Annotated in this window: 57 protein-coding genes and 1 pseudogene (1 of these 58 cut by a window edge); 28 read left to right on the top strand and 30 right to left on the bottom strand. The window is 36.1% G+C overall.

From position 1 onward, the window contains the following. From F960_RS03975 to tviB, 22 genes and pseudogenes are all read right to left on the bottom strand, one after another. Window positions 1–67, bottom strand: the beginning of a protein-coding gene (locus F960_RS03975) for a tetratricopeptide repeat protein (protein WP_004858492.1). The gene continues 692 nt to the left of window position 1, outside the view; the window shows 67 of its 759 coding nt (coding positions 1–67); its start codon is at window positions 65–67; its stop codon lies off the left edge, out of view. Beyond that, window positions 64–2,115, bottom strand: coding sequence for a bifunctional 2',3'-cyclic-nucleotide 2'-phosphodiesterase/3'-nucleotidase (locus F960_RS03980; protein WP_004858495.1), 2,052 nt, complete (start codon window positions 2,113–2,115; stop codon window positions 64–66). The genes F960_RS03975 and F960_RS03980 overlap by 4 nt, the downstream gene beginning before the upstream one ends. 144 nt (window positions 2,116–2,259) lie before the next feature. Then, window positions 2,260–3,276 carry a UDP-glucose 4-epimerase GalE gene (gene galE / locus F960_RS03985; protein ID WP_004858498.1) on the bottom strand — a complete coding sequence of 339 codons (1,017 nt, stop codon included), beginning with the start codon at window positions 3,274–3,276 and terminating at the stop codon, window positions 2,260–2,262. Between the two features lies 1 nt (window position 3,277). Continuing rightward, window positions 3,278–4,933 carry a glucose-6-phosphate isomerase gene (gene pgi, locus F960_RS03990; RefSeq protein WP_004858503.1) on the bottom strand — a complete coding sequence of 552 codons (1,656 nt, stop codon included), beginning with the start codon at window positions 4,931–4,933 and terminating at the stop codon, window positions 3,278–3,280. Further along, window positions 4,930–6,195 carry a UDP binding domain-containing protein gene (locus F960_RS03995; protein ID WP_004858506.1) on the bottom strand — a complete coding sequence of 422 codons (1,266 nt, stop codon included), beginning with the start codon at window positions 6,193–6,195 and terminating at the stop codon, window positions 4,930–4,932. The genes pgi and F960_RS03995 overlap by 4 nt, the downstream gene beginning before the upstream one ends. Before the next feature lie 12 nt (window positions 6,196–6,207). Then, window positions 6,208–7,083 carry a UTP--glucose-1-phosphate uridylyltransferase GalU gene (gene galU / locus F960_RS04000; protein ID WP_004858509.1) on the bottom strand — a complete coding sequence of 292 codons (876 nt, stop codon included), beginning with the start codon at window positions 7,081–7,083 and terminating at the stop codon, window positions 6,208–6,210. Window positions 7,084–7,102: 19 nt separating this feature from the next. Continuing rightward, entirely contained in the window at window positions 7,103–7,729 is a 627-nt protein-coding gene (locus F960_RS04005; protein WP_004858513.1) for a sugar transferase, read from the bottom strand. 29 nt (window positions 7,730–7,758) lie between these two features. Continuing rightward, the gene (locus tag F960_RS04010) at window positions 7,759–8,559 is read right to left on the bottom strand and encodes a glycosyltransferase (RefSeq protein WP_004858516.1); all 801 of its coding nucleotides are present in this window, start codon (window positions 8,557–8,559) and stop codon (window positions 7,759–7,761) included. A gap of 3 nt (window positions 8,560–8,562) precedes the next feature. Continuing rightward, window positions 8,563–9,336, bottom strand: coding sequence for a glycosyltransferase family 2 protein (locus F960_RS04015; RefSeq protein WP_004858518.1), 774 nt, complete (start codon window positions 9,334–9,336; stop codon window positions 8,563–8,565). Window positions 9,337–9,342: 6 nt separating this feature from the next. After that, a complete protein-coding gene (locus F960_RS04020) occupies window positions 9,343–10,404 on the bottom strand; it encodes a glycosyltransferase family 4 protein (RefSeq protein WP_004858520.1) in 1,062 nt (353 codons plus the stop codon). Between the two features lie 12 nt (window positions 10,405–10,416). Next, window positions 10,417–11,532, bottom strand: coding sequence for an EpsG family protein (locus F960_RS04025; protein ID WP_004858523.1), 1,116 nt, complete (start codon window positions 11,530–11,532; stop codon window positions 10,417–10,419). Window positions 11,533–11,541: 9 nt separating this feature from the next. Next, window positions 11,542–12,999, bottom strand: a complete 1,458-nt coding sequence (locus F960_RS04030; protein WP_004858525.1) for a mannose-1-phosphate guanylyltransferase/mannose-6-phosphate isomerase — start codon at window positions 12,997–12,999, stop codon at window positions 11,542–11,544. An 83-nt stretch (window positions 13,000–13,082) separates the two neighbouring features. Further along, window positions 13,083–13,544, bottom strand: a pseudogene (locus tag F960_RS23200) (acyltransferase family protein); the annotation flags it as partial. 44 nt (window positions 13,545–13,588) lie between these two features. Then, window positions 13,589–14,335: an IS5 family transposase gene (locus F960_RS04040; RefSeq protein ID WP_004855273.1), complete on the bottom strand. Its 747-nt coding sequence runs from the start codon at window positions 14,333–14,335 to the stop codon at window positions 13,589–13,591. Window positions 14,336–14,379: 44 nt separating this feature from the next. Further along, window positions 14,380–14,907 carry an acyltransferase family protein gene (locus F960_RS04045; RefSeq protein ID WP_004858529.1) on the bottom strand — a complete coding sequence of 176 codons (528 nt, stop codon included), beginning with the start codon at window positions 14,905–14,907 and terminating at the stop codon, window positions 14,380–14,382. 21 nt (window positions 14,908–14,928) lie between these two features. Then, window positions 14,929–16,035, bottom strand: a complete 1,107-nt coding sequence (locus F960_RS04050; protein ID WP_004858530.1) for a glycosyltransferase — start codon at window positions 16,033–16,035, stop codon at window positions 14,929–14,931. A 9-nt stretch (window positions 16,036–16,044) separates the two neighbouring features. Continuing rightward, entirely contained in the window at window positions 16,045–17,598 is a 1,554-nt protein-coding gene (locus F960_RS04055) for an MATE family efflux transporter (RefSeq protein WP_020846627.1), read from the bottom strand. A 25-nt stretch (window positions 17,599–17,623) separates the two neighbouring features. Then, on the bottom strand, window positions 17,624–18,175 hold the full coding sequence (gene rfbC, locus F960_RS04060; RefSeq protein ID WP_004858535.1) for a dTDP-4-dehydrorhamnose 3,5-epimerase: 552 nt from the start codon (window positions 18,173–18,175) through the stop codon (window positions 17,624–17,626). Window positions 18,176–18,233: 58 nt separating this feature from the next. Next, a complete protein-coding gene (gene rfbA / locus F960_RS04065; protein WP_004858537.1) occupies window positions 18,234–19,136 on the bottom strand; it encodes a glucose-1-phosphate thymidylyltransferase RfbA in 903 nt (300 codons plus the stop codon). After that, window positions 19,133–20,041, bottom strand: coding sequence for a dTDP-4-dehydrorhamnose reductase (gene rfbD / locus F960_RS04070; protein ID WP_004858539.1), 909 nt, complete (start codon window positions 20,039–20,041; stop codon window positions 19,133–19,135). Before rfbD ends, rfbA begins: the two co-directional genes overlap by 4 nt. A gap of 15 nt (window positions 20,042–20,056) precedes the next feature. After that, the gene (rfbB, locus tag F960_RS04075; protein WP_004858540.1) at window positions 20,057–21,133 is read right to left on the bottom strand and encodes a dTDP-glucose 4,6-dehydratase; all 1,077 of its coding nucleotides are present in this window, start codon (window positions 21,131–21,133) and stop codon (window positions 20,057–20,059) included. A 22-nt stretch (window positions 21,134–21,155) separates the two neighbouring features. Further along, window positions 21,156–22,433: a Vi polysaccharide biosynthesis UDP-N-acetylglucosamine C-6 dehydrogenase TviB gene (gene tviB / locus F960_RS04080; RefSeq protein ID WP_004858541.1), complete on the bottom strand. Its 1,278-nt coding sequence runs from the start codon at window positions 22,431–22,433 to the stop codon at window positions 21,156–21,158. 205 nt (window positions 22,434–22,638) lie between these two features. Here tviB and F960_RS04085 point away from each other — a divergent pair, with 205 nt between their 5' ends. From F960_RS04085 to bamJ (F960_RS04110), 6 genes are all read left to right on the top strand, one after another. Beyond that, a complete protein-coding gene (locus F960_RS04085; RefSeq protein WP_004858548.1) occupies window positions 22,639–23,739 on the top strand; it encodes a polysaccharide biosynthesis/export family protein in 1,101 nt (366 codons plus the stop codon). 1 nt (window position 23,740) lies between these two features. Then, entirely contained in the window at window positions 23,741–24,169 is a 429-nt protein-coding gene (locus F960_RS04090; RefSeq protein WP_004858553.1) for a low molecular weight protein-tyrosine-phosphatase, read from the top strand. 21 nt (window positions 24,170–24,190) lie between these two features. Further along, a complete protein-coding gene (locus F960_RS04095) occupies window positions 24,191–26,389 on the top strand; it encodes a polysaccharide biosynthesis tyrosine autokinase (protein ID WP_004858555.1) in 2,199 nt (732 codons plus the stop codon). Window positions 26,390–26,540: 151 nt separating this feature from the next. Then, window positions 26,541–27,248 carry a BamJ family beta-barrel-assembly machinery protein gene (gene bamJ / locus F960_RS04100; RefSeq protein WP_004858558.1) on the top strand — a complete coding sequence of 236 codons (708 nt, stop codon included), beginning with the start codon at window positions 26,541–26,543 and terminating at the stop codon, window positions 27,246–27,248. A 53-nt stretch (window positions 27,249–27,301) separates the two neighbouring features. Then, window positions 27,302–27,991 carry a BamJ family beta-barrel-assembly machinery protein gene (gene bamJ / locus F960_RS04105; protein WP_035372791.1) on the top strand — a complete coding sequence of 230 codons (690 nt, stop codon included), beginning with the start codon at window positions 27,302–27,304 and terminating at the stop codon, window positions 27,989–27,991. A 48-nt stretch (window positions 27,992–28,039) separates the two neighbouring features. Beyond that, window positions 28,040–28,711, top strand: coding sequence for a BamJ family beta-barrel-assembly machinery protein (bamJ, locus tag F960_RS04110; RefSeq protein ID WP_004858577.1), 672 nt, complete (start codon window positions 28,040–28,042; stop codon window positions 28,709–28,711). A 65-nt stretch (window positions 28,712–28,776) separates the two neighbouring features. Here bamJ (F960_RS04110) and murJ read toward each other — a convergent pair whose 3' ends face one another. Beyond that, the gene (gene murJ / locus F960_RS04115) at window positions 28,777–30,327 is read right to left on the bottom strand and encodes a murein biosynthesis integral membrane protein MurJ (RefSeq protein ID WP_171066243.1); all 1,551 of its coding nucleotides are present in this window, start codon (window positions 30,325–30,327) and stop codon (window positions 28,777–28,779) included. Window positions 30,328–30,386: 59 nt separating this feature from the next. Then, entirely contained in the window at window positions 30,387–30,965 is a 579-nt protein-coding gene (gene ampD / locus F960_RS04120) for a 1,6-anhydro-N-acetylmuramyl-L-alanine amidase AmpD (protein ID WP_004858582.1), read from the bottom strand. Between the two features lie 133 nt (window positions 30,966–31,098). Between ampD and nadC the strand changes: the two genes are divergently transcribed. Both nadC and F960_RS04130 read left to right on the top strand, forming a co-directional pair. Beyond that, the gene (nadC, locus tag F960_RS04125) at window positions 31,099–31,944 is read left to right on the top strand and encodes a carboxylating nicotinate-nucleotide diphosphorylase (RefSeq protein WP_004858584.1); all 846 of its coding nucleotides are present in this window, start codon (window positions 31,099–31,101) and stop codon (window positions 31,942–31,944) included. 187 nt (window positions 31,945–32,131) lie between these two features. After that, a complete protein-coding gene (locus tag F960_RS04130) occupies window positions 32,132–33,991 on the top strand; it encodes an LTA synthase family protein (RefSeq protein WP_004858586.1) in 1,860 nt (619 codons plus the stop codon). Between the two features lie 47 nt (window positions 33,992–34,038). On the opposite strand, the gene F960_RS23290 is transcribed toward F960_RS04130, so the two are convergent. From F960_RS23290 to rph, 3 genes are all read right to left on the bottom strand, one after another. Beyond that, window positions 34,039–34,158 (bottom strand): ABZJ_00068 family colistin stress protein, encoded by a 120-nt coding sequence (locus F960_RS23290; RefSeq protein WP_020846629.1) that lies wholly within the window; start codon window positions 34,156–34,158, stop codon window positions 34,039–34,041. Between the two features lie 197 nt (window positions 34,159–34,355). Next, window positions 34,356–36,536: a phosphocholine-specific phospholipase C gene (locus tag F960_RS04135; protein WP_004858588.1), complete on the bottom strand. Its 2,181-nt coding sequence runs from the start codon at window positions 36,534–36,536 to the stop codon at window positions 34,356–34,358. Between the two features lie 320 nt (window positions 36,537–36,856). After that, on the bottom strand, window positions 36,857–37,573 hold the full coding sequence (rph, locus tag F960_RS04140; RefSeq protein WP_004858590.1) for a ribonuclease PH: 717 nt from the start codon (window positions 37,571–37,573) through the stop codon (window positions 36,857–36,859). A 279-nt stretch (window positions 37,574–37,852) separates the two neighbouring features. On the opposite strand from rph, the gene F960_RS04145 reads away from it, so the two are divergent. The 3 genes from F960_RS04145 (at window position 37,853) to F960_RS04155 (ending at window position 40,572) form a co-directional block, all read left to right on the top strand. Further along, on the top strand, window positions 37,853–38,494 hold the full coding sequence (locus F960_RS04145; RefSeq protein WP_004858592.1) for a TetR/AcrR family transcriptional regulator: 642 nt from the start codon (window positions 37,853–37,855) through the stop codon (window positions 38,492–38,494). 84 nt (window positions 38,495–38,578) lie between these two features. Then, entirely contained in the window at window positions 38,579–39,163 is a 585-nt protein-coding gene (locus F960_RS04150; protein ID WP_004858595.1) for a TetR/AcrR family transcriptional regulator, read from the top strand. A gap of 191 nt (window positions 39,164–39,354) precedes the next feature. After that, window positions 39,355–40,572 (top strand): MFS transporter, encoded by a 1,218-nt coding sequence (locus tag F960_RS04155; protein WP_004858598.1) that lies wholly within the window; start codon window positions 39,355–39,357, stop codon window positions 40,570–40,572. Between the two features lie 123 nt (window positions 40,573–40,695). Here the strand turns inward: F960_RS04155 and F960_RS04160 are convergent, their stop codons facing one another. Beyond that, window positions 40,696–41,313 (bottom strand): thiol:disulfide interchange protein DsbA/DsbL, encoded by a 618-nt coding sequence (locus tag F960_RS04160; RefSeq protein ID WP_004858599.1) that lies wholly within the window; start codon window positions 41,311–41,313, stop codon window positions 40,696–40,698. A 176-nt stretch (window positions 41,314–41,489) separates the two neighbouring features. Between F960_RS04160 and ubiG the strand changes: the two genes are divergently transcribed. From ubiG to F960_RS04235, 16 genes are all read left to right on the top strand, one after another. Then, on the top strand, window positions 41,490–42,200 hold the full coding sequence (ubiG, locus tag F960_RS04165; protein WP_004858601.1) for a bifunctional 2-polyprenyl-6-hydroxyphenol methylase/3-demethylubiquinol 3-O-methyltransferase UbiG: 711 nt from the start codon (window positions 41,490–41,492) through the stop codon (window positions 42,198–42,200). Between the two features lie 3 nt (window positions 42,201–42,203). Next, on the top strand, window positions 42,204–42,890 hold the full coding sequence (locus tag F960_RS04170) for an HAD family hydrolase (protein WP_004858603.1): 687 nt from the start codon (window positions 42,204–42,206) through the stop codon (window positions 42,888–42,890). Window positions 42,891–42,922: 32 nt separating this feature from the next. Continuing rightward, window positions 42,923–43,669, top strand: a complete 747-nt coding sequence (locus F960_RS04175; protein ID WP_004858606.1) for a YciK family oxidoreductase — start codon at window positions 42,923–42,925, stop codon at window positions 43,667–43,669. Between the two features lie 159 nt (window positions 43,670–43,828). Next, a complete protein-coding gene (locus F960_RS22585; RefSeq protein WP_004858610.1) occupies window positions 43,829–43,984 on the top strand; it encodes a hypothetical protein in 156 nt (51 codons plus the stop codon). A 284-nt stretch (window positions 43,985–44,268) separates the two neighbouring features. Then, the gene (locus F960_RS04180; RefSeq protein ID WP_004858617.1) at window positions 44,269–44,673 is read left to right on the top strand and encodes an RcnB family protein; all 405 of its coding nucleotides are present in this window, start codon (window positions 44,269–44,271) and stop codon (window positions 44,671–44,673) included. 195 nt (window positions 44,674–44,868) lie between these two features. Continuing rightward, window positions 44,869–45,180 (top strand): RcnB family protein, encoded by a 312-nt coding sequence (locus F960_RS04185; protein WP_004858620.1) that lies wholly within the window; start codon window positions 44,869–44,871, stop codon window positions 45,178–45,180. Window positions 45,181–45,453: 273 nt separating this feature from the next. Continuing rightward, window positions 45,454–45,822: an RcnB family protein gene (locus F960_RS04190; RefSeq protein ID WP_004858623.1), complete on the top strand. Its 369-nt coding sequence runs from the start codon at window positions 45,454–45,456 to the stop codon at window positions 45,820–45,822. A gap of 201 nt (window positions 45,823–46,023) precedes the next feature. Beyond that, window positions 46,024–46,353 (top strand): RcnB family protein, encoded by a 330-nt coding sequence (locus F960_RS04195; RefSeq protein WP_004858624.1) that lies wholly within the window; start codon window positions 46,024–46,026, stop codon window positions 46,351–46,353. Between the two features lie 186 nt (window positions 46,354–46,539). Continuing rightward, window positions 46,540–46,791: a hypothetical protein gene (locus F960_RS04200; protein ID WP_004858627.1), complete on the top strand. Its 252-nt coding sequence runs from the start codon at window positions 46,540–46,542 to the stop codon at window positions 46,789–46,791. Between the two features lie 138 nt (window positions 46,792–46,929). Continuing rightward, window positions 46,930–48,282 carry an amino-acid N-acetyltransferase gene (gene argA, locus F960_RS04205; RefSeq protein WP_004858629.1) on the top strand — a complete coding sequence of 451 codons (1,353 nt, stop codon included), beginning with the start codon at window positions 46,930–46,932 and terminating at the stop codon, window positions 48,280–48,282. Window positions 48,283–48,620: 338 nt separating this feature from the next. After that, complete coding sequence (locus F960_RS04210; protein WP_004858632.1) at window positions 48,621–49,598, top strand: sulfonate ABC transporter substrate-binding protein; 978 nt, start codon at window positions 48,621–48,623, stop codon at window positions 49,596–49,598. Window positions 49,599–49,694: 96 nt separating this feature from the next. Further along, window positions 49,695–50,615: a sulfonate ABC transporter substrate-binding protein gene (locus tag F960_RS04215; protein ID WP_373854965.1), complete on the top strand. Its 921-nt coding sequence runs from the start codon at window positions 49,695–49,697 to the stop codon at window positions 50,613–50,615. Window positions 50,616–50,635: 20 nt separating this feature from the next. Then, entirely contained in the window at window positions 50,636–51,811 is a 1,176-nt protein-coding gene (gene ssuD, locus F960_RS04220; protein WP_004858638.1) for an FMNH2-dependent alkanesulfonate monooxygenase, read from the top strand. Further along, window positions 51,808–52,617 carry an aliphatic sulfonate ABC transporter permease SsuC gene (gene ssuC / locus F960_RS04225; protein WP_004858641.1) on the top strand — a complete coding sequence of 270 codons (810 nt, stop codon included), beginning with the start codon at window positions 51,808–51,810 and terminating at the stop codon, window positions 52,615–52,617. Before ssuD ends, ssuC begins: the two co-directional genes overlap by 4 nt. 12 nt (window positions 52,618–52,629) lie before the next feature. Beyond that, the gene (locus tag F960_RS04230; protein ID WP_004858643.1) at window positions 52,630–53,427 is read left to right on the top strand and encodes an ABC transporter ATP-binding protein; all 798 of its coding nucleotides are present in this window, start codon (window positions 52,630–52,632) and stop codon (window positions 53,425–53,427) included. 349 nt (window positions 53,428–53,776) lie between these two features. Further along, window positions 53,777–54,397, top strand: coding sequence for a TetR/AcrR family transcriptional regulator (locus F960_RS04235; protein ID WP_171066245.1), 621 nt, complete (start codon window positions 53,777–53,779; stop codon window positions 54,395–54,397). A gap of 97 nt (window positions 54,398–54,494) precedes the next feature. On the opposite strand, the gene F960_RS04240 is transcribed toward F960_RS04235, so the two are convergent. Together F960_RS04240 and F960_RS04245 are read right to left on the bottom strand one after the other, a co-directional pair. Next, window positions 54,495–55,061: a 5'-methylthioadenosine/S-adenosylhomocysteine nucleosidase family protein gene (locus F960_RS04240; RefSeq protein ID WP_004858657.1), complete on the bottom strand. Its 567-nt coding sequence runs from the start codon at window positions 55,059–55,061 to the stop codon at window positions 54,495–54,497. 206 nt (window positions 55,062–55,267) lie between these two features. Then, window positions 55,268–56,404 (bottom strand): TDT family transporter, encoded by a 1,137-nt coding sequence (locus F960_RS04245; RefSeq protein WP_004858659.1) that lies wholly within the window; start codon window positions 56,402–56,404, stop codon window positions 55,268–55,270. Between the two features lie 205 nt (window positions 56,405–56,609). Between F960_RS04245 and ribF the strand changes: the two genes are divergently transcribed. After that, on the top strand, window positions 56,610–57,611 hold the full coding sequence (ribF, locus tag F960_RS04250; protein ID WP_004858661.1) for a riboflavin biosynthesis protein RibF: 1,002 nt from the start codon (window positions 56,610–56,612) through the stop codon (window positions 57,609–57,611). Window positions 57,612–57,671: the final 60 nt, after the last annotated feature.

Genomic DNA, 57,671 nt, shown 5'->3' on the forward strand with positions numbered 1-57,671 from the left:
CAATCACCATTCCTATGCTCAAGAGGATATAGCGAGCATAGGAGAATTGAAAAAATGCTTTCATCATTGAGCTTTCGACAAATCAACTTTGTAGATCGACATCCCTTTACCTAAGCCATCATCCGCTTGATAGAGTGATACAAAATTCAGTCCTGCCGCTTGAGCCAGAGGCAATTTGTTTTGTGCTGAAGTAAAAGTCACAGTGCCTGCTGTGGTTACAGGCACAAATGACCAACTACGATGCTGACCATTGGCTACACGACTAATATTTTTGATCTTTTTAATATAACTAATCAATGCATCACGGTTAGCATCTGGTGCTGCATAAATGGTTTTGGTCCCATCAATCCCGGGGAAATTACCCCCACCACTTGCACGATAGTTATTGGTTGCGACGATAAATTCTTGGCTTAGATTGATTGCCTGCCCTTTATATTTTAAATTTTTAATGCGATTGCCAATACTTTGCGTCACATCAATTTGATAACTTAAATCTGCGCTGGTAAACATATCGAAATTATAACCAGGGAACTTACTAATCAAATCTTGAGCAGTGGTTTTACTCGGATCAATTTGATTGAAGCGTTTAGCCGATGTTTCAAGCCAATTTTTTATATCAGTGCCTGACACTTTGACGGCATAAACATTGTTTGGATAAAGGTATAAATCTGCTGCATTATTAATCGCAAGATTACCTGAAGACACATCTGTATAATCCGTTCCCCCCGCAAAACCACTCTTAAACGGCGCACTCACTGAAAGCACAGGTAAATTGGCATATTGAGGTAAATTATTTTTCACATAATTTGCCACATAATCCGCTTGGGCTTGGTTCACGATTTCAATAGCAGCTGGATCACCCACATCAGCAAAATAACTGGTCATATTAAAATCTGTCGTGCCAATCGGTGTCTTCACATACTGGATCGTTGCTTGATGCTCAGCACTAATCGCTTTGGCAATGCTTGGGTCTACATCAATATACGATTTATCAGCATTTTGAATACTACGTGCTTCGACTTGGGTTTTAGATTTATCTACCACCCATTTTTTACCATCAAAGACTAAGTTGAGTTGGATGACCCCGAGGACTTTACCCCAAAAGCTACTCATGACCGTTGGCACACCATTGACCAATCCTTTGCTTTTATCTACCCCAGCAAGGTTGAACTGTGGCGTCGTGCTGTCTTTATTTGGGAAAGTATCATGTGAATGTCCGATTAACATCGCATCCACATCTTTGACTTTCGATAAATAGAAACTGCCATTTTCCATGGTCGGTGAATACGGACTACTATCCAAACCGCCATGTGAAATCACGACAATTAAGTCTGCGCCTTCTGCTTTCATTTTTGGAATAAATTCTTCTGCAGCTTCTTTCACACCAACGGTATAAACCTTACCTTCTAACCAACGTTTATCCCAATTTAAAATTTGTGGTGGTGCGAAACCAATAATGCCCACTTTTACTGTAGATGTAATTTTTTTGCCATCTGGAGTAATAGCACTGATCTGTTTTTCGATAATTTTATAAGGCTTAAATAGTGGCTGTTTGCTTTTTGCACTGTATACATTGGCCAAGACTTGTGGGAATGTCGGCCCTGAACAATTCGGCTGAGCACTTGGGCTGGCGATGCCCTCTACATCAAATTTACTATTGGTCACTTGATTTAAAAAAGGTAATCCATAGTTAAACTCATGATTGCCAATCCCACCCCCATCAAATTTAAGCTGATTCATCACTTTATAAATCGCTAAAGTTTGATCACATTTGATCGGATTTACCGTCGCTTGATAGTCAGCCAAAGCTGTACCTTGAATAGTATCGCCATTATCCAAAAGTAAATTATTTGGAAATTGCTGACGTGCCTGATTGATCAGTGTGGCTGTACGCTCCAAACCAACGGATTTGTCTTCGGCAAGTTTAAAATAATCATAACTTAAAACATTGCTATGCAAATCAGTTGTTTCCAATAAGGCTACTTGAGCAGTTGTGCCTTGAACTGTCGGATTGATCGGTGTTGGTATGACTGTTTCTTTATCATCATTACAACCTTGTAAAATGAATGCACAAAATATAAGTGTTGATGGAAACACGATTTTTGTTTTTGGCATGTTATTCCTCAGTATTATTTTCAATTTGGGGAATAGTGTGCGGACTCGCAATGAAGAATTTGTGACGATTGAATGAACAAATCATGAAAATAAAAAAGGCTAAATATGGTGATATTTAGCCTTTTAAAATGTGGTTAATCTAACTCAATGATAACCTTTAGGGTTTTGTTTTTGCCAATTCCAACTATCAATCAACATGTCCTCAAGATCGTATTGAGCAGACCAGCCTAGTTCTTGTTGAGCTCTTGTACTGTCTGCATAAAAACTAGGTAAATCACCCGTACGTCTCTCAGCAAACTCAAATGGAATCGCTATTTGATTAACTTTCTCAAATGTATTTTTTATTTCTAAAACTGAAATAGGTTTGCCTGTTCCGATATTCCACGCACGGCAGCCTTTACTCTCTAAACGATTTGTTAATGCACACAAATGGGCTTGAGCCAGATCTACAACATGAATAAAGTCACGCTCACAAGTACCATCTTGTGTCTCATAATCACAACCAAATATCGAAAGTTTATCTCTACGTCCAACTGCAACTTGGGTTACAAAAGGCATCAAATTATTGGGTATACCTTGTGGATCTTCACCAATACGACCACTCTGATGAGCACCTACAGGATTGAAATAACGCAGTAAAGCAATTGACCATTGAGGATCAGCAATTGCTATCTTTTCTAACATCTGCTCAATTACAAGTTTGGTATAGCCATAATTATTATTAGGCATCCCTAACGGCATCTTTTCTTGATATGGTGACGGATTACTTTCACCATAAACTGTTGCAGAGGAACTAAAAATAAAATTAAATACCTTAGCACGTTGCATTGCCTGAATAAGCGCAATGCTGCCATTGATATTATTATCAAAATAAGCCAACGGAATTTTCTGACTTTCTCCAACCGCTTTTAAACCTGCAAAATGAATCACAGCATCAATCTGATGTGTATTGAAAACTTGATCCAAATCTTCAGTACGACGGATATCCCCTTGAATAAAATCAAGTGTTTTACCAGTCAATGCTTGCACACGATTCAGTGATTCTTCTGAACTATTGGATAGATTATCAAGCACAACCACTTGATGCCCTGCATTTAAAAGCTCAACACAAGTATGAGAGCCAATATAGCCTGCACCACCTGTAACCAATATCTTAGCCATATTATTTCCCGAGTAAAATCTTAATCAAAGCTTTCGTTGAGGCATCAAGCTTCGATACATCAGACTGTGATCCATTTAAAATAGGTAACAATTGATTGGCAATTTCTTTGCCTTTTTCAACGCCCCACTGATCAAATGGATTGATATTCCAAATCACCGATTGTACAAAAACTTTATGCTCATAAAGTGCAATCAACATTCCCAAACTTAAAGGATTAAGTTCTTGGATCAACATTGTTGTACTTGGCTGATTTCCTTCATATTGTTTATATAAAGGTAAATCCTGAACTTCATCCACATTTAAAGCTTGATTGCCAAAGGCCAATAAACGCGATTGTGCCAAACAGTTTGAAAGTGCCAAATGATGTTGAGCAACTAATTCATCAGCATTTTCAGCATAGGTAAATTGATTGGCATTATAACGATTTACCGCTGCGATAAAGTCACAGCTTACTGAATGTGTACCTTGATGTAACAGTTGATAAAAAGCATGTTGTGCATTTGGACCCACTTCACCCCAAACAATAGGACAAGTGCTTTGGCTAATTTTTTGATCTTGGCGACTAATCGACTTGCCATTAGACTCCATTTCAAGCTGTTGCAAATAAGATGCAAAATACTTTAAACGACCATCATAAGGAAGTACGGCATGGGTTTGCATTTTTAAAAAATTACTATTCCAAACACCTAACATTCCCATCAGAACAGGTATATTAGATTTAAAATCAGTATCTTGAAAATGCTGATCAACCAAATATGCACCATGTAATAATTGTTTGAATCCTTCAACCCCAATACTCAGAGCAATCGGCAATCCAATACAAGACCATAGTGAATATCGCCCACCGACCCAATCCCAGAGTAACAATTGATTTTCTGGGCAGATTCCCCACTCTGACATTTTCTCAGGCTTGGTCGAAACACCGATAAAATGACATTTTAAAATCGAAGAACTTTGTCCCAAGGCTTTTTCAAGCCAACAGCGAGCAGTTTGCGCATTTGATAAAGTATCAATTGTTCCAAAAGACTTGGAAGAGATAATAAATAGCGTCGTTTCTGGTCTAAATTTATGTAATAAATCAGATAATTGACTACCATCCATTGTCGAAACAAAATGAACGTTTAAAGCCTGTTCTGTTTGTACTTTAAAATCGCTGAGCGCGTGAGTCACCATCAATGGCCCCAAATCAGAGCCACCAACGCCAATATTCACCACATCACGAATCACTTCACCCGTAGAACCACGGTACTGACCTGCATGGATTTTCTCAACCAAACTATACATACGCTCTAGTTGCGCATGTATTTGTTCAGCCAGCTCAGGATGAACGGTATCATTTTTAGGCAAGCGCAGTGCCCAATGCATAACGGCACGATTTTCAGTATAGTTAATTTTTTCAGTAGAAAATAAACGTCCTATCCATTCAGGCAAATTCTGCTCATGAGCGAAATCAATCAGTTGTTGCAATACATTTTGATCAATTCGATGTTTACTAAAATCGAAACACAGTTGCTCTAAATGTGCAGAAAGATGCTCAAATCGCTGACTATCTTCAGCAAATAAAGAATTTAAATGAATATTTTGAAAATCATTGGACAGCGTTTCAAGCGTTTCGTGTGCTGAAGATTTTTGGGGAAATTGTTCTATATTTTTCATAAACGCCCCACTCCTTCATAAGCAAATCCTTGAGCTTTTACATAGTCTGGCTCATAAATATTTCGACCATCCAAAATAAATGGATGCTTCATCAATTGTTTTAATTTCTGATAATCTGGACTTTGATATTGTTTCCAAGCAGTCAATAAACATAAAGCATCGGCATCTTGAGCCGTATCATATTGATCATCACAATAAATCAAATCGGTACGTTGTCCATAAATCGCTTCAATTTCTTTTAAAGCTTTAGGATCATGCAATTTCACAGTCACACCTTGCGCCCAAAAAGCTTTCAATAAATGGTGTATCGGAGAATTGACCACACTTGAAGATTTTTCTTTAAATGCAGCACCCCAAATCGCAACGGTTTTTCCTTGAATATCAGAATGATAATAATTCCAAAATTTACGGAATAAAATTTCTTTTTGTTGTTCGTTAATATCCCAAACTTGCTGCAAAAGACGACTGCCATTACCTGAATCAGAAATGGTTTGTGATAATGTCAAAATATCACGTGAAAAGTGTTCCCCACCAAATCCTGCGCCAGGATAAAGATAACTAGAACCAATCCGATTATCAGCCCCTAAGCCTAGTCGCACATTTTCAATATCAATATTTAACTTTTCCGCGACCAGCGCCAGATCATTCATATAACTGATCCGAGTAGCCAACATGCCTGAGATACTCAACTTGGTAAATTCTGCATCGAGGATCGGCATAAATAGAATTTGTTCTTGACGATTAAAAATCGGGCGTAGCAATTCCTGCATCTGCGTTTTGGCAAACCCCTGATCATCAATACCGATGACGATTGATTTAGCTTGCATGATACTTTCTATCGAACGACCATCTTGCGTCATATCTGGCCAGTATACCCATGCATCTTTTGACAAGATCTTTTGAAGTTGTTCAGTTCCGCGTAAGCCAAACGTTGAACCATTGATCATCAATTTAGGATGAATAATCGGCTTTTCACTGAGCTTTTGCACCAATTCCAGAGCAATATCTTGATTGAGTGGATTAAATGCGAAAAAGTACACATCAAATTCTTGATCAATGATCTGCTGATCTAAGATATTGAGAAATTTAGAATTAATTTGTTTTTCAATTAAATGATTGAGTTGACTATCAAAATTTAAACTACTCAATTGAAAATGAGACAAATCCGTTGTTGGGCACCAACTCACAAAATGTCCCATTTCCGCAGATAAGGCACTCATTACCGCTGCTTGTAAAGTCGCACCAAATACTGCAATTTTCATACTGACCTCGTTTTAAAGATCTAATTCTTTAATCATTTTTTTAAATTCTCCACCCAATTTTGGATGTGCTACGCCATAATGCAATACTGCTTTTAAGTAACCAATTTTACTTCCACAATCAAAGGTTTGACCTGCCATGCGATAAGCTTCGACATTTTCAGTTTGTTGTAATGCTGCGATTGCGTCTGTTAGCTGGATTTCATTGCCTGCACCTTTCGGTGTATTTTGTAAAAGTTGCATAATCTTGGCTGGTAAAACATATCGTCCAACCACTGATAAGTTAGATGGTGCAGTACCAATAGCAGGTTTTTCCACAATCCCTTGCATTACTATGCTTTGCCCCTCTGCTGGGGCTTGTTTTACATCTACAATACCATATTGATCAACTAAATCATCTGGTACAGCTTCAACCATAATCTGCGCAGCATTGCTATCATCAAAATGTTGAATCATTCGTGCCAAGTCATTTTGTTCAGCATTGGTTTTTACCAAAACATCAGGAAGTAGTACCGCAAATGCTTCGTCACCCACGACATCTTTTGCACAAAGTACAGCATGCCCAAGACCTAATGGCTGTGGTTGGCGCACACTAACAATTGATACATTCGATGGGATAATTTTGGTTATTTCATCCAATAAATCAAATTTCTTTTTATTTTCTAAAGTTGTTTCAAGTTCAAAATTGCGATCAAAATAATTTTCAATAGAAGCTTTAGAGGAATGAGTTACAAGAATAATTTGTTCAATCCCAGCTTGCACAGCTTCTTTCACAACATATTCTATTGCTGGGCGATCTACAACCGTTACCATTTCTTTTGGAATAGATTTACTTGCAGGCAAAAACCGTGTACCAAGTCCAGCAACGGGTAAAATAGCTTTTTTGATCATTACAATTTCTTTCGATAAATTAATGGTGGGTTGATTTTTGATCTGAAGCAGACTCTGAACCAGAGAAGCGGCTCGCACCAACAGCCTGATCTGGTGAATCAATCCCTTCTTTTTTCATCATGACTTCTACAGTTTTAAACATTATTTTAAAATCTAAACTCACGGAATGAGTATCAACATACTCAACATCAAGATCAAACTTTTCTTCCCAAGATAAATTATTTCTACCACTGACTTGAGCAAGACCAGTCATACCAGGTTTGACTTCATGGCGACGCATTTGATGAGGGGTATAATGTTCTACGAAATCAGGAAGCTGCGGACGGGGACCAACGATACTCATATCGCCCTTGATTACGTTGATCAATTGTGGCATTTCATCAAGACTTGTGGAGCGCAATTTTTTACCAAAAGGTGTAATTCGCTGTTCATCTGGTAATGGATTGCCATCTTTATCTACTGCATCTTTCATTGAACGGAATTTTATCATTCGAAAGAGCTTGCCATCTTTACCTGGACGATCTTGGTAAAAAAAGATTGGCGAACCTAGGTTTTTACGAACTTTCAATGCCACTAACAGAAAAATTGGGGATAAAAGAATTAAAGCAAGTAAAGCTATAAAAAAATCAATTATTCTTTTTAACATACTCCGATCCCGATATTTATATATACAATTTACTTTTTAGCTAATGCATTTACACATTGGTTATTTAAACGAGTTCGTGAAGAATCATACAACCAACCCCACTTATTAAAATAGAGTATAGCACTTTGTAGGTGGGCTTTTAACAATTTTCGATTTTTGTATGATGCTTGCTCATGTACATGTGTTATTGAAAATTGTGGGCAATACAAGTTCCCAAATTTTTCTGCACAGCGTCTCGATATATCAATATCTTCCATATACATAAAAAAAAGTTCATCAAATCCATCTATAGCAATTAATACTTCTGATTTAAACAACATAAAGCAACCTGAAAGGTATGGTACAAATGTTGGTTTATCAATTATATAATGTTTTAGTAAATATTGTTGATCAAGTTGTAAAGCTAATTTTTTTGAAAATCTTCGCGCAAATAAGTTCATAGGTGATGGTAATAATCTTGCTCCAAACTGATCTTCCCCATTAGGATAAATGATTTTTGGTAAAAATAAACCTTCTGGTCTAGTTTTCACAAAATTAAAAAAATTTTCAAAATCTTCAAAATTGTAAATAATATCAGGATTGCAAATTAAAAAATAATCAGATTGACCCGCAAATTCTTTTATCGCTAAATTATGTCCAAAACCAAATCCATTGTTACTAGGCGATTTAATGTATATTATTTTTGGATGTAAAAAATCTTTCGCCCATGTACTTTTATCATTATCGACTAATATAACTTTAGTAACTGAATCAGATGCGAAGAGGCTATTAAGTGTTGGCTCGAGCTCTTCTAAAGAATGTTTATAAATTACAATTGATGCGTAAATCATGGCTCACCTGAAATAACGTAATGGATATTTTAAATATTCAAAAATAAAAGCAATAATATAAAAGCTTAGGCTAATTTTTTTCACTTGTAGTAAATACTTTAAAGCATCTAAGAAACCGCGATGCATTTTATAAATATTACTTGAAAGACCTGCCTCACCAATTGGCTTTTTAAAACCATTTGATAATGGCAAATCTACAAAGTAAAAATAATCATTGTGATTATTTAAAATCCAACAGCAATAATCTTCACAATATGATAGATTCTCTGGAAATGGTACGAATAACTCTTTACACAAAATAACTGTTGGTGTAGCAATATAATTTTTAAACATAAATCGACTCTTTTTTAAACTCTTGATCGATAAGTTACTAATGTTATATTTTTCATATTCAGCAATACTAGTACTATCATATTGATGAAAAAGAAAATCTAAATTGTATTCTAGAAGAAAAAAAATAGAAATTTCGAGTTTTTGAGGATGCCAAACATCATCTGAGTCGAGAAAAGCTAAATATTTGCTTGATGCTAATTTAGCACCATTATTACGTGCGCTTGAAGGTCCTAAATTTGCTTGCTTCAAGATTTTAAAAGAAATATTTTTATCACAATTTAATCTAATTTTTTCCAGTAAAATCAAAGTAGAGTCTGAAGAACCATCATCAATACAAATAATTTCATCAGGTAAGATAGATTGATTGAAAACCGACAGCAAACATCTTTCAATTGTTTTCACAGAATTGAAACACGGTATTATAACAGAAATAGATTTATCCATAACTAACTACATTAAATCTGATAAATATTGTTTTAAATCACTCTGCAATATAGCATCATCATAATTTTTTTTGTACAACTCTCTTGCAGTCTCATTAAATGGTGAAATATTAGAATCTAACTGATTAATTGTAGAAATAAATTCATCAGCAGTATTACATTCTATAGTAACCACATTATTTTTTTCATAACCTTCAAATGCTTCCTTTGTACCAAGAATAGTCTTTCCATACATAAGTGCCTCAGCAATCTTAGTTTTCATTCCACCCCCAGAAAATATAGGGGCAACTACAATTGAAGCACAATAATAATATAAAGATAAATCATCAACGAAACCCAAAACTTTAACATTTTTAGAAATTTCAAATTTAGCCTTATAATTATCCATTCCTTTCCCAACTATAATTAATTCTGCGTTTACATAAGGCATAACATTTTTAACAAAAAATTCAATACCAGGTAAGTTCCCAAAAAAAGCTGTTCCTACAAATAAAATTTTTAAACGACTATTTGGCTCTCTTATTATTTTACTTTCATCAAATACATCTTTATATGACACTGGTAAAGTAAAATCACTAGTTTTTTTATAAATATCATGCATCAATAATGAATCTCTTTGATTTAAAACAAAATTATAAGTTGAATACATTACTGTTTGTCTTTCATTATAAGTTGCCAATAAGTAAAAAGGGTAATGGGTTAACCCTGCAACCTTCAAGTATTCTCTTGCATAATGTTTTTCAATATTATGATAAAAAGTGATAATTTTTAGGTTAGGAAAGTATGCTCTTAATTTTTTACATAATTTCCCATAGAAACTTTGACTTAAAAAAACACAGGATATATCATTTTTTAAAATTACATGTATGATTTCAGCAATATTACTTTCATTAATCCCGCCTAAATAACCTTTAAACTTTTGAAAAATAGAATTTTCTGGTTTATCTATATAAAAAGTTAAAAAATCATCTTGGAGAATATTTTTCAATATATTCTCATTTCTTTTATTTACTGAATCACCACCAGTCATAACCTTTAAAACTTTTGGTCCAATATATAACATTTTCATTGCATTAAACTCCTAATATCTAGTTTTGTGAAAATCAAAAATTGTAATAAATGGATCATACTCATTCCAAAAGTTAAATAAAGATGTATATAATCTCAAAAAAATCATTATCGAATAAATTAAAATCAAAACATATCGAACTTTTTTATTATCAATTCCATATAAAACAGCAGGAATAATTAAAATATCAAAAATATCAAAATATCCACCTAATCGCTTAAAATCAGTAGCTATAGCTCCAAGTATGAAATATACCATTGAGCCAAATATCGAAAAATTTAACAATCTGTAAATAACAATATTTTCTTTCTTTACAAGAATAATCATTGGAATAACAAATAATCCTTTTCTTAGATAGCCAAGAATATTTGATAAATTAGAATCAACTTGTCCATAACTAACTTGACCTAATTCACTATAAGCATCAAGTTTATCTTGATAAGCGGCAAAGGCACTAAATTGAGAAATAATAGGAATATTAAGATTAGAAATCTTAAAATTAAATAAAGCCAAACCAACAAACATACTTGATATAAAAATTAACAACATGTTTTTTTTTGAAATATTCAAATTATAAATATAATATAGAAATAAACAAATTATTGATGATCTATGAATCAAGCTAGCTAAAAAAATGCAAAAAATAAATTTCAGCATTTCTTTTTTAAGAATATATATAAATGAAAATAAAACTAAAGATATTGCTAATGATTGCCGACCAAAAACAATATCTCCCATGGAATAACAATAAAAAATATACAGACTAAATAATGCACAACCTATAAATTGAGTCCTATTTATAACTAAAAATTTTAGATATATTGTTATAAAACCAAAAATAAATAAAAATACTGTATAAGAACCTACTAATTTATTAATTAGTAGGTTTAAGACACTATATCCCCATTCAAAAGAAATTGGAGAATTTACAGCATTATCATAAGTTGTTGCAGCAGAAAAACTATAAAGATACGCATCCCAATCAGTGCCAGTATTCCATCTTATTCCACTCAAAATAATAAATAACACACAAAATGAAAATATAATAAATTTTTTTGTTTGTGTGTTAAAACCTCTATCTAAAAAAGCAAAAGGAAATAATATTAGTGCTAATGAAAGTAACAACATAGATTTTTATTACTCTTTAACACGACCATATACATCTTCGAGTCGAACAATATCATCCTCACCCAAATAATTGCCTGATTGTACTTCGATCAACTCTAATGGAAGTTTACCAGGGTTTTCTAAACGGTGAACTGTTCCAATGGGAATATAAACTGATTGATTTTCATGAAGTAAAAAAGTCTCATTATCTCGAGTAATTTTACCGGTACCTTTTACTACTACCCAGTGCTCCGCTCTATGATAGTGCATTTGAAGGCTCAAGGTTTCACCAGAGTTAACAATTATGCGTTTCACTTGAAAATTATCACCACTATCAATTGAATCATAATTCCCCCAAGGACGATAGACTTTTCTACCAAGTTGTGTTAGTGGCATATGAGTTTCTCTAATCAAACCAACCAACTGTTTAATATTAGAAAGTTTTGATTTATTAGCAACCAACAACGCATCCTGAGTATCAACAACAACAATATCATTTAGATCCAACAACGAAATTAATCTTTTATTATCAGAGAAAACTAAACTATCTTGACTATTATAAAAAAAAGTGTCTTCTTTTCTATTAGTAACATTACCTTTGTTATCTTTATTACTTTGTTCCCAAACAGCATCCCAAGAACCTACATCAGACCATCCTACAGACATTGGCACTACATATGCATCTAGATTATATTTGTTGTCTTTACCAATATGCTCCATAACACAATAATCTATTGAATCTTCAGGTGATGCTGAAAATAAATCATTATCCACCCAAATAAAGTCTTTATCTATTGTTGCCAGTTCATATGCCTTCTTACAGGCTTCATAAATTTTTGGATTAAGTTGAGAAATAGCATTTACCCAAGTACTTGCTTTAAGCATAAAAATTCCACTATTCCAAACATAGTCACCAGACTTTAAATATCCAAGTGCCGTCTCCAAATTAGGTTTTTCAACGAATGAATCTAAAACTTTTATTCCAGAATCATTTACTGATTCTGTTTTTATATATCCATAACCTATATCAGCCCTTGTTGGTGGAATCCCAAAACAAACAACCCCTCCTTCTTTTGCCTTTAAAATTCCTAGCTCAATAGCTTTATGAAATGAATTAACATTCTCAATTAAATGATCAGCAGGCATAACCAACATAATTGCATCTTGATTTTCTTCAAGTGTTTTCAATGCTGCCAACGTTAGTGCAGGTGCCGTATTACGGCCACACGGTTCAAGTACAATTTTAGAATTTATATTTATTTGCCTTAATTGCTCCGCAATTAAGAATCTATATTCTTTATTTGAAACTACAACTGGATCATTGACTTTTAATGATAACCTAACTTTACTATCAAATCTTAAAGCAGTATTTTGCAGCATACTGTATTGATTAAAAAGTGTTAATAATTGTTTTGGGTATTTTTCTCTTGATAGCGGCCATAGACGTGTACCAGAACCGCCAGAAAGAATAATAGGTTGAAAATTCATTCGCTCTATACCATAAATAATTTGTATATTTAATCATATTTAATTATACATAATTAAAGTCAATAATCCTCATATTAAAAAAATTAAATGTGTCTTTTTGTATTTAGCTTTTTTAAAAAATTGGAAATCCTAGTTTCTACAAATTTATAAAATAGACAACCGCATAATATAGAAAACATTAAACACATGATTGCTGCAATATTTCCATTTGTGTAATTAAAATACTTGGAACTAACTTTATAAAAAACAGGAATAGAAAAGACTTGGATTAAATAAATACTATATGATGCATCACCAAGGTATTGAAAAAAATTATTCTGAATCTGCCGCACCCACAGAATACCCAAAACAATAAAAAAAGATGGGATTCCCCACATTATTAATCTACTTACATCGAAATTCCAAAAAATAGATAAAATCAGCCCAATAGCACCAACAATAAAAATATACAATCCAAATTTTCTTTTTACATTTAAAAAAATGAATGCGCACAACATACCTAAAACAAATTCATAAATTAAATAATCTAAATGAGTAAAAAAAACAAAAAAGCTTAGGGTGTGTTGACATTTGCAGTATGGAACTTAACCTACAATGGTAACCAAATAAATATACAAGCAAGAGCGACAGCACTTTGATAATTACGCTTTAGCTTGTCATATCGAGTTGAAATTCCTCTAAATTGTTTTAACCTACAGAATGAATTCTCAACTAAGTGCCTGATTTTATAGATATGCCAATCCATATGATCATTGTTAGACTTAGTGTTTGATTTTCTAGGAATATTTGACTTAGTTTTTGTTTGCTCAATTTGAGTCCTGAAGTTGTCTGAGTCATAACCTTTATCAGCACATAATATTTCTGATTCAGTTAAATCTAATTTTGATACCAGATCAGGGGCTATCTTAATATCATGGGAAGTTCCATCTGAAATAATAAACTCAATGGGATTACCATTAGAATCAACTGCTAAATGTATTTTTGAACTATTACCACCGATACTTTTGGAAATATCTTGATTATTAATACCTGAAGAATGCTGGTGTGCCCGTACGTGGCTACCATCAATAAATATCCATTCTTTATCAGCATGTTTACTAAATAATTTAAAAATATTCATAAACTTATCATTTTTAGACCAACGATTGTATTTCTTAAAGATAGAGTTTGGCTTACCAAATTCTTGAGGTAAATCTCTCCAAGGACAACCTGTTCTGATACGAAATAGAATAGCTTCGATAAAATTTCTTAAATTTAGTTTGAGATAAATATTAAAGTGACGGAAAATAGAAAGTAACTTAGACCAGTGTTGATCATTCAGCATTGTACGAGGCATAGCGGGGGTAAAATTGGGTTTGGCGATTTAATTTTACTATCTCGCTATTTTTTTAGGCAACAAATGTCAACAGACCCTAATATAACAACCATCATCATATAGCTTACAACTTGTTTACGAATAAACAAACACAATGCAAATATGAAATAAAACAACATCTCATACTCTAATGTCCAGCCTACATACAATACTGGAAGTTTATTATTCACCAAATTTTCAAGAAATAAAACAGAAAAAAACATTTTATTTAGATTCAGTTCAGTATTTGCAAATGCAGAAGGAAGTATAAAATATAATACACATAATAATGCTGTAAGAATCCAATATATAGGAACAATTCGTTCAACTCTGTTTCTAAAAAAATCTAATGGTGCTTTTCTTTTTTTACTCTGAATATAAACCATTATAAAACCTGAGATTACAAAAAAAATATCTACTCCATTTTGCCCCCAATCTTTCATAAATAAAAAATTAGTGGCAGGCATTCCATATTGAACAGAAATTCCAATAATATGAAAAAAAACAACATTTATAGCAGCAAATGCTCTAAGCAACTGAATATTATTTAACATTTCACACCCAATAACAACGCACTAAATAAATAATTTTTCCCATGATTCTAAAATTCTAGTGTTATTAAATTTCTTTAATACAATTGAATTCCCATTTCTTAAATTCGTATTCAAAATATCATTCTCTATTAAACTTTCAATTTTTTTAACAAAATCACTATCATTTTCGACAATAAAACCATTAACATTATTTTCAATAATATCTGAGATTCCACCTTTAGAACTTGATCCTATTAATACATTCTTACAAATTGAAGCCTCTAACATAGAGGTTGGCAAACCTTCATATAATGAATATAAGAAACTTATTTTTGATCTTGATAAATATTCAAAAACATTATCTACACTACCTCTCAAAAAAATATTATTAATATTATTGTCAATTATAAACTTTTCAATTATCTCTCTTTCTGGCCCATCTCCTAAAATCTCGACACTCCAATCAGAATTATTTTTTAAAATGGGTTCTAATAATTGAATGGCTTTAAAAACCTGTTTATCATATGCTAGCCTACCTGCATAAACTATAATGTTTTCTTTATTAAAATTTACATTATTCTCTTTTTGAATATCTTGAGCATTATATATATAAGAAATTTTATTATGAAATTTTATAGGTAAGATGCTTTTCAATTCAATTTCAGCCTTTTTACTAACTAATAAAAACTTATCTGATAACTCAACTATTTTCCTAAAGAAATACATACTTCTTTGTTTTGTGACTAAAATCATTTTTAAATATTTTAAAAACCCTTTAAGGTTATTTTTTTCATAAAAGTAATTTAAATATGCATAAGGTGTATTGTGTAAGATAGGGAATTTTTTAACTTTTAACTCCTTTATTTCTTTTAAAATTTCAACTGTTTCCTTTAAAAGTTGAGTTTGTATTATAACATGTGTAATCTTATTTTCTTGAATAAACTTTTGTATTTCCTCTATGCTCATTAAAAAAATTGGCATTTCAACAGGATATTGTATTTTAGGTTCATTAAATTCTTGATTTAAAGAAATTATTCCGAACAATTTAATATTAGAGCTCATAAAAAGCTTAGACAAATTCGAAGTAACTTTCTCTACTCCACCCATTTTCGTATAGTCATTCATGATAATAACAACATTAGCACTCATCTATTTCTCTCAATCTCTTAGAAATTTATTCAATTTTAATACTGTCAAAACTCTAAAAAAAACTTTCCTATACTCAGGACACGCTATATATAATATCACAAAACTTATAAAGCCATATGAAACCACTACAATTAGTGAATTCAATATAAATGCCATGATTTTTTTATTATCAATATAAAAACAATCAATTACAAATTTTGATAAGGCTAATGAAATAGCTATACAAACAATATAAGTCATTAATTTTTTTATATAATGATAAAAACCTGTTTTAAACCCTAAACTATAAATATAGAAAGGCCTCCATAAGTTCACTATAACTATTAAACTTATGACTACTCCTGCAATTATTCCTGGCAATCCAAAATAGTATCCTAAAATCATTGACAATCCCAAATTTATAATTGCTTCAAAAATTGGAGCATATATATCTCCGTATAATCCAAATGCATATACAAATGGGTCTATGACTCTCGTTAAAACCAAAAATAAATATATATTCAACCAAACAAAAGCAGTTTCATTAATTATAAATTTTTCACCAACCCATAATCTAATAAAATCATGTCCTTGATAAAATAATGCCATACATAAAATAGAGGCAATCCAATACCTTAGCACAAAATATTCTTCAAAGAATTTTAAAATTGTATTTTTATTACCATTTGTGACCAAATTACCAATTGCTGGCTGAAAACTTGAAAATACAGCAGTTATCAAACTTGTAATTCCTAAAATTATCATCATATAATTATCATACATAGTCACCATTGTTAGGCTTACATAGGCATAAATAATCATTGGAGTTGTTTGTAACAAAACAAATCCAGCAATTTTATGAAAAAAAAGTTGTTTAGTATGCTTAATTATATTCTTATGTTTATCTTTTAAGATTTTCCCTTTTTTAACATTAATATCGAGCCATGGATATTCTTTATCAATTATTCTTTTCAAAAAGAAACTAGAACTTATTCCATACATAAGCTCCAATAGTAGCCAATACGCGAAACCATTTTCAAAATTTATCACCAAAATTATTTGTAAAATTATTTTTATAATTTGTATTGTTTTCATACTTAAAATTATTTTATATTCTTTCATTTCTGCTATTAAAAGAACTTGTTTATAATTTATAAAATATGTCAGCAAAGAAGATATTAACAGTACACAAAAAATACTATATACATACCACAAAGACAAATGAATTTTACTAAATATTATTGGGAAAAAACACATTAATATTGCAGCCATTCCCATTATTAAATATGCAATATTTCTATAAAGCCAACCCTGAATTGTAATGATCTCGGTTATTTCTTTTTTATTATTTTCAGCAATCGGTTTATATAATGAAGTAGCGATTGCCGAAACTACCCCAAGTTCAGCCAAGTTCAAAAAACCAATTAAATTTGTTGCTAATGTATTTAAACCTAATACGTCTGTACCCAAATTCTTAATAAATACACTTCTTGATACAAAATTCAAAAATAATAAAATTACAAAAAATAGTAATGAAATTTTTGCATTAGTTAATACTTTTTTCGTTCTATTTGTGTTTTGCATTCGCATAATACCGTATAGAATTATATTATATATTAACTAATAGCTTATTATTTATATCTTTACTAGATAAAAATATTTCATAACCATTTACTGGCCATTCAATCGCAATTGTAGGATCGTTCCAGATAATTGCACCTTCACTCTCTTTATTATAATAATTCGTAGTTTTATATAGAAACTGAGTATTGTCTTCTAAGGCGAGGAAGCCATGTGCAAATCCTTCAGGTATCCAAAATTGCTTATGATTTTCACCTGATAATTCTACTCCGACCCATTGACCATATGTTTCAGAGTCTTTGCGAATATCAACAGCAACATCCCAAGCTTTACCTTGTACCACTCGAACGAGTTTACCTTGTGCATATGGAGCATTTTGAAAATGTAGCCCTCTTAATACACCTTTTTGAGATAAAGAATGATTATCTTGAACGAATTGAGGAATTTCTAGACCTCGTTCGGTTAATGCCGTTTCGAAAGCTTTTTGATTAAAACTTTCCATGAACCATCCACGGTTATCACCAAATACTTTAGGCTCTAATATCAAAAGACCTTTTATTTTCGTTTCAATTACATTCATTCTTTTACCTCTATATCCCAATTATTCTGCATTATCAATGAAAAATCCAATCGGAACATCAAACTTTTGATTTTTTTTGATGTTCATTGTGTAATTTAAATAAATATTGACCATAACCTGTCTTTTTAAAGAAATTAGCACGTTTAACAAGCTGATCTTCATCGATCCAACCATTATTAAAAGCAATTTCTTCTAAACACGCAATCTTCAAACCTTGGCGATGTTCAACCGTTTGTACAAATTGACTTGCTTCAAGTAAAGAGTCATGTGTACCCGTATCTAACCAAGCAAAACCACGGCCTAACAACTCAACATTCAACTGTTGTTGTTGTAAATACACATTATTTACATCGGTAATTTCAAGCTCACCACGTGGAGATGGTTCAATATTTTTTGCAATTTCAACCACTTTATTATCATAAAAATAAAGCCCTGTTACTGCATAATTTGATTTCGGATGTTCTGGTTTTTCCTCAATACTTAAGGCATGACCATTTGCATCAAAATCGACTACGCCAAAACGTTCTGGATCATTTACATAGTAGCCAAATACAGTCGCTCCATCCGTTTTTTCAGAAGCACGTTTTAACTGTGTACCAAAACTTTGACCATAGAAAATGTTATCACCTAAAATTAAGCAGACGTTATCTTGACCGATAAACTCTTCACCCAAAATAAATGCTTGAGCAAGACCATCCGGTGATGGTTGAACTTTATATGAAATCTTTAAGCCAATTTCTTCGCCTGTACCTAACATTTTTTCGAAATTTGGCAGGTCTTCAGGTGTAGAAATGATCAAAATTTCATTAATACCCGCCAACATCAATACTGATAGTGGATAATAAATCATCGGTTTATCATAGATCGGTAATAATTGTTTTGATGTACCCATTGTAATTGGATAAAGACGAGTACCTGAACCTCCAGCAAGGATTATCCCTTTACGTTTAACTTGTCTCATTCAATAATTTCCTCTAATACTTGTGCTACACCGAGTTTCCAATCTGGAAGATGTATTTTAAAATTTGATTGTAATTTACTGGTATTTAAACGTGAATTCAGCGGACGTTTTGCAGGTGTTGGGTAAGCGATGGTTTCAATTGCATTTATTTTTTGGATTGCTAAGCTTTGCCCATTTTGTTTTGCTAGCTCAAATACGTACTGTGCATATTCAAACCACGAGCAAGTACCTGATGCAGCGAGATGGTAGTGTCCAGTCAATTGCTTTTGTTGCTCTTCGTTATTCAATAAGTAATATCTCAAAGCTTGAGCAGTAACATCGGCTATCAAAGCAGCGCCTGTAGGTGCCCCCACCTGATCATTGATAATACTCAATTCTTCACGATTTGAAGCCAACTTCAGCATCGTTTTTATAAAATTATTACCATGTGAACCATAAACCCAACAAGTTCTAAAGTTTATAAATGTACAACCACTTTGCTCTAATGCAATTTCACCTAAACGTTTTGTACTACCGTAAAGATTAACAGGATCTGTCTGATCTATTTCAGACCAAGCTTTTTCACCTTCACCATTAAATACGTAATCAGTTGAGTAATGAATCAGCAAAGCTTTATTTTTCTGACAAAGTTCAGCTATATTTTTTACCGCCAAATGATTAATCAGATCAGCATTTTCTTGATCAGATTCAGCTTTATCAACTGCAGTATATGCCGCAGCATTGACAACAATCTCAGGTTGAACTTGTTCAATTGCATATTGAATTTGCTCAAAATTTGCAAGATCACCAGATAAACCATGCTCATTTTGATGTCGATCTAATGCAATGACTTCGCCAAGTGGTTGAAGTGCACGTTGCAACTCCCAACCAACTTGTCCATTTTTTCCAAGGAGTAATATTTTCATGATGTAATTTTGAATTTAGGCCTTTTTAGCTTGATATTGTTGTTGAACCCAATTTTTGTATTCACCACTTTGAACGTTTTCAACCCACTCTTGGTTGTTTAAATACCATTCAACTGTTTTACGTAAACCTGTTTCAAAAGACTCATTTGGAACCCAACCTAAGTCTTTTTTGATTTTGCTTGCATCGATTGCATAACGTAAATCATGACCGGGGCGATCTTTTACATAAGTAATCAAATCAATATAATGTGCTACACCTTCTGGTTTATTCGGTGCTAATTCTTCAAGTAATTGACAAATAGATTTCACAACATCAAGATTTTTTTGTTCATTGTGACCACCAATATTATAAGTTTCACCCACTTTTGCTTCAGTAACAACTTTATAAAGCGCACGAGCATGATCTTCAACATAAAGCCAATCACGAATTTGATCACCTTTGCCATAAATAGGTAGAGCTTTACCTTTTAATGCATTTAAGATCACCAATGGAATCAATTTCTCTGGGAAATGGTACGGTCCATAGTTATTTGAACAATTTGTTAATACAACTGGTAGACCATATGTACGATTCCAAGCACGCACTAAATGATCAGAACTTGCTTTACTTGCAGAATATGGTGAACTTGGAGCATAAGACGTTGTTTCATGGAACAAATCATCTGTACCTTCTAAATCCCCATATACTTCATCGGTTGAAATATGATGGAAACGGAAGGCTTGTTTTTTATCTTCTGATAAATCATTCCAATAATGACGTGCAGCTTCAAGCAGTTGATATGTACCAATGATATTGGTTTCGATAAACGCTGCTGATCCTGTGATTGAACGATCCACATGAGATTCCGCCGCCAAGTGCATAACTAAATCTGGTTTAAACTCTTTAAATAACTGATCCAGTGCAGAGCGATCACAAATGTCAGTCTGAGAAAATTGATATCTTGAATCTTGGTCAACTTCTTTTAATGACTCTAAGTTGCCTGCATAAGTCAATTTATCAACATTGAGTACTTCATTATTAGTATTTTGAATAATATGTCGAACGACAGCAGAACCAATAAAGCCAGCCCCACCAGTAACCAATATTTTCATAAAATTCCTGCGTTAGTTTTTTCTACAATCTAATATCACTTTGTTGTTTATCTAAAACATATTTTAAATCATATAAAACATGTTTTTCCTTACCTAGGGCATCAAACTCTTGTTTAGACATATGCTTAAACTGGTCATGCGCCACGGCAATGACAATCGCATCATATTGCCCTTGTTTTAATTCCATGATTGGAGCCAAGCCATACTCTGCCTCAACTTCAGCACTATCTACCCAAGGATCATAAATATCAAGATCCAAATCGTATTCCTTTAGTGCTTTGACCATATCAACAATTTTGGTATTGCGAATATCAGGACAATTTTCTTTAAAACTTAGGCCCAAAATTAATATACGTGCACCAACAACTTGGATGCGCTGTTTGACCATTTCCTTGATCAATTGCGTCGCAACATACTCACCCATACGGTCATTTAAACGACGGGCAGCAAGGATAATTTCAGGATGCAAACCGATTGACTCAGCTTTATGGGTGAGATAATACGGATCAACACCGATACAATGCCCACCAACCAAGCCAGGTCTAAAATTTAAAAAATTCCACTTAGTGCCAGCAGCTTTAAGCACATCTTCTGTATCTATACCCATTTTATTAAAGATAAGAGCTAATTCATTGATCAAAGCAATATTGACATCTCTTTGTGTATTTTCGATGACTTTAGCTGCTTCTGCTACTTTAATATTGGGTGCTTTATAGGTTCCAGCGGTAATAATTAAGTTATAAACTTGATCAATATAGTCAGCCACTTCTGTGGTAGAACCTGAAGTGATTTTTAAAATATTAGTCACTCTGCGTTGCTTATCACCAGGGTTAATGCGTTCTGGACTATAACCTATAAAAAAATCTTGATTAAATTTCAAACCAGAATAGCGTTCTAACTCTGGAACACAGACCTCCTCTGTTGCACCAGGATATACCGTCGACTCATAGACGACGATATCGCCCTTTTTTAAAACTTTCGCAATACTTTGTGAAGCTTTAACTAAAGGTGTCAAATCTGGTTGTTTAAAATCATCAATTGGAGTAGGTACTGTGACAATAAAAAAATTTGCGTTTTTCAAATCTTCTATTTTAGAAGTGTAGGTCAAATTTTGAACTTGTTTTAAATCATTTTCAGAGACTTCTAAAGTATGATCATGACCACTTTGTAATTCATTAATACGTTGTTGATTGATATCAAATCCTAACGTTGGCTTATATTTACCGAATTCAACAGCCAAAGGCAGACCGACATAGCCTAACCCTATAATCGCTAATTTTAATTGTTCGAGTTGAAACATATATAAAAACCTAACCATTTATAATTAAATGGACCAACATCATGGATACGACCTACTACGATAATATAGCAGACTTTAAACAAAAATTTCTTGAAATATACATTCAATCCATTACAAATAAAGTATGATTTGGGTTAATTATAGACTACAATCCAATACACTCATGTAAGCTAACGTTGGATTACAAACAATAAAGGGTTTGAATGTGAAGTATAAGAGCACATTATTATTTTTAGCAATTTCATTATCATTTACAGGATGCGCAGTCACTTCGGGTTTACAAACTTATGATTTACCTGAAAATGGAAGTTTTAAAACAGATCAAGGGGCAGAAGTTTCAGTTATTCAATTAACACAAAATAATATTCCCGAAATTAGTTCAGAAAGTCTCCGTCCTCAAGCCAATATAAGCTCTCTATTTAATACTCCTTTTTATCAGTATCGTTTAAGTCCAGGTGATGTACTTTCTATTCAACTCTGGGCATATCCTGAAATTACTCCTCCAATCCAAGGCTCATCTACCGATATTAAAGCATTTGGTTATCCAATAGACTCTGCTGGAAATGTACAGTTGCCTCTCGTAGGGCAAGTACATATCTCAGGAAAAACACTTGCTGAATCAAACCGTTATTTACGTAGTCAATTTGCTAAATACCTAAAAACACCTGATGTCGTTGTACGGGTTTTGTCTTATGAGGCAAAACGATATTTCGTCAATGGTCAAGTGATGAAAAGTGGGCAATATACTTTAGATGACCAACCAATCAGCATTTACACAGCCTTAAGTATGGCTGGTGGTGTAAATCAAGAGTCTGGTGATAATACAGATATTCAACTGATTCGAAATGGCGAAGTCTATAATCTAAATGTCGTTGCACTAGAAAAGCAAGGTTATTCTTTGCATAAACTTTTGGTTCAACCGAATGACACAATCTATGTCAATACCAAACAAAATCAAAAACTTTATGTCATGGGCGAGTCTAATAAAAGTTCAGCAATCCCTCTTCGTGACCAAGGGATGACTTTGAGTGATGTATTAGGTGAGAGTGAGGGTGTAAATCCTTATTCTGCAAGTGCAGCACGAATTTATGTGATGCGTACAAACTTACAAAACCGAAAATCAACAATCTATCAATTAAATTTGAGTACGATTGGTAATCTTGCACTATCCAATCAATTCCAAATGCAAAAAAATGACATTGTCTATATCGATGCTACAGGTTTAACACGCTGGCAACGTATCATGAATCAGATTGTACCATTCTCTAGTGCTCTTTATACTTTTGATCAATTGGGTAAAAACTAAAATGCAATTTAAAAATATTTTAGTTGTGTGTGTTGGAAATATCTGCCGAAGTCCAATGGCTGAGTATTTTTTAAAAACTCAGCATCCAACATTAAATATTTCTTCAGCAGGTATTTCTGCATTGGTTGGACATTCTGCAGATGACAAAGCCATTTATTGCATGGATCAACTTAATATTGATCTTAGAACGCATATTGCGCGTCAACTGAATGCTGAATTGATTAAACAAAATGACCTTATTTTAGTCATGAGTCAAAATCAACAAAAACATATTGAACAAACTTGGCCTTTTGCTAAAGGTAAAGTTTTTCGATTAGGACATTGGCAAGGACAGAATATCCCAGATCCATATCAGCATGACCAAGCTTTTTTTGATCAGACTTGTCACAATATCAAAAGTTATGTGCAAGATTGGCGCACTCAATTATAATTCAGTATTAGTTGTAAATTTATGAACGAAAATTCAAAAACTAGCGAAGATAGCATTGATTTAAAAGAGTTATTCTTTTCTTTAATCGCACAGTGGAAAGTCATTGCGCTCTGCGTTGTATTAAGTTTGATTTGTGCATTACTTTATCTACGTGTAACACCAGATACATATTCTGTTGATGCCATGGTACAAGTTGAAGATAGTAAGGGAGCCGCTTCTGCAGCCCTATTGGGTGACCTATCTAAAGTAGCTGGTGGTCTACCACAAAAATCTCCTGCCGACGCAGAAATGGAGATTTTGAGATCACGCTTAGTGCTTGGCCAAGTCATTGATAACTTAAATTTGAATATCGTCATTCGTGACAATAAAGACGGATTATTTAATCGCCTTGTAACACATGACACAAATCAGCTAGATTATCGTCACGATTCTGTTTTATATCGTAATAAGCAAAGTTCGATACTCATCAAAAAATTTATTGTTCCTGATTATTATTTGGATAAACCATTTAAAATTGAATTTAAAGATGGCAATACATTCAATTTGACGAATAAAGATCAAGTAATATTCAGTGGCAAACTTGGTCAGGAAAATAAATTAAATTCTGATAAAGGCTTATTTCAAATTCAGATAAATGGTCAAGGTAATTTAATAGATCAATCATTTACCGTAACTAAACTTGCTTTGCCTACTGCAGTCAAAAACTTTAATGATATATATGCTGTAGCTGAGCGAGGGAAAATGACAGGGGTTGTTGGGCTAAGTTATTTAGGTAAAGACCCTGAGCTTATTACGCGTACCCTCAACAATGTTCTAACAGTTTATCATCAGCAAAATATTGAACGTAAATCTTTAGAATCTAAACAAACCTTAGCATTCTTAGATAAACAGCTTCCTGAGCTTCGTAAGCAACTTGAAGATTCTGAAATCAAATTTAACCAGTTCCGTGAAAAATATAAAACAGTCGATGTAAATGCGGAATCTGAACTGTTATTGAAACAAAATATTGACCTAGAAAAACTGAAAATTGAGCTTCAACAAAAACAAGCTGAATTATCTGCTAAATATACCAATGATCATCCTTTGATCCGTCAAATCGATGCTCAAATCGCTGAAATCAATAAAAAGATTGCTGAACTCAACAATCGTTTGACTCAGTTACCTGAAACTCAACGTCTATATTTACAACTTTATCGTGATGTAAAAGTTAATACTGAACTTTATACAACCTTATTGAACAGTTATCAGCAACTTAAGATTGCTAATGCTGGTGAAATTGGTAATGTTCGTATTATTGACACAGCTGTAGAACCTGTTAAACCAATTAAACCAAGAAAGCTCATCGTATTAATCCTTTCAATATTTGTCGGTGGTTTTATTGGTGTATTAATTGCTTTATTACGCAATATGATGCGCACAGGGATCAAAGATTCTACTCAAATTGAAAATGAGCTTGACCTCCCAGTGTATGCCACAGTACCGCGCTCTCCTGTTCAAGAAACACGTATCCAAATCTTGAAGAAGAAGAAAAGTATTCCTGTGCTGGCGGTTAAAAACAGTGATGATATTGCAATCGAAAGTTTACGTAGTATCCGTACCACGATTCATTTTGCTTTAGCAAATGCCAAAAATAACATCATTGCCATTGCAGGACCTGCGCCTGAAGTTGGTAAATCATTTATTTCAACCAACTTAGCTACGATTTTTGCTCAAAGCGATAAACGTATTTTACTGATTGATGCTGACTTACGTCGTGGTTATTTACATAAGTATTTCAATCAAGAAACTGCACCTGGTTTAGCAGAATATTTGAATGGTTTAAATGATTTGCCTCAAGCGATTCATAGCTCTCAAGTGCCAAATCTAGATATCATGACTCGTGGTAAGAGTCCTGCAAATCCTGCTGAATTACTTGGCTCAAGCAAATTCAAGGAAATGCTCGAGAAACTTTCAGACATGTACGATTACATCTTGATTGATACGCCTCCTGTACTCGCGGTGACTGACGGGATTATTGTTTCTCAATACGCGGGCGTAAACTTGATCGTTGCCCGTTATGCAAAAACCCAAATCAAAGAATTAGAGTTAACTGTCAATCGCTTTGAACAAGCAGGTAGTAAAGTCAATGGCTTTATCCTGAATGATATTCAACGTGGTAGTAACAGTTACGGCTATGGTTATAATTATGCTTATGCATATAAAGCCAACAAAGATGACTAATTCGATTAAAAAGCTAGATCAATGATCTAGCTTTTTTTTACGTGATCACTATAAAGTTATATCGTTTATTACACAGAAGTTATATGCTTCTATGAATATATTGCTATGATCTAAAGCAAATTTTTTTAGATAAAATTATTTGAGATTTCTTATGAGTAAAGCCTTACCCATTGCAGTTGCGGTCATTTTAGGCGGTGCTGCACTTGTTCCTGTATATTATGCAACCAAGCACCCTGCTCCAGCACAAGCATCTAGTACTGTTGATAAAAATGCGACCCCTGTTCAAAAAATCAGTTATATCCTAGGTTATGATTTTGCTAATCAAATTCCACCAGACATGGATATCAACGCATTTAATGCAGGTACACGTGATGGCCATGCTCATAAACCAAGTGCTTATAGTCAAGAAGAACTCAAAGCTGCTGTAACCGCTTACCAAGGTGAAGTTCAAAAGAAACAGCTTGAACAATCGAAACAAAGCCAATCTTTGAATGATACATTCTTAACGAATAATGCCAAAAAGCCCGGGGTTAAAACCACTGCTTCAGGCTTACAGTATAAAATTACCCGTGAAGGGCAAGGCAAACAACCAAATGCTGACTCTGTTGTAAAAGTCAATTATAAAGGTATGTTGGCTGATGGAACGGTCTTTGATAGCTCTTACCAACGTGGGCAACCTGTGGAATTTTCTCTTAAACAAGTGATTCCTGGCTGGGCTGAAGGTTTACAATTGTTAAAAGCTGGTGGTGCTGCGACATTATATATCCCAGCCAAATTGGCTTATGGTGAGCAAAGCATGCAAGGAATTCCACCAAATAGCACACTTGTATTTGATGTTGAACTTCTTGATGTGAAGTAAAACAAAAAATCAGGAGAGCTTTTGCTCTCCTTTTTAATCAGGACTTGAATATGATGAAAAAAACGCTTTTATTTACCTCACTATTTATCTTGAGCTCTAGCAGTTTTGCAGCGGTGATCACCAATAAGAGTTCCGTAAAAGATCAATTCGGTTATAGTTATGGCTATACGATTGGACGTAGCAATATCGAAGCGATCAAAGATATCAATTTAGATGCTTTTTTTCAGGGCATTAAAGAAGGATCTTCAGGTCAACAATCAGCACTGACAGAAGAAGAAATGGCTAAGGCGCTGGTTTTATATAAAAAAGAATTAGAATCAAAGCAATTACAAGATTTTAAACAAGAAGCAACTGTCAATGCTCAGCAAGGCAGTGCTTTTTTGGCTGAAAATGCGAAAAAATCTGGAGTGATCACCACTAAATCTGGCTTGCAATATCAAGTATTGCAAACTGGTACTGGGAAAAAACCGAAAGCCTCTTCAAAAGTTTCTGTCAATTATGAAGGTCGTTTATTGGACGGTACTGTTTTCGACAGCTCAATCGCACGTAATGAGCCTGTAGAATTTCAAGTTAGCCAAGTCATTCAAGGTTGGACTGAAGGTCTGCAATTGATGAAAGAAGGCTCAAAATATCGTTTCTTTATTCCTGCAAATCTGGCTTATGGTGAAGTCGGTTCAGGTGATGCGATCGGACCCAATAGTGTCCTCATTTTTGATGTAGAACTGTTAAAAATACTGCCTTAAATTGGCTATACTAAGAGGGCAATCATGCTCTCTTAGGTATTCCAATTAATGATAAATAAAATATTTTCCTACAGCTTACTCACCTCTACACTCTTACTTAGTCATTCAGTGGTATTTGCCGACAGTAATATCGATAAAATAAGCTATGCCTTAGGCTATGAGGTTTCTAAACAAACCCCTGACAGTACCAATATCGACCAATTTATTGCGGGCATTAAAGATGCATCCCAAAAAAAACCCTCTAAATATACCGATCAGGAATTGCAACAAGCGTATTTAGAGTACCAAAAAATTGAAAGCAAAAATCAAGAAATAGAAGCGAAAAAAAATCTGGCGCTAAGTGAAGATTTTCTAAAAAAGAATGCGCTTAAATCGGGAGTTAAAACCACAAAATCGGGCTTACAATATAAAATCACTCAACAAGGTACAGGTAAATCTCCAAGCAAATCAGATATTGTGAGAGTTCAATATAAAGGTCAGCTCACTGACGGAACTGTATTTGATAGCTCATACGATCGTGAAGGTCCGATTGAATTTCCACTGGATCAAGTGATTACTGGTTGGACTGAAGGCTTACAATTGCTGAAAGAAGGTGGAAAAATGGTGCTTTATATTCCACCAAAATTGGCTTATGGCGAAGAAGGTGTATCTGGAACTATTCCAGCAAATAGCGTACTAATTTTTGACGTTGAATTATTAAAAATTCTTCCAAATAAATAAAATTCCAAAAAAAAACACCGAATTTAAACTCAGTTCAATTCGGTGTTTTTGAAAATTTTTCAATTTTAATGTTTTAAATGGCGTGGTCTAAAACCTGAAGCCAATAGGCCAATTGCATAAGCAATCACACCCACGATACAAAGCCCTGCCACTTCTGCAACTCGGATCCACTGAGAAAGTTCACCGTTATACCAGTGTAAGCACGTGCCGAGTGCCGTAATCATGACAATATTGGCAATGCCGTATTGTAAAAATATTTTCTTCCAATGCGGACCGAAACGGAAAATATTGCGCTTATGCAGATAATAATAAAGCATTCCCGCATTGACCAATGCCGAACCAGAAGATGCGATACCAAGCGCCATATGCGGTGCATTCCAATCAATGATTTTAAAGAAACCAATAAAGATCACGTTTAAAATGGCATTGGCAGCAACAGCCATTAAACCCACACGTACAGGGGTTTTAGTATCCTGAATCGCATAAAAGCCCGGTGCGAAAACTTTGATTAACATAAATGCCAAAACACCAGCACTCATACATTGCAAAGCCAAAGCCGTCATTTGCGTATCACGCACATCGAACTCACCGCGTTGAAATAAAGCTTGGATAATCGGCGTTGACAGCATAAATAAAGCAATACTCGCAGGTACACCAACCAAGAAAATTACACGGGTTGCCCAGTCGATCATTCTCTTAAATTTTTCTTGGTTTTGTTCGGCTTTTGAAGCAGACAATGAAGGTAAAATGACCGTACCAATTGCCACACCAATCAAGCCCAAAGGCAATTCAGTCATACGTTCAGCACTATATAGCCAAGACACTGAACCATCTTGCATAAACGATGCCCAAATCGTATTTAACAATAAGTTGATTTGAGTCACTGACACACCAAATAAAGCAGGCAACATCAGTTTTAAAATTCGATCCACACCTTCATGTTTAAAATCAATTTTAGGTGGAATCAGCAACTTTTTACGCCAAAGTTCCGGTATTTGAATCGCCAGTTGCAAAAAGCCTGCGGCAATAACTGCCCAACCCAATGCCATAATGGCAGGATTCATATGTGGTGCGACCCACCAAGCCCCAGCAATCATTGCAACATTGAGTAGTACTGGTGCAAAAGCTGGAGTAGAAAATGATCCATAACTATTTAAAATACTGCTCGCAAAAGCCGTCAATGACATAAAGAGCAAATAAGGAATGGTCAATCTAAACATCGACACAGCCATATCAAACTTGGCTGGATCATTATGAAAGCCGGGTGCATAAACATATAACACCACGGGTGCAAGGATCATCATGATCAGGGTCAAGGTGCTCATGACCATCAATAAACAGCCAAAAACGCGGCTAATCAAAATCTGCACTTCGGCATGCAATTTCTGAGTTTTATATTCAGTTAAAATCGGAATAAAAGCTTGAGAAAATGCCCCCTCGGCAAATAAGCGCCGAAAAAAATTGGGAATACGGAACGCGACTACAAAAGTATCGAAATCCTTACCAGCACCAAAAACATTGAGAAGCACCATATCACGTACCAAACCGAGTACGCGTGACAGCATTGTCATTGCACTTACAATAAAGGTGGATCGCCAAAGCGCCATCGTATTCACCTAGTTAAAATAAAGTCGCTATTGTAATAAAACTCAAAATAATTTTCGTTGTTTATTCATTAAAGAGTTTCGTTTTTTTGGTTTTTTAGCATTTCCCTAAAATACTGCCATTGAAAATGTGGTCCAGGATCCGTTTTTCTGCCCGGTGCAATATCCGAATGACCTGCCAAATGAGGACCAATCTTAGGATAAGCCTCTTGCAATGTCGCTACAACATTTGACAATGCCTGATATTGAACTTCTTCAAAATCAGTATCATCACTCCCCTCAAGTTCAATTCCAATTGAATAATCATTGCATTCAACTTTCGCCAAATAACTTGAACGTCCCGCATGCCAAGCTCGATTTTTAAAATTGACAAATTGTAGCACTTCACCTGTACGAAGAATCAGTAAATGTGCTGAAACCTGCATACCTTCAATGGTTTTAAAATAAGGATGAACTGACCAGTCCAATTGATTTTGAAAAAATTGTTCAATATAACCACCACCAAACTGTGATGGAGGCAAACTAATATTGTGGATCACAAGCAATTGAATTTCAGTATTTTCAGGGCGTTGATTAAAGTTTGTAGATGCAATTTGTCGTGCCCCGATCAACTCACCATCTACCACTTGGAACTTTGTCTGCAGAGACATTGGATTTTCCTATTTTGTTTAATCAACATTTTCTAGTTTAATCCGATTTGAAATAAATAAAAACTTCTCAATTTATATTGTGACAATGCTAAGATATTGCACAATTTTTAGGATAAATATAGGGACTTAGGTTATGAGCATTCCTCAATCTTTGCTTGAACAATCCATTCAAATCAATATTCAACAAGCATTACAAGAAGATATTGGTGATGGCGACATTACAGCCCTATTGACTCCAGAAAATGAGCAAGCCACTGCGACCATTATCACACGTGAAGATATGGTTCTTGCAGGACAGCCTTGGGTCGATGCTTTAATTCAACAATATGACCCAACAGTTACGATCACTTGGCTGAAAAAAGATGGCGATCATGTCAAAGCCAATGAAGCCTTTTTAAAATTGGCAGGTTCGGCACGTAGTTTGTTAACCGTTGAACGCCCTGCGCTTAATTTTGTGCAAACACTTTCAGCGGTAGCAACCAAAGCTGCTTTTTATGTTGAACAATTGCAAGGGCTTAACACTCAATTACTCGATACCCGCAAAACTTTACCCGGCTTACGTATCGCACAAAAATATGCCGTTACTGTTGGCGGTGGGCATAATCATCGCTTAGGCTTGTTTGATGCATTTTTAATCAAAGAAAATCACATCATGGCGGCAGGCGGTATCCAGCAAGCAATTGAAAAAGCACACCAAATTGCGCCAAATAAACCTGTTGAAGTCGAAGTTGAAACATGGAATGAACTAGATCAAGCCTTGGCTGCAAAGGCTGATATCGTAATGCTAGACAATTTTTCACAGCAAGACATGATCAAAGCAGTCGAATATGTTGCTGGACGCTGTAAATTGGAAGCTTCGGGCAATATTACAATGGACAATTTACGTGAAGTTGCAAGCACTGGTGTTGACTATATTTCTATGGGTGTTTTGACCAAAGATATAAAATCTATCGATTTATCAATGCGTTTCAATGGCTAAAATATTTTAGAATTCGATTCAGCAAGTATTTTTGATATGAAAATGCTTGCTGAAATTAGAAACAAACAGATCGTTATAAAATTATAAATTTCAAGCAGGTAAACAATTCGACACTCAATATTGATTGAAAAAAGTACAATTACTCGTTATTATTTAAGTCGTTTTTGATTTCCTCTCCTCAAACCAAATGACCTTTTTAAAACAGCAAGTTCTATTTGTACTTGTCGCGATTTTATCTGTCGTCTTCTTTTTTGTATATCAGAATGACATACCATCTCTCATGGCTTTACCTGAAAGCTATGTGCGTATGCGCGTGTATAAACTTATTTTTGCTGCTTTTATCAATTATGGTTTGATTAGTCTTTTCTATTTACTACTTAGAAAAACCTTTATCACGATATTATTCAGCCAATTTTTATTTTTCCTTTTAGGTTTTATCAATATCCAAAAGGAGCAGTATCTCTCAGCGAGTCTTACCCCTAGTGATTTTTTACTGGTCAAAGAAACCTTTATTTCTGCACCTATGTTGCTAAAATCATTGGTTTTAATCAGCGTTTTTGTATTTCTTAGCTTTCTCATTTGGGGATACCGTAAAGAAAAAGCTGAGTTCAAAATGCTGTTATTGCCCAATTTTGTCTTGGCCACAGGTATTTTAGGCTTCTTTATTTCAGCCAATTTTACCAATAATTTTGGTCAGTTTTGTGACACGAAAAAAAATGCATTAATTTGTCAATATCGTAATGCTTTACCCAATACTAATGGTGATTGGGTCGGTGATCACTTAAATATCAAACAGCTAGGATATACTGCTTTTTTCTTTTCCAAATCAATGGATGGAATAAATAATAAAGTTTTTAATACTGAAAATATTCCTGAAGATAAAATTCAAGCGTTGTTTTCTGAGCAAAACCAAGCTCTTAATGCTTCTGAATCAGCAGAAAAAGATCAAGATAAAGTATTACCTAACATCGTATTTATCATGAGTGAGTCACATTGGAATGCCAATCAGCTCGATAAATCTTTGCCACAAAATATTACACCGACCATCAATAAAAATCAGGTGTCTACATTGCTCTCACCAAGTTTCGGTGGTGGTACAGCCAATGTTGAATTTGAAGTATTAACGAGTTTAAATGTATTTTTAAATCATAATGAATTGTTATACGTATCGAAATTAAAACGCCCGACCTATTCACTCCCAATGTATTTAAACACATTAGGTTATGACACCACAGCAATGCACAATAATGGTAAATATTTCTACAATCGTAGTGCTGTTTATCAAAATATGGGCTTTAACCGTTTTATCTCGATTGAAAATATGGCGAACGGACAAAATCGTAGCCAATATATCAATCAAGCAGGTTGGGCAAATGATGATTTGATTTATAAGAGCATCAGCGATCAGTTACAACATACTGATCAGCCTCAATTTATCTATGCGACTACTGTAGAAAATCATCCGATGTACAATGATGATCGTTTTGGCGCAGATCATTTTAAAATTACCAAAGATGTTAGTGCGGGTACAAAACGTGCTCTCAATACCTATATGTCAGGTATGCAACGTGCTGATCAGCACTATGCGGCCTTGCTCAAGGATATTGCAGCCTCTAAACGACCAACCATTGTCATTTTCTTTGGTGATCATTTACCAAACTTGCAAAATGTCTATGATGATTTTGGTTTTTATAAAAATGAACAAGAAAAAACCGATAAAAAAGATGTGCGTTTCTTTGAAACACCACTTGCCGTTTGGAGTAATTTCCCGATTGATCGTTCAGGTTTAAAATCTGCATATATTCCTTCACATTTCTTAGCACCTAAGATTTTACAAGCGGCACATATTCCTCTTTCGCCTTATTATCAATTTATCGGTCGTGTTAATCATTGTTATAGTTCGATTCATCAAGTCGGTATTCAAACACAAAAATCATGTGAAAATGATAAAGCACAATTATTTGATCAATATAAAGAATTAAATATGGATGTCATTAATGGTAAAAACTATACCTATCAGATTTTGCATCAAACTACTGAAAACTAATCACTTCAACATAAAAAAGAGGATTCAATTGAATCCTCTTTTTTGATCTAAGATCGGTGTTGTTTTGACTGAGACACTGTTTTTTGTGTTGCTGAAAGTTCTGGTCTTGGGTCACTCGCCATAAGTGTAAAAGTAATCATTGCAAATAATAGGGTGAGTATTTCCATAGCTCCTCTTCATGACATCAATTTGGAGAAGCACACAGTCTAACTTGTAGATTGGGACTCTTTCTGAAGCACATGTATAAAAAAGATAAGCATTTTTATGGAAATGTTTTTTCTTGCAATTTTCTTTAACACAACCCATGTATTCCAAGCATAAAAATAGAGCGACTATGCGCTCTATTTTCAAAATGATGCTTCAATCAAGACTCGATATAACCCATAAATGGATCAGAAATAGAGTCTTTTCCTGTTTCTATACGCCCAGCAAATCGACGTTTAAAACTGTTATCACCATCAATGCTGACTGTGAAATCGTACCAACCACCAAATTCTGACATATCCCAATACAACTCTTGTTCAGTCGCAGAAGTTTCGATATTCCATGTCTTTTGCCCCAAATAAGCATTGGCTTTGACCAGTAGCTTGGCTGTTTTCGCAGCATCATTACGTACTTTCAAATACAGATGGGCGCTACATTCTTCGACACAAACACGGATTTCAGGCAAAGCTTCTGTCTGTGTTGCTTGAGCTATATTTCCGACAAAAGTTCTGTGAAAACCATTCGGTCCCAATACCCAAAAGTCATAATGGCTACTCGCGATTTTAATCTCATCATCAATTTCTTTGCCTGCTTCAACCATATAACGGCGTGGCATTGCATCAAGATTTAAACGATCATAAACATGAAAAACCGCAGCTTGTTTACCTGTGTTAGCAAATTTCAAAGTGATGCTACGTGCTTTGACATCAACTTTCGCACTGCTATGTAAAATATAAGGAAGCGCACGTGATGGGCGTATGCCTATTTCTTGAACAGGATAAGCTTGGCTGATGGGGCGAATCACTTGTGGCAAAAGGCCTTGTGCAACACGGATTGCATCTGCCTGAGCTTTACTACGGTTGCCATCCAATGCAGGTAAAGTGGTCGTATTCGGTGTTTTAAAATCAAATGCTGAAGTTAAGTCGCCACAAACTGCACGGCGGTATGGACTAATATTCGGCTCTTCAACACCAAAACATTGTTCTAAAAAGAGAATAATAGAAGAATGGTCAAAGACTTGTGAATTTACCCACCCACCACGGCTCCACGGGGAAATAATATACATCGGTACACGGATGCCCGGACCATAAACCCCAACACCATTACTGACTTTTGCATCGGTAAAATTGGGCTGTCCAGCAGATGCTTTTGCATGCGTCGCATATTCATAAGACATCTGTTGATCTGTTAAGGTTGATTTTCCATATACCTGCCCCGTCACATCTTTCGATGGTGCACTTGGTGATGGCACATGGTCAAAAAAGCCATCATTTTCATCAAAATTGATCAAGAAAACGGTTTGACTCCAGATTTCTGGGTTTTGAGTCAAAGCATTTAAAACTTCTTGAATATACCAAGCACCTTGTACTGGACTCGATGGTCCCGGATGCTCACTATAGGTTGCTGGTGCAACTAGCCAGCTAACCTTAGGCAATTCACCCTTAGCAATATCGTCTTTAAATGAGCCTAAAAAACCACCATCAGGCATTGTATTGGCAATGCCTTTATACAAAGGCTGAGTTGCATCAATCGCAGCATCATAAGCTGGACAATCAGTATCGTTATTGACTGGTTTTCCAGATAATTCATTGGCTAAACGATATTGCTTAAAACCTGCCAACGGATTGTCGGTAAAATTGTCAGGCATATTTTGATAAACTTTCCAGCTCACACCTGCTTTTTGCAAACGCTCAGGATAAGTCGTCCAGTTATAACCTGTCGATGATGCACCGATCGAATCTAAATCATTGACCACACTTGCAACATTTGCCCCAGTCGGACCGTTCGTTCCTGTCCAAATGAACATACGGTTTGAATTTGTTCCAGTATGCATAGCGCAGTGATAAGCATCACAAAGGGTAAATGCATTTGCCAGCGCGAACTGAAATTCGACTTCTTGTTGTTTGTAATAACCCATCGATTGTGGCTGCTTATACTGCACCCAATTGCCCATGCGACCATGATCCCAAGCAAATTGACCATCTGTCCATGAATGTGGTGTTCCACTTACCCGCTGAGCATTTCCGCGGCTACTATCTAAATGATAAGGATAAATTTTGTTTTTGGATGCATCGTATTGTTCCCAAACTTTACGACCACCTGATAATGGAATGGTAAAACGATCACCAAAACCACGAACCCCTTTTAAAGTCCCAAAATAGTTGTCAAATGAACGATTTTCTTGGGTCAAAATCACCACATGCTTCACGTCTTTGATTGTCCCTGTTTCAACTTTGGCATCTATTGCTAAAGCTTTTTGGATACTCAATGGGAAACTGGCAATCGCTGCTGTGCCAAACATGGTTTTAGTACTATTCAATAAAAAATCACGACGATTCATCTTATCTTCCTATCTTATTATTATGGTGCGCAGTGGATTTTGCAGTTGGGTTGTGGCTTGGTTGGCTGAGTTGTAACTGATGAATCCTTATCATCATTACAAGCACTCAATAAAAAACTACTCCCGAGGAGTAAACTTAAAATTAAAATTCGCATCATGCTAACTACGTGGTGAGAGATGCGAATAGTCAACACAATGCCAATGACATTTTCGTGATACTTTAATGGCAATTTAATTAAAGATTTTATATATTCAAATACTTAAAATAATAAACGCACCCGAAGGTGCGTTTATAAACTATTGAATTAACTGGTAAATGATTACCAACCCAATACTTCTTGTTGTTTTTTAACTAATTCTTGAATACCTTTCTCAGCAAGTTCAAGCATGGCATTACATTGTTCACGATTAAATGGTTTATCTTCTGCAGTACCTTGAATTTCGATAAATTCACCTGCTTGAGTCATCACAACATTTAAGTCAGTTTGGCAGTTTGAATCTTCTTCATAGCAAAGATCGAGTAGTACTTCGTCTTTATACATACCCACAGAAATTGCAGCAACCAAACCTTTTAATGGATCGTGCTTAATTTTCTTTTGTTCAAGCAATACATTCATCGCATCAATCAATGCAACTGCCGCACCAGTAATAGATGCTGTACGAGTACCACCATCTGCTTGGATGACATCGCAGTCGATGGTAATGGTATTTTCGCCCAATTTTTTCAAATCAACCATGGCACGTAAGCTACGACCAATCAAACGTTGAATTTCTTGAGTACGACCACTTTGTTTACCACGAGCAGCTTCACGATCACTACGTGTATGAGTTGAACGAGGTAACATACCGTATTCTGCAGTCACCCAGCCTTGACCTTGACCTTTAAGGAAACGAGGTACGCTATTATCAATACTTGCAGTACAAAGCACTTTTGTATGACCAAATTCAACCAATACAGAACCTTCCGCGTATCGCGTATAGTTACGAGTAATTTTTACTTCACGTAATTGATCTAAAGCACGTTGGTCGATACGCATAATTTATCCTTATGGAGTCTAAATTGAATTGCGCATGATTATAGCAGATGCGATGCTTTGTCGCTTTAGCCATACGAGAGTACTTTGTGAATGAATGTTTTAACTGCTTTATCAAAATGTTTTGCTGATTATTTTGGATTTTTGCAATAAAGTTTTATAATTCAACCAATAAAAGCAATCTTACTGATCGGCGCTCTATTGATCTTTTAGAATAAAATTGATAATACTGAGGCGGCTCGATTTTTGTGATCGGTATTGTCTAAATTTTGAGGCTATTCAATGTCTATACGGGATGAACGCAAACAACAAAGTCGCCAAGCACTTTTGACAGCCGCTTTAGGTTTAAGTACATCAGGTCGTTCATTTTCAAATCTCAGTTTACGTGAACTCAGCCGTGAAGTTGGCTTGGTGCCAACCGCATTTTATCGACATTTTCAAGATCTCAACGCACTGGGAATCGAACTGGTTGACCAAGTCGCTTTAAACATCAAAACAGTATTATATCAACTCGGACAAGGCTATTTGGCTGAACCCCAAGACAATACTCGCCAAAGCATTGAGCGCTTTTTTAATGCGGTCAGTCATGATCCCCTACCTTGGAAATTTATGATCGCGGAACGCTGGGGCGGTTCTAGTGTAATTCGTCAAGCAATCGCACGTGAAGTGGACTTTCTCATCGCTGATCTTGGCAATGCGCTCACCAAAATGGCAAGCATGAAACATATACAACAAGAACAAGATCTCAAAGTTTTAGCGACGATTTTGATCAATATTTCACTCACTTGGGCTATGTCTTGGATCAATTTGCAAGACCAATATCAAGATGATGAACTAGAAAGACAACAACAAGTATTTATTGAACAAGCACTGACTCAACTGCGCCTGATGTTTAGAGGTATTTTAAATTGGCAACGGAAATAAAAGATTAAGCTCTAATCACTTTTTAATTGACCATTTTAAAATGTTATGCAATATTATCTGGAATGATCATTCCAGATAATAATTATGCGCAATAAAGAATTTGAACCGAAACAAATTGCCGATGCTGCTATGCAAGTCTTCTGGGAAAAAGGCTATGCTGCCACGTCAGTACAGGATTTGGTGGATGGTACTGGTCTTTCCCGAAGCAGTTTGTACAATACTTTTGACAATAAGCAAAACCTATACTGCGAAGCCCTGAAAAGCTATAAGCAAGTCACAATGGCAAATATCGAAATATTAGAAGGCATAGGATCTGTCAAATCACGTATTGAAACACTGTATTTAAATATACTTGAAAATGAATTACATGATCCAAAACGCAAGGGTTGTTTTGCTGCAAATGCAGCCTTGGAGTTGGCAGATGCTGAGCAGGATATTGCGCTACTGATTCAAGACAATTTTGCACGTTTACATCAAGCGTTTGAGCGTCTAATCCTTGAAGGACAAAAAAATGGTGAAATTGCCTTAAACAAAGATGCGCAAGCCCTCGCTTATTTTTTTGTTAATACAATGCAAGGAATGCGCATCATGGGCAAAAGTAGCAACAAAGAATCACGTAGAGAATGTTTGCAAAGCATTATCGATATTGCATTGCAAAGTTTAGAGTAAGCAAACCGATACTTTTCAAATAAAGTATCGGTTTTTATTTATTTTATTTTGGAATGATCATTCCAGATATTTAAAAATAGTTATCTTCTTAAGGCCTGCCTTGCTATGAGTAAAACGCACTTTAAATCCAATATTGTTCCAACAATCCAGAAAATAGTTCTATTTTCCTTACATTTAGGGGAATATTGATCATGGATAAACAACAATATTCCTCATCACCTTGCTCATCTGAATCTGTTGATCACATGCCTTTATTTAAACTTTTGGCATTTACTATGGCTGGTTTTTTAACCATTATGACAGAAACCATGCCTGCTGGATTATTGCCACAAATTAGCCAAGGTTTACAGATTAGCCAAGCTCAGGCAGGACAACTGATCAGTATTTTTGCATTCGGTTCTGCAGTAGCGGCAATCCCAATTATTTACTTGACCCAGAGTTGGAACAGACGACCTTTGTTTCTCATGGCAATTTCAGGATTGTTTATTTTCAATAGCTTAACGGCTTTATCTGATCATTATTTGTTGACTCTTTTTGTCCGTTTTATCGGTGGAATGTGTGCAGGTATTATTTGGGGTTTACTTGCAGGTTATGCTCGGCGCTTAGTACCTACGCATTTACAAGGTCGTGCACTTGCTATTGCAGGTGTAGGACAACCTATTGCCCTATCTTTAGGTGTTCCTTTAGGAGCTTGGTTAGGACAATATTTTGCTTGGCAAAATATATTTTGGATCATCTCAGTTTTATCATTTATTTTATTATTTTGGATTCAATTCAGTGTACCAGATTTTGCTGGTCAAGCACGCCAGAAACAAATACCGATTCATCGCGTCTTTTTAATTGCAGGTATTCCTTCTATTTTGATCACACTTTTTTGTTGGATTTTAGCCCACAATATTTTATATACCTATATTGCTGCATTTCTCAATACGGTCGGTTTAGCACATCAGCTCGATCTAGCACTGATGATCTTTGGTATTTCATCCTTTATTGGTATTTGGTTTATCGGTATAAATATTGACAAAAAATTAAGAAATTTAACATTATTCAGTTTGGTCTTATTTGCACTCTCATTATTCATCTTGGCATTTGCAAAAAGCTCACCCTTTTTAATTTTTGCCAGCATTGCATTTTGGGGAATGAGTTTTGGTGGTGCACCAACGCTTTTACAGACAGCTTTAGCTGATACCGCAGGTGAAAATGCTGATATTGCCCAATCAATGCTCGTGACCGTATTTAATTTTGCAATTGCCTGTGGAGGATTTATCGGTGGATATTTACTTCAACATTATGGTGCAAAAATTTTCCCATCAAGTATGCTGATATTCATACTCTTTAGTTTAGTGATCGTTTGCTTAGGCAAAAAGCATGGTTTTAAAATTGGACATCGCCCCAGTGGACAGCATTAAAAAATATTTGCCTGCATTTGAACAATAAATAAAAACTGATGCTCATATAAATTAACCCCCTAATAAGTAGTTCAACTTAATAGGGGGTAATTTAATTACACGATTTGATCAACAACAAAGCGATTATTTTGCTTTACGTTCTTTTTCAATCAAATAATTTACAACTTGAGTGACTTTACCATCTTCACCTTGAACCACATACTTACCATTTACAACAACTGCTGGTACGCCAGTCAATTGATATTGTTGAGCAAGTTGATTTGATTTGGCAATTTTAGAAGACACGCTAAATGAGTTATAAAGTGAATTAAATTTTGCTTCAGGTACACCAAATTTAGTAAAGAATTTCGCTTGAGAAGCTTGATCAAACAATTGTTTATTTTCAACTTGAATAGCATGGAATAAAGGCAAATGGGTTTTCTTACGAATGCCTAATTCTTCAGAAACATAATAGGCACGTGCACCTTGTTCCCACATTTTATTCATCGCGGCAGGCGTACGTACAAAATGCACATCTTTAGGCAACGCTTTCAGCCAAGTTTGCATATATGGCTCAAGTTTGAAACAGTGAGGACATCCGTACCAGAAAAATTCACGTACCTCGATTTTACCAGGAACATCAACTTTTCCAGGGTTTTTAATCACGGTATAGTCTTTTCCAGCAACATAGTCTGCTGCCATTGCATTTGCTGAAAATGCCATGACCATCGCAGTCATGCCGCCAAAAATAAATTTTTTCATTGACTTTATAGTCCTCTAAAATTGTTCTGTATAGCTTATGCCCTAACTATAAAAGAAATATGGGAAAATCGTGTTTCTTCTGTGAACTTTTTTACACGATTTATCGCTTTTTTCTTAATTAACGCTACACTAGCAATAATCGTTTATTAAAACAAATGAAAATTGAGGCACTCACTATGACACAGTTGAATGTTGATCCGCAAGAAATTGCAAAATTTGAAGCGCTTGCGGCACTTTGGTGGGATCAAAACTCGGAGTTTCGACCACTACATCAAATTAATCCTTTACGACTCAACTGGATTGATGAGCATGCAGGTGGCTTAAAGGGGAAGAAAATTTTAGATGTTGGCTGTGGTGGCGGCATCTTGGCAGAAAGCATGGCACGTCGTGGCGCTGATGTTTTAGGCATTGATATGGGTGAAGCACCACTCAATGTTGCTCGCTTACATGCAGAACAAGAAAATGTTGAAAATATTCAATATCGCCAAATTCCAGTCGAACAACTCGCGGAAGAACAAGCAGGTCAATACGACATCGTGACGTGTATGGAAATGCTAGAACATGTTCCAGACCCAGCGTCAATTATTCAAGCTTGTCAAAAACTGGTAAAACCGAATGGTCATGTGTTCTTCTCGACCATTAACCGCAATCCAAAATCTTATCTTTTTGCGATTATCGGTGCGGAATATGTATTGCGCCTACTGAAAAAGGGCACACACGATTATCATAAATTTATTAAGCCTTCAGAACTTGCAACTGACATTCGTAATGCGGGCTTAAAAATGAAAGATATGACCGGCTTACATTACAATCCATTGACCAAACATTACTGGTTAGCGCCAAATGTCGATGTAAACTATATGGTTTACACTCACAATGAAGGATAAAAAATGAAAGCGGTCTTATTCGATCTGGATGGAACTTTGATTGATACTGCGGCTGATTTCATTCGTATTATCCAAGATATGTGCAAAGAAGAAGGTCGAGCAGTCGTTGCTGCTGATCTAATTCGAACTCAGGTTTCTGAAGGTGCACGTGCCATGGTCAAGTTGGTTTATCCAGAACTTGATGTCAATGATCCTGTATTTTTGGCGCATCGCCAGAGATTTTTAGATCTATATGGTGCGGATATTGCGGTGGATACAGATCTATTTGAAGGGATGTATCCTCTACTGGCAGAGTTAGAAGCTCACCAAATTCCGTGGGGAATCGTGACAAACAAACCTCGTTGGTTGAGTGAAGCACTGCTAAAAGCGCTCAACTTAACTGAACGATGCGCAGTGTTGGTCTGCCCTGAAGATGTCAGTAAAACCAAACCTGATCCAGAGCCAATGTATTTGGCTGCCAAGCAGATCCAGATTGCAGCCGAAGATTGTATCTATGTTGGTGATCATCCACGCGATATTGATGCTGGACGAGCTGCCAATATGTATACTATTTTAGCAGCATACGGTTATCTGCCTTTAGAGTACAAAGATGATTTGAATGCTTGGAAAGCAGATTGTATCGTACAAAATGTCAAAGAATTACAGCAAATTATCCGTAATTTGCTGCAAATAAAACAAAGTATTGCATAACGCTTCATCATAAAAACTATAGGAGGTTTTCCATGAAATACTCAGAATATCAACCTCGTGCAGACTTACTTAAAGATAAGATTATTCTGATCACAGGTGCTGGTGACGGTATTGGACGTGCTGCTGCGATCAGCTATGCCCTACACGGGGCGACGGTGGTGTTACATGGACGAACACTCAATAAACTAGAAGTCATTTATGATGAAATCGAAAGCTTAGGCGCACCTCAACCAGCGATCTTACCGTTACAGCTTTCTACAGCATCACAGCATGATTACGAATTGCTATACGATACCCTCGAAAAACAATTTGGTCATCTTGACGGCATCTTGCACAACGCAGGCATTTTAGGTGATCGCGTCGAATTGGCGCACTACCCTATAGATGTTTGGGATGATGTGATGGCTGTCAATCTTCGAGCACCATTTTTATTGACTCAAGAATTGATGCCATTGCTGCAAAAATCAGACAATGCTTCAGTCGTCTTTGCTAGCTCTGGCGTAGGACGCGAAGTACGAGAAAAATGGGGCGCATATTCGGTTTCAAAAATTGCGATCGAAGCGGTCAGCAAATTATTTGCAGCAGAAAATGTCTATCCAAATATTCGTTTTAACTGTATCAATCCGGGCGGTACACGCACAGCGATGCGTGCCAAAGCTTATCCAGATGAAGATCCATTAAGCTTGCCTACACCTGAGTCGATTATGCCAGCCTACCTCTACCTCATGGGTGAAGATAGCTTGCAAATGAATGGTCAGAGTATCGATGCCCAAGATTAATCGGTTATAAAATCCAAATATCCTCTTTTTTATAAAGGGGATTTTTTTATAGTCATAAATCGTTTTTACAAATTAATTTCATATAAATATTCGGTTTTTCAAATTAAAACATTCAGCATAGACTTTAGTCATTGAAATAAACCATGCTAGAGAATATTGATGAAAGACCAAAAACATAAAAGTGAAATGATTCGCTCAATCGAAAACTTACAATTGCCACAACACTTAATTACTGCGCTTGATGATGCACAACAAGCCAAGACCGTGATTCAAGCCATTTCCCAATTACAAGTTATGACTGAAAAATGGCATTAAAATACATGAATTGTGCAAAATAATACGCTAATCGCGACAGATTACCTTTATTGATGCTTTGAATTATATTAAATTATGCTCAAGCATTTAAAACACAATTTTGACGTCGCACATAAAACTTATTCGGGGATAAAAAAGACTGATTTCCATGAAAATGGCTGATTTTTTTAAAATATGTGCTGAATATTTGATGATCTTAAATGAACTTATATTTTTTCTTCACAGTTTCTCTGCATTTAAATAGTACATTAGAAATGTGAAAAATGATGTCAAAGAGAGTAAACATGAAAAAGATTTTGACTGCATTAGCATTATCTTTCAGTGCTTTGATAGCAACAAGTATGACTTTTGCAGATCCTCCGCACAATGATCGTGGTTATCAAAACCGCGGTAATGGTAATGCTTATGGTCATGATAAAAAGAAATTTCGCGACTTTAATCAAGATGAAGACATGATGCAAGAACAACGACGCGAGCGTGAAGAACGTGGTGTTCGACGTTTACAGCAACATCGTTGGCAACCTGGATATATTATGCCTCAGCATTATCGTGGTGACGGTTATAAAGTAGCTTATAAAGATAAAAACCTGCCTAAACCCGGTAAAAATCAGCAATGGTACAAGATCAATAATGACTATATTTTAGTGGATTCTGACAGTAATAGTATTTTGAGAATTTTAGGTTTTTAAAATACCTTCCAATCCTCACTTGCCCGAATTGATTTTGGGCATTTTTTTAAGAATTTTTTAAGCTATTTACATGAATTTATATTTCGTCACTTAAACCTAGAAAACTTCACATTTCAACTAAATTTCTTCATTTTTTATCTGAACTTTTTTTGTATTTTTGATCTATCGAAAAACCAACACCATTCGGTGAATGTGATGAAAAAACTACTTACAACCGTCGCTTTATCTTTATCTACATTGGTCGCAGCTTCTGCTGCTATGGCCGATCCTTATGATTATCATCATGACGATCGACGTCACGATCGTGTCGTTATGACTGAGCATACTGTATGGAAAGAAGGCGCGCGTTTCCCCGATCATTATCATGATCAACGATATTATGTAGATGACTATCGTCATTATAATCAACTATATAAACCTAACCGTTTCGAACGCTGGTATAAAGTTGATGGGCGTTATGTACTGGTCAATGAACGCACGCATAACGTAATTCGCGTGGTACGTTAAACCGCTATTTTGATATGAAAAAACTGAGCTGCATCAAGTTTTTATCGTATTGAATGACATCATTGAAATGCCCTCTCTATTTAAATAAGAGGGCAAAAAAAGGGAATTTATAGACCACTTTCCTCATAGCCCAAATCCATATTTGGGCTTTTTTTATCCCTACATACAATCTTCACAAAGTACACATTTCAACTATTTCTCTTCATTATTAATCTAATTTTAAACGTTAATCTGAGCTCATCAAGACAAAATCTAATATTCAGGGTGAAGCAGATGAACAAGATTTTTACAGCTATCGTTTTATCATTAAGTACTTTTGCAGCGACGTCAGCAATGGCTGATTCTCGCTATAACAACCATGATAATCACCGTTATCACAGCTCTAACAACAGTTATAACAATCATGATCGTTGGGATCGTTCTAATCGCTATGATCAACGCTATAACAATCGTTGGAACAATAATTCTTGGCGTTCAGGACATAATTTCCCAAGCCAATATCACTCATCAAGATATGCCGTAAATTATAAAAATTATCGTCATCTTTCAAAACCATCACGCTATCAACAATGGTATAAGGTGAATGGTGATTATGTATTGGTCAATCAACGTGATCATCGCATCATTCGCGTAGTCCGTTAATATTTAAAGTTTTTATTTTTATAAACCCAAATTTCGATTTGGGTTTTTTTGTTTTATATCGCTATGTTATAAAAATTCACAATCTATTCATGTTCCATTAAATAATTTACATTTCAACTATTTTTGATCCATGCTTTTTCTATTTTTCAGGCTTAAATTGAAAATATCAAATGACAATGGTCAAAACCTAAAGGTGTTAAAATGAAAAAAATAATCTCAGCAATTGCTTTTACCGTAAGTACTGCTTTGGCTGCATCTAGTGCAATGGCTGCACCGAATGATCATCATTATCCTCAACATCAAAACTCACATCAGCAAGTTGTGAAACACAATACTCACCACGTAACCAAAGACCAATGGAAAGCTGGACATACTTATCCAAGTCAATACCGTGGCGCAGGCTATAAAGTCGATCACAAACAGTACAAAAAATTGAGCCGTCCAGGACACAACCAACAATGGTATAAAGTGAATGGTCAATATGTCTTAGTCAATACGCAAAACCATCACATTATCAAAACGGTCCGTTAAATAGCTCAGACATTCTCAGTCCATTTGAACTGATCAAAAAAGCTCAAACTTCGGTTTGAGCTTTTTTTGGATGCAATTTAAACAAATATCTCGAAATTTGATAATTTATATGAAAATTTCCATAATTTCTCTACAATTTTCAGTTAGTTTTATCATTATAAAATCATTCCCCAAGGAATAAAGTTCATGAAAAAAATCCTTTCTGCAATCGCTTTAACAGTATCTGCTGCAATCACTGCTTCTACAGCTTTCGCTGCGGCTCCTGTACAACATGATCAAAAAGTTCCGCCAAAACATGTTGTTGATAAAAAACCAGCGCCTAAACACCAAGCTGCTCCTCAACCTAAAAAAGTTGTAAAACATAAAGCAGATAAAAAACATGAACCTGCTAAAAAAGTGCAAAAACAACATGCACCTAGCCAACACGACCACAAATAATCTGCTTTGAGCCCAAGCTCAGTAGAATAAAAGCCAACACCCAAACTTAGCTTTGGGTGTTTTTTTATTTGTACTCAACTAATGCGATGATTATATTAGGAAGAGAAATCGCAGATTGTGAATGACATTGGATTGAGTATGCAAACACCGAATATTGAAACAGCACAGGCCACAACCCACCAATATGTGCAATGGTTTCGAAATACTGCACCTTATATCAATGCGCATCGAGGTAAAACCTTTGTATTGATGTTTGGCGGTGAAGCAGTTCGTCATGCCAATTTCCAACATATTATTCATGATATCGCTTTGCTACATTCGCTCGGCATTAAACTGATTTTAGTGCATGGCGCACGTCCTCAGATCAATGACAATTTACAAGAAAAAGCGTTGATCAGCCCGATTCATATCAATCGACGTGTCACGACACGTGAGTCTTTGGGCTGCGTGATGAATGCAGTAGGGTCGATTCGTTTACAAATCGAAGCGCTACTCTCTATGGGACTCGCCAACTCCCCTATGTATGGCGCACGCATTGATGTTGTTTCAGGCAACTTTGTAACTGCGAAACCTTATGGAATCCGTGATGGGGTCGATTTTCAGCTCACAGGTGAAGTTCGGAGTATCGACACGGATGCAATTCAAAGACATCTTGAAAATCATAATATTGTACTTCTTGGACCTACTGGATATTCGACTACAGGTGAAGTGTTCAACTTGCTCGCTGAAGAAGTTGCAACCAAAACGGCGACATCATTAAAAGCCGATAAGCTTATTTTCTTGGGATCACAGCAGGGCTTATTTGACGAACATGGGCATTTACTGCGAGAAATTACGCCACATCAACTCGATCAGCATATTGAAAAATATCGAGATTCAAACTTTGAAATAGCACTTCATTTAGAAAATGCCAAACGAGCATCTTTAAATGGGGTCAATCGCGTACATTTGCTGTCCTATGCTTATGATGGTGCATTGATCGAAGAATTATTTACCCGTGATGGTACTGGGACGATGATCACCGATGCGCATTATGAAGAAGTCCGTACCGCAAATATTCATGATGTCGGTGGCTTGATTACCCTGTTAAGACCTTTGGAAGAAGAAGGTATTTTGGTATATCGTTCACGTGAACGCTTAGAGAATGAAATCGATAAATTTGCAGTGATTGAGCGTGATGGTACGGTCTTGGCTTGTGCTGCTTTATACCCAATTCCTCAAGCGGAAAATGAAATTTCTTCGGCTGAAATCGCCTGCGTTGCTGTTCACCCTGAATATCGTAAATCCAATCGCGGTGGACAAATCATGCATTTCCTTGAAGAAAAAGCCAGATCTTTGGGCATTGAACAACTATTTGTGCTCACAACAAGAACAGCACATTGGTTTTTGGAAAATGGTTTTAGCCATGCCAGTGTGGATGATTTACCTGAAGCTCGCCAAGCACTCTACAATTATCAACGTAATTCATTGGTGTTTAAGAAAACAATCTAAATACTTTTGTATCATTTCAGGCTACAAATCTTAGCTGATTTTCTGCTATAGATATTCTACAAATACTGCAAAAAAAAACGTATTCTCTTTTGCGCTTTTTTTGCAGTATTTATCGCCTGAACAGATAAGTAAATTATTTATATATATTTCAATATTTTAAAATAAAATATCATTCCCCTTTTACACTTGGCTTTAGCAGTTTTTCTGCTTAGTTTTTCGCTAATTTATTTATCTTTTTTTATGATTTGTTTTGCCTGATTTTTTATTTTTTTGAAAATAGAAAGCTCCGTAGTCTGATGTTCTCTTTCAAGCATCTCGATACAGGAGTTCAGATCATCATGGCAAGTTTTCAGCATTTCCCTTGGGCGAAATTCAGTATTTTAACTGCTAGCCTTGCCAGTTTTATGATGTTGTCTGCCTGTGCTAAAAAGCAAGAAACAGTCACTTTAAATATTGGTTTTCAAAAATATGGTTTATTGCCGATCGTCAAAGAACGTGGCGATTTGGACAAAGCCCTAAAAGCCAAAGGCATCGAGATCAAATGGGTTGAGTTTCCAGCCGGTCCTCAACTGCTCGAAGGCTTAAATGTGGGTAGCGTTTCTTTTGGTGAAGCAGGTGAAGCAGGTGAAGCACCGCCTATTTTTGCCCAAGCTGCAAATTCAAATTTGGTCTATGTGGCAAACCAGCCCGCAGCACCTAAAGCGGAAGCATTAATTGTTCCCAAAAATTCTAAAATCCAGTCTGTTCAAGACTTAAAAGGCAAACGTGTCGTACTCAACAAAGGCTCTAATGTTCACTATTTATTATTGAAAGTTTTAGAAGCCAATCATCTTAAGCTGGATGACATTCAAGTGGTCTATCTACCTCCTGCTGACGCACGTGCCGCTTTTGAAAAAGGTGCAGTGGATGCTTGGGTCATTTGGGATCCTTTCTTTGCCGCAGCTGAGCAACAACTCGGTGCCAAAGTGTTAGCCACTGGGGAAAACTTGGTGAGCAATCACCAATTTTATTTGGCTGATCGAAAGTTTGCCCAATCTCATCCTGATGTTTTAAAAGCTGTCGTCAATGAACTGAATACCACAACACAGTGGGTGTCTAGTCATCAAAATGAAGCAGCCAAACTTTTAGAAAAACCAACAGGCTTACCACTAAACATCCTTGAAACTTCGATTTCACGTATGGGCTTTGGGGTTAAACCAATTTCCAATGAAGTTGCTAAAGAACAGCAATATGTTGCCGATGCTTTTTATCAGCAAAAACTCATTCCAAATCAAATCAATATTCAAGCCGCGATTTTGGTCAATCAAGACAAATAATAGCTCAAATAAGAGGAATCTCTCATGTCTCAACATCTTACACAGTCACAAACACAGACTAGGTTTAAATCCAAACATCTTGGTCTAACAACAGCCATGATTGCGATGTGTACGATGTTGAGCAGTGCCAGTTGGGCGGTTGATGTCAATGTCAAACAATTACGCATTGGTCATCAAAAAAGTGCCATCAATTTGGCAGTAGCCAAACAGCAAAAATTGCTCGAAAAAGAATTTCCAAATGCCAAAATTACTTGGAATGAATTTCCAGCAGGTCCGCAGATTTTAGAGGCTTTAGCAGTTGGTTCTTTGGATATTGGTGTCACAGGTGATACCCCGCCTGTTTATGCGCAAGCGGCAAATAAACCGTTGTATTACTTTGCCTATGAGGCTGCCAAACCTGCTGCATCTGCAATTTTAGTTGCTAAAAATTCGAATCTTCGCAGTTTAAAAGAATTGCGTGGTAAGCGTATCGCCTTACAACGAGGTTCGAGTGCCCACTATTTATTGGTACAAGCTGTGCGTAAAGCAGGCCTGCAATGGTCAGATATTCAACCGATTTGGCTTGCTCCTGCCGAAGCGCGCGCGGCATTTCAAAAAGGTGCTGTCGATGCTTGGGCAATTTGGGACCCTTATTATTCCTCTGCTCTGCTTGAAGATCAGGCACGTGTTTTAACTACAGGGCAAGGGCTAAGTCCAAACTATACATTCTATTTAGCAGCGCCAAATTTTCTGAAACAGAATCCTCAGGCGGCTAAAGGCATTATTCAGCAAATCAACCAAGCTGATAAATGGGTACAAAGCCACAAATCTGAAACCATTCAACTGATCTCGCAATCGACTGGATTAAAAAGCAATGTCAGTCAGGCATTTTTAACTCATCGCCCTGTTCCGTCCTATGCAGCACCACTGACTGCAAAAGTTATTGCAGATCAACAACAACTCGCAAATCGTTTTTCTGAACTCAAAATCATACCGAGAGCCATTTCTATTCAGCAAGCTGTCTGGACTGGCAAGTAGTTTTATTTAAGGATATCAAAATGAAAATTTTCTGGTTTATTCCCACTCACGGTGATAGTCGCTATTTAGGTACGAGCAAAGGTGCACGTCAGGTCGATCATGCCTATATGAAGCAGATTGCCGTTGCTGTCGATAATCTAGGATATGAAGGCGTGCTGATTCCTACAGGACGTTCATGTGAAGATCCATGGCTCACGGCTGCAAGTTTGATTGATGCAACTAAAAACCTAAAATTTTTGGTGGCATTACGTCCTGGAGTAACGACTCCTGCCTTGGCTGCACGTATGGCTTCAACTTTTGATCGTCTTTCAAATGGGCGTGTATTGCTCAACTTGGTCACAGGTGGCGACGAACAAGAGCTTAAAGGTGATGGCGTATATGAAGATCACGCAACACGTTATAAAACCGCTGCAGAATATGTCAAAATTTGGCGTGAAATCCTGACTCGTTCACATACAGGCGAATCATTTACTTTTCACGGCGAACGCTTACATGTCGATGATGCAAAATTACTCTACCCACCGATTCAAAAACCATATCCACCGCTTTGGTTTGGTGGCTCATCAGACGATGCTGTAGAACTTGCCACAGATCAAGTGGATACCTATTTAACATGGGGCGAACCACCGGCTGCTGTCAAAGAAAAACTAGAAAATGTCAAAGCCAAAGCAGCTGCAAAAGGTCGCAAACTCAACTACGGTATCCGCTTACATGTCATCGTTCGTGAAACAAATCAAGAAGCATGGGCAGCGGCTGACGAACTGATCAAATATGTCGATGATGCCACTATTGCCGCAGCTCAAAAGAAATTTGCACAAATGGATTCGGTGGGTCAGCGTCGCATGGCTGAACTACACAATGGTGATCGTTCAAAACTTGAAGTTTCACCAAACCTATGGGCAGGCGTAGGCTTAGTTCGAGGTGGTGCAGGTACTGCATTGGTCGGCGATCCTCAGACTGTTGCTGATCGTATCCAAGAATATGCTGATCTCGGTATCGATACCTTTATCTTCTCTGGTTATCCGCATCTAGAAGAATCAATCCGTTTTGCTGAATTGGTGTTCCCTCTCTTACCTCTTGCAACACGTGAAAAACTTACGCAACCCAACCTCACAGGTCCTTTCGGTGAAATTGTGGCAAACAATTATAGCGCTGATGAAAATAAGCAAACTAAACTTGCTAAGGAGCCTGCATGAGTGTGACATCAACGGCGAAGGGTTCCAGCGTTTCACGTGGAACTCGGCAGCTTGGGCAGCGCTTGCTGCCTTGGCTAGTGCCCATTCTATTGATCGCGATCTGGCAAATTGCCTCAAGCACAGGATTATTGGAAAGCCGCATACTCCCTGCGCCTACAGCAGTAGTGAGCGCATTCTGGAGTTTATTGGTAAGCGGTGAACTCTGGCAACATGTCAGAGTCAGTGCAGGACGTGCGCTTTTAGGCTTACTGATCGGTGGCGGGCTTGGATTGATTTTAGGGCTATTGAATGGCTCATCCAAAACAGCGTCCACTTTGCTAGATACCACCTTGCAAATGATCCGAAATATCCCTGCTTTAGCATTGATTCCATTGGTTATTTTATGGTTCGGCATAGATGAATCTGCCAAATTATTTTTGGTGGCAATCGGGGTGTTTTTCCCGATTTATATCAATACCTATCATGGTATCCGCGCTGTCGATCCACAATTGATCGAAATGGGCAAAAGCTACGGACTGACACGTTGGCAACTCTACAAAGAGATTATTTTACCGGGTGCTATGCCCTCTATTTTAGTCGGTCTGCGTTTTGCACTTGGTCTGGTTTGGGTACTCCTGATCGTAGCTGAAACCATCTCAGCACAGTCAGGCATTGGCTACATGACCATGAATGCTCGTGAATTTTTACAAACAGACATCGTACTGGTCGGTATCTTACTTTATGCCCTGCTAGGCAAGCTTGCAGATGTATTGGCTCAGGCTTTAGAAAAATACCTCCTGCGCTGGCATTCAGGTTATCAAAAATAAAAGGAAGCTAAAATGACAGATTTAAGCGTAAGCCAATTTGTAAATGATCTTGCTCCTGTAGAGTCACAGAACACGGCGGATAATCGCAAAGTTGGCGCAGAAATATTCATTGAAAAATTACATAAATTTTACGGTGATGTAAAAGTTCTAGAAGATTTGGATCTCAATATCCAAGCTGGAGAGTTTATCGCGATCGTGGGGCGTAGTGGTTGCGGTAAAAGTACCCTACTTCGTCTCATTGCAGACCTTGAACAAGCCAGCTATGGTGAAATCAAATTTAGATCAACTGAAAACTTTCGTGAAGGCATCACTTCAGACGATATACGCGTCATGTTCCAAGATCCACGCCTACTCCCTTGGAAAAATATTCTGGAAAATGTGCAGCTTGGATTAAAAAAACAGCAACATGAAAAAGCAGCACAACTTTTAGAAAAAGTAGGTTTGCAAGAAAAATCAAAACTTTGGCCATCACAGCTTTCGGGTGGACAACGTCAGCGCTCAGCTTTGGCACGGGCACTTTCGCACACACCGCGTATTTTGCTTTTGGATGAGCCATTGGGTGCTTTAGATGCACTGACCCGTCTGGAGATGCAAAACCTGATTGAGAAATTGTGGCTAGAACAAGGTTTTACAACGATCTTAGTGACCCATGATGTAAGTGAAGCAGTGCAGTTGGCAGACCGTATTATCTTGTTAGATAAAGGGCACATTCGCCAGCAGTTTAAAGTTGAGTTAAATAGACCTCGTAAGAAAAATGCCCAATTTGCCGAGCTAGAACAGCAAGTTCTTGATGCCGTTCTTGCAACATAATGCCAATTATTTACGAGAAAAGGCAACGGTATTTTGATTTTTTACAAAATGCCGTTTTTAACAAAAAATAATAGATTTTTCATATTATTAATTTCACCATACACACACGAAACTTGCTATATAAATTTAAAAAATGGTTATAGAAAATTTATTTATTTTTCAAATATATGTGCAACATAAATTGAGTTTTCACAGAATGTAATCACCTACAAAAAATAGTGTTTTTCGGTTGCACATATAATGGACAAATTTCATAATAAATACGTAAAATAAATAAAAAATACGACATTCACTGTGCACAAATCAAACAATTTACCGTACAATTTAGGCTTCAACTTTTTATTTTTTTATTTTTGAAATGGAACAAAAAAAGAGTACTCAAAAACGTCAGCAACTTTTAAACGCTGCTTTAGATGTTTTCTCCCAATATGGCTTTTCTGGTGCAAGCCTTGATGAAATTGCCCAGCTAGCTGAAATGCACAAGTCGAATATTTTCTATTACTATGAAAATAAGGAGGCTTTGTATGTTGAGGTGTTAACAACGATGATGCAAAAGTGGCTTGCGCCACTACAAATGCTCGAAGCAGATATGGAACCTGTCCAAGCCTTGGGACAATATTTAGCGCAAAAGATTGAGGTTTCTCGTACTCAACCTAAAGCGTCTAAATTGTTTGCACTTGAAGTCATTCAGGGTGCGCCACATATCTTGAACATTTTAAAAGGTCCTTTGAAAAAATTGTTTAAACGCAAAGCAAAGGTCATTTCAAATTGGCAAGAACAAGGCAAAATTACCGATCAGATTGATGCTGAATTGTTAATTATCAATTTATGGGCTTTAACGCAAAACTATGCGGATTTCGGCACACAAATTGAAATGGTCACAGGTAAAACATTACGTAATAAAAGTATGTATCAGCGCACGATCGAACATACTGTACATCTCGTTTTGTACGGCGTCGTTCCACGTTAATTTTATTTTTAATGTAAATAAATAATCCAGTATTGTTTATTTTGGCATACGACCATAGACTTCTATGGTCGCCAAACTTTTTATTTTACAGCTCGATTTATTTTAAATTTAAATATAATCCCAATAATTTATGCGCACCAAGTAGCAAATTCTCTTCCCAATCTAAATGCGCAGTATCATCCGCACCATCCGTAATGTATTTCACCGAAATCAAACGTACATCCAGTTTTTTACACACTTTTGCGATCGCATACCCCTCCATGTCTACCAAATTGCAGGCAACTTTGGGCTGTGATGTTTCAAAACTATCACCAGTACCGCAAATCCCTTGGTTTAGCTCTAAAAAATACGGCTCAAGATCAATCGCAGCAGGATAATGCTCATCCATCGGCGTGACACCAACCTCAAAGCCAAGCGGAGAAACATCCATATCACGTTGCACAAATTGGCTGACTTCAACCAGTTCGTGTGCTTTAAAGGTAGAGCTTCCGGCACTACCCAAATTGATAAGCGTCTTACATCCCGTTTTTTGGATCACTTCAAATGCTTTAAATGCAGCATTGACCTTGCCCACACCACTATAGTGAACATCAATATTTTGTTGCTCAAATAAACCTTTAGATTCACTCGGCAAAGCCATAATTAAAGCAGAAGAATTTTTCATGAAATATGCCAATAGAAAAGTCAGGATATTTAAGGGGAAAATAACCAAAGGTGCAAATGTTTAAGGTGATTATTCCCCAAAGCTAAATTTTTGCCTACAGCGAGATTCAACGACGCAATAACAACCTAAATCTTAGCCCATTAAAAAAGCCACCTTCCCCATGCCCAGAAAAGATCGCTTTTTTAACTTTGTAGGCTTAACAGACCCTAACCTTGTTGTTTCTCCAAAAACGTTTTTAAACATGGAGAGAAAAATAAATTACCACGATACAACGCTTTCAATGTTTTCGTCATCACAATGATCCAGAGCAACATCAACACAGCCGCACAAAGCAAACCAAAGACATGAATAAACTGAACTTGAGTTTGATGAGCCAAATTAAAAATAGCCAAGGTAAAGACACCGAGTGGGAAGGTTAAGCCCCACCAACCGAGATTGAAAGGCAAGCCATTTTTCGCCAATTTCAAAGTAATCAAAATCGCGATACTAAACCACCAACACCCAAAACCCAGCAAAATCAAGCTTGCCATGATGCCACCAAGATGGAAAAACTCACCGATCTGCATCATATTGAAGTGGATTAAGATTCGTGTCGCTTGCTCACCCAACACCAACAGTGCCAACGCGCCAGTCCCGATTGGACCAAGTGCTAACCAACCTGTAATCGCCAAATCCTGACTTGGAATTTTATGCAGTGCCAAACGCAACATTAAAATGCTCAATACAGCAAAAGCAGGCAGAACAGATACACCCCAGAGCATATAGCTTGCAAATAAAATCCATAGACTTTCAGCATTTGCAGGTAAATGCGCCAACAATAAACCCGCTGAAGTTGCAGTGACCTCACAAGCGACGATCGGCAATAACCACATCGCAGTCATCGTATGCAAAGCATGATCTTGTTTGGTGTACATAAAAAATGGAACAAATACCCCAATCAATATCGCCAAGATAAAGTCGATATACCAAAGACTGTGTGCGATTTGAATCGCTACATCACCGAAAATGCCGATACCAAACTTTAAAAAGCCATTAATGACCGTTGCTAAGCCCATTGGGATTGCGCCTAAAAACAAAGCCATACTTGGATGCGAGAAAATTTGTTTTGCTTCTTGAGGATAAATGAACCAACGCAACAAATACAGAATGCTAAATGCGATAAATAAAAAACTATTTAATTGCCATAATAATGTCGCGATTTCCCATAAAGCCCCCTGAGCAAATGGAAATTCTGGTAAAATCAGTGCGACAACCCCTGTACCCATCGTCACTGTAAACCAGTTTGGGGTAAATTGGCGGATCACATCACGGCTATCTTCAAGTTGGTAAAATGGCATTTTCATCGCTTAAATCCTCATAGAAGCTGATGAATTGATTTTAACCAGTATTAATTATAAGAAAAATTGATTTATTTTTATAAAATGTATCAGTAAAATTGATTTACATTAAATTCTTTCTAATTTTTTTGAGTAAAAACACAACAACAAGACGAAATTGTGAGATTATGGCAATATATATCCTTTCAAATTTATAGCCTATTTTGAAATCATGAAGCTGTTACGTCTAAATGCGTTATCTCCCGAATTAAAATTGCCGAAAACCGCGATCACGATTGGTAATTTTGACGGCGTCCATTTGGGACATCAAGCCATGATTTCTCAACTTAAAGAAATTGCGGCTGCACAAAATCTAAAAACATTGGTGATGGTCTTTGAACCTCAACCTCTCGAATTTTTTAAAGGCTATGAAGCACCACCTCGTATCTCATCTTTGCGTGAAAAAGTTGAATATTTAACTGAGCTTGGTGTGGATTACATTGTCATTGCCAAATTTAATAATCAATTTCGTAGTCTAAGCGCAGAAGACTTTGCCAATATTTTAAAAAATAAACTGAATGCTCAAAGTCTAGTTTTGGGTGATGATTTTCATTTTGGTAAAGACCGTCAAGGCAATAGCGAATTTTTAAAACAATATGGCTTTGCTGTGACCAACCTCAACACGGTTGAGTTTGATGGTGAACGTGTTAGTTCAACCCGTGTCCGTCAAGTTTTACAAGCAGGCAATTTATCACTTGCTGCAAAATTATTGGGCCGTCCTTATAGCATGATTGGTCGTGTGCAATACGGCGATCAAATCGGACGTACCCTCAATTTTCCAACGATTAATGTGCGTTTAAACCGTCATAAACCGTGTTTAAGCGGCATTTATGGTGTCGAAGTGGTATGCGAAACTAGCGCATTAACCGCTAAAGTTGTAGCAGATTGTCCAGAAAAATCGGGCATTGCTGGTTACCACCCTGAAAGTCTGTATGGTGCAGGACATGTTGGAACTCGCCCTGCGATCAAACAAGTACATCCTGAGTGGCGATTGGAAGTACATTTTCCTGAAGTTTCTGCTAATCTGTATGGCTTGTTAATGCGGGTGACGTTCCTTGACTATTTACATGGTGAACTGAACTATCCTTCGCTAGAAGCACTGCAAAAAGGGATTGATGATGATGTTGAGAAACTCCTTGAGTTTCGTCAAAACACCCCCCATTTCCCTTTTTAAACCTTAATTTTTTATTGTAGAACGTGTCAGCCTATATGCTGATTAAATTGGATGACAACT

Source organism: Acinetobacter gerneri DSM 14967 = CIP 107464 = MTCC 9824 (assembly GCF_000368565.1).
In the GTDB taxonomy this organism is placed as follows: domain Bacteria; phylum Pseudomonadota; class Gammaproteobacteria; order Pseudomonadales; family Moraxellaceae; genus Acinetobacter; species Acinetobacter gerneri.

Bases quoted from the DNA above. Each gene is read 5' to 3' on its own strand.
- rfbD (WP_004858539.1), bottom strand. From the start codon at position 20,041: ATGAAAATATTACTCCTTGGAAAAAATGGACAAGTTGGTTGGGAGTTG.
- F960_RS23290 (WP_020846629.1), bottom strand. From the start codon at position 34,158: ATGGAAATACTCACCCTATTATTTGCAATGATTACTTTTACACTTATG.
- tviB (WP_004858541.1), bottom strand. From the start codon at position 22,433: ATGTTTCAACTCGAACAATTAAAATTAGCGATTATAGGGTTAGGCTAT.
- ampD (WP_004858582.1), bottom strand. From the start codon at position 30,965: ATGTCTCTGCAGACAAAGTTCCAAGTGGTAGATGGTGAGTTGATCGGG.
- F960_RS04215 (WP_373854965.1), top strand. From the start codon at position 49,695: ATGATTGCGATGTGTACGATGTTGAGCAGTGCCAGTTGGGCGGTTGAT.
- F960_RS04005 (WP_004858513.1), bottom strand. From the start codon at position 7,729: ATGTTAAAAAGAATAATTGATTTTTTTATAGCTTTACTTGCTTTAATT.
- F960_RS04045 (WP_004858529.1), bottom strand. From the start codon at position 14,907: ATGTTAAATAATATTCAGTTGCTTAGAGCATTTGCTGCTATAAATGTT.
- F960_RS22585 (WP_004858610.1), top strand. From the start codon at position 43,829: ATGAAAGACCAAAAACATAAAAGTGAAATGATTCGCTCAATCGAAAAC.
- rfbB (WP_004858540.1), bottom strand. From the start codon at position 21,133: ATGAAAATATTGGTTACTGGTGGGGCTGGCTTTATTGGTTCTGCTGTC.
- F960_RS04150 (WP_004858595.1), top strand. From the start codon at position 38,579: ATGCGCAATAAAGAATTTGAACCGAAACAAATTGCCGATGCTGCTATG.
- F960_RS03980 (WP_004858495.1), bottom strand. From the start codon at position 2,115: ATGCCAAAAACAAAAATCGTGTTTCCATCAACACTTATATTTTGTGCA.
- F960_RS04155 (WP_004858598.1), top strand. From the start codon at position 39,355: ATGGATAAACAACAATATTCCTCATCACCTTGCTCATCTGAATCTGTT.
- ubiG (WP_004858601.1), top strand. From the start codon at position 41,490: ATGACACAGTTGAATGTTGATCCGCAAGAAATTGCAAAATTTGAAGCG.
- galU (WP_004858509.1), bottom strand. From the start codon at position 7,083: ATGATCAAAAAAGCTATTTTACCCGTTGCTGGACTTGGTACACGGTTT.
- bamJ (WP_035372791.1), top strand. From the start codon at position 27,302: ATGAAAAAAACGCTTTTATTTACCTCACTATTTATCTTGAGCTCTAGC.
- F960_RS04090 (WP_004858553.1), top strand. From the start codon at position 23,741: ATGCAATTTAAAAATATTTTAGTTGTGTGTGTTGGAAATATCTGCCGA.
- F960_RS04040 (WP_004855273.1), bottom strand. From the start codon at position 14,335: ATGCCTCGTACAATGCTGAATGATCAACACTGGTCTAAGTTACTTTCT.
- F960_RS04145 (WP_004858592.1), top strand. From the start codon at position 37,853: ATGTCTATACGGGATGAACGCAAACAACAAAGTCGCCAAGCACTTTTG.
- argA (WP_004858629.1), top strand. From the start codon at position 46,930: ATGCAAACACCGAATATTGAAACAGCACAGGCCACAACCCACCAATAT.
- rfbC (WP_004858535.1), bottom strand. From the start codon at position 18,175: ATGAATGTAATTGAAACGAAAATAAAAGGTCTTTTGATATTAGAGCCT.
- rfbA (WP_004858537.1), bottom strand. From the start codon at position 19,136: ATGAGACAAGTTAAACGTAAAGGGATAATCCTTGCTGGAGGTTCAGGT.
- ribF (WP_004858661.1), top strand. From the start codon at position 56,610: ATGAAGCTGTTACGTCTAAATGCGTTATCTCCCGAATTAAAATTGCCG.
- ssuC (WP_004858641.1), top strand. From the start codon at position 51,808: ATGAGTGTGACATCAACGGCGAAGGGTTCCAGCGTTTCACGTGGAACT.
- F960_RS04050 (WP_004858530.1), bottom strand. From the start codon at position 16,035: ATGAGTGCTAATGTTGTTATTATCATGAATGACTATACGAAAATGGGT.
- F960_RS04190 (WP_004858623.1), top strand. From the start codon at position 45,454: ATGAACAAGATTTTTACAGCTATCGTTTTATCATTAAGTACTTTTGCA.
- F960_RS04210 (WP_004858632.1), top strand. From the start codon at position 48,621: ATGGCAAGTTTTCAGCATTTCCCTTGGGCGAAATTCAGTATTTTAACT.
- F960_RS04195 (WP_004858624.1), top strand. From the start codon at position 46,024: ATGAAAAAAATAATCTCAGCAATTGCTTTTACCGTAAGTACTGCTTTG.
- F960_RS04230 (WP_004858643.1), top strand. From the start codon at position 52,630: ATGACAGATTTAAGCGTAAGCCAATTTGTAAATGATCTTGCTCCTGTA.
- F960_RS04010 (WP_004858516.1), bottom strand. From the start codon at position 8,559: ATGATTTACGCATCAATTGTAATTTATAAACATTCTTTAGAAGAGCTC.
- F960_RS03995 (WP_004858506.1), bottom strand. From the start codon at position 6,195: ATGAAAATTGCAGTATTTGGTGCGACTTTACAAGCAGCGGTAATGAGT.
- rph (WP_004858590.1), bottom strand. From the start codon at position 37,573: ATGCGTATCGACCAACGTGCTTTAGATCAATTACGTGAAGTAAAAATT.
- F960_RS04175 (WP_004858606.1), top strand. From the start codon at position 42,923: ATGAAATACTCAGAATATCAACCTCGTGCAGACTTACTTAAAGATAAG.
- F960_RS04130 (WP_004858586.1), top strand. From the start codon at position 32,132: ATGACCTTTTTAAAACAGCAAGTTCTATTTGTACTTGTCGCGATTTTA.
- F960_RS04015 (WP_004858518.1), bottom strand. From the start codon at position 9,336: ATGGATAAATCTATTTCTGTTATAATACCGTGTTTCAATTCTGTGAAA.
- F960_RS04240 (WP_004858657.1), bottom strand. From the start codon at position 55,061: ATGAAAAATTCTTCTGCTTTAATTATGGCTTTGCCGAGTGAATCTAAA.
- F960_RS04135 (WP_004858588.1), bottom strand. From the start codon at position 36,536: ATGAATCGTCGTGATTTTTTATTGAATAGTACTAAAACCATGTTTGGC.
- bamJ (WP_004858558.1), top strand. From the start codon at position 26,541: ATGAGTAAAGCCTTACCCATTGCAGTTGCGGTCATTTTAGGCGGTGCT.
- F960_RS04185 (WP_004858620.1), top strand. From the start codon at position 44,869: ATGAAAAAACTACTTACAACCGTCGCTTTATCTTTATCTACATTGGTC.
- F960_RS04020 (WP_004858520.1), bottom strand. From the start codon at position 10,404: ATGAAAATGTTATATATTGGACCAAAAGTTTTAAAGGTTATGACTGGT.
- ssuD (WP_004858638.1), top strand. From the start codon at position 50,636: ATGAAAATTTTCTGGTTTATTCCCACTCACGGTGATAGTCGCTATTTA.
- F960_RS04170 (WP_004858603.1), top strand. From the start codon at position 42,204: ATGAAAGCGGTCTTATTCGATCTGGATGGAACTTTGATTGATACTGCG.
- pgi (WP_004858503.1), bottom strand. From the start codon at position 4,933: ATGAAAAATATAGAACAATTTCCCCAAAAATCTTCAGCACACGAAACG.
- F960_RS04180 (WP_004858617.1), top strand. From the start codon at position 44,269: ATGAAAAAGATTTTGACTGCATTAGCATTATCTTTCAGTGCTTTGATA.
- F960_RS04030 (WP_004858525.1), bottom strand. From the start codon at position 12,999: ATGAATTTTCAACCTATTATTCTTTCTGGCGGTTCTGGTACACGTCTA.
- F960_RS04095 (WP_004858555.1), top strand. From the start codon at position 24,191: ATGAACGAAAATTCAAAAACTAGCGAAGATAGCATTGATTTAAAAGAG.
- F960_RS04025 (WP_004858523.1), bottom strand. From the start codon at position 11,532: ATGTTGTTACTTTCATTAGCACTAATATTATTTCCTTTTGCTTTTTTA.
- F960_RS04160 (WP_004858599.1), bottom strand. From the start codon at position 41,313: ATGAAAAAATTTATTTTTGGCGGCATGACTGCGATGGTCATGGCATTT.
- F960_RS04245 (WP_004858659.1), bottom strand. From the start codon at position 56,404: ATGAAAATGCCATTTTACCAACTTGAAGATAGCCGTGATGTGATCCGC.
- nadC (WP_004858584.1), top strand. From the start codon at position 31,099: ATGAGCATTCCTCAATCTTTGCTTGAACAATCCATTCAAATCAATATT.
- F960_RS04055 (WP_020846627.1), bottom strand. From the start codon at position 17,598: ATGCAAAACACAAATAGAACGAAAAAAGTATTAACTAATGCAAAAATT.
- F960_RS04200 (WP_004858627.1), top strand. From the start codon at position 46,540: ATGAAAAAAATCCTTTCTGCAATCGCTTTAACAGTATCTGCTGCAATC.
- bamJ (WP_004858577.1), top strand. From the start codon at position 28,040: ATGATAAATAAAATATTTTCCTACAGCTTACTCACCTCTACACTCTTA.
- galE (WP_004858498.1), bottom strand. From the start codon at position 3,276: ATGGCTAAGATATTGGTTACAGGTGGTGCAGGCTATATTGGCTCTCAT.